At 60.7% G+C, this 56231-nt stretch carries 56 protein-coding genes, 4 pseudogenes and 1 other annotated feature (2 of these 61 running past the window's edge); of the genes and pseudogenes, 22 read left to right on the top strand and 38 right to left on the bottom strand.

Annotated features, from left to right (window positions below; all coding sequences use genetic code 11):
* A protein-coding gene (locus HH800_RS11965; protein WP_169861214.1) for a LysR family transcriptional regulator crosses the window boundary here: on the bottom strand, nucleotides 1-181 show its 5' portion. The gene continues 788 nt to the left of window position 1, outside the view; the window shows 181 of its 969 coding nt (coding positions 1-181); its start codon is at nucleotides 179-181; its stop codon lies off the left edge, out of view.
* 120 nt (nucleotides 182-301) lie between these two features.
* On the opposite strand from HH800_RS11965, the gene styA reads away from it, so the two are divergent.
* The 5 genes from styA (at nucleotide 302) to HH800_RS29070 (ending at nucleotide 4128) form a co-directional block, all read left to right on the top strand.
* A complete protein-coding gene (gene styA / locus HH800_RS11960; RefSeq protein WP_169861213.1) occupies nucleotides 302-1570 on the top strand; it encodes a styrene monooxygenase subunit StyA in 1269 nt (422 codons plus the stop codon).
* 54 nt (nucleotides 1571-1624) lie between these two features.
* Nucleotides 1625-2122 (top strand): flavin reductase family protein, encoded by a 498-nt coding sequence (locus HH800_RS11955; RefSeq protein ID WP_039570716.1) that lies wholly within the window; start codon nucleotides 1625-1627, stop codon nucleotides 2120-2122.
* A 43-nt stretch (nucleotides 2123-2165) separates the two neighbouring features.
* Nucleotides 2166-2711, top strand: a complete 546-nt coding sequence (styC, locus tag HH800_RS11950; RefSeq protein WP_235682100.1) for a styrene-oxide isomerase StyC — start codon at nucleotides 2166-2168, stop codon at nucleotides 2709-2711.
* Nucleotides 2712-2777: 66 nt separating this feature from the next.
* The gene (locus HH800_RS11945) at nucleotides 2778-3440 is read left to right on the top strand and encodes an OmpW/AlkL family protein (protein ID WP_169861212.1); all 663 of its coding nucleotides are present in this window, start codon (nucleotides 2778-2780) and stop codon (nucleotides 3438-3440) included.
* A 172-nt stretch (nucleotides 3441-3612) separates the two neighbouring features.
* Nucleotides 3613-4128 (top strand): hypothetical protein, encoded by a 516-nt coding sequence (locus HH800_RS29070; RefSeq protein WP_235682099.1) that lies wholly within the window; start codon nucleotides 3613-3615, stop codon nucleotides 4126-4128.
* A gap of 68 nt (nucleotides 4129-4196) precedes the next feature.
* Here the strand turns inward: HH800_RS29070 and HH800_RS29610 are convergent.
* From HH800_RS29610 to HH800_RS11925, 3 genes and pseudogenes are all read right to left on the bottom strand, one after another.
* Nucleotides 4197-4343, bottom strand: a pseudogene (locus HH800_RS29610) (SDR family NAD(P)-dependent oxidoreductase); the annotation flags it as partial.
* A 9-nt stretch (nucleotides 4344-4352) separates the two neighbouring features.
* A complete protein-coding gene (locus HH800_RS11930; protein WP_169861209.1) occupies nucleotides 4353-4616 on the bottom strand; it encodes a hypothetical protein in 264 nt (87 codons plus the stop codon).
* Nucleotides 4617-5654: 1038 nt separating this feature from the next.
* The gene (locus HH800_RS11925; RefSeq protein ID WP_052207697.1) at nucleotides 5655-6536 is read right to left on the bottom strand and encodes a LysR substrate-binding domain-containing protein; all 882 of its coding nucleotides are present in this window, start codon (nucleotides 6534-6536) and stop codon (nucleotides 5655-5657) included.
* Between the two features lie 182 nt (nucleotides 6537-6718).
* Between HH800_RS11925 and HH800_RS11920 the strand changes: the two genes are divergently transcribed.
* From HH800_RS11920 to HH800_RS11910, 3 genes are all read left to right on the top strand, one after another.
* Entirely contained in the window at nucleotides 6719-7657 is a 939-nt protein-coding gene (locus HH800_RS11920) for a 3-hydroxyacyl-CoA dehydrogenase NAD-binding domain-containing protein (protein ID WP_039570720.1), read from the top strand.
* 33 nt (nucleotides 7658-7690) lie between these two features.
* Nucleotides 7691-9187 carry a CoA transferase gene (locus HH800_RS11915; RefSeq protein ID WP_169861208.1) on the top strand — a complete coding sequence of 499 codons (1497 nt, stop codon included), beginning with the start codon at nucleotides 7691-7693 and terminating at the stop codon, nucleotides 9185-9187.
* An 88-nt stretch (nucleotides 9188-9275) separates the two neighbouring features.
* A complete protein-coding gene (locus tag HH800_RS11910; RefSeq protein ID WP_169861207.1) occupies nucleotides 9276-9725 on the top strand; it encodes a lipocalin-like domain-containing protein in 450 nt (149 codons plus the stop codon).
* Between the two features lie 388 nt (nucleotides 9726-10113).
* Here the strand turns inward: HH800_RS11910 and HH800_RS11905 are convergent.
* A pseudogene (locus tag HH800_RS11905) lies at nucleotides 10114-11052 on the bottom strand (NAD(P)/FAD-dependent oxidoreductase); the annotation flags it as partial.
* Between the two features lie 52 nt (nucleotides 11053-11104).
* Between HH800_RS11905 and HH800_RS11900 the strand changes: the two are divergent.
* A protein-coding gene (locus HH800_RS11900) for an IS3 family transposase (protein WP_169861206.1) occupies nucleotides 11105-12333 on the top strand; the annotation gives its coding sequence in 2 pieces (ribosomal slippage) (nucleotides 11105-11393 and nucleotides 11393-12333; 1230 coding nt in all).
* Nucleotides 11386-11500: a sequence feature (AL1L pseudoknot), on the top strand. (Overlaps the previous gene by 115 nt.)
* A gap of 23 nt (nucleotides 12334-12356) precedes the next feature.
* Here HH800_RS11900 and HH800_RS11895 read toward each other — a convergent pair.
* The 4 genes and pseudogenes from HH800_RS11895 to HH800_RS11880 form a co-directional block, all read right to left on the bottom strand.
* A pseudogene (locus tag HH800_RS11895) lies at nucleotides 12357-12800 on the bottom strand (FAD-dependent oxidoreductase); the annotation flags it as partial.
* A 244-nt stretch (nucleotides 12801-13044) separates the two neighbouring features.
* Nucleotides 13045-14481 carry a coniferyl aldehyde dehydrogenase gene (locus tag HH800_RS11890; protein WP_021225637.1) on the bottom strand — a complete coding sequence of 479 codons (1437 nt, stop codon included), beginning with the start codon at nucleotides 14479-14481 and terminating at the stop codon, nucleotides 13045-13047.
* A 36-nt stretch (nucleotides 14482-14517) separates the two neighbouring features.
* Entirely contained in the window at nucleotides 14518-15591 is a 1074-nt protein-coding gene (locus HH800_RS11885; RefSeq protein WP_021225638.1) for an alcohol dehydrogenase, read from the bottom strand.
* Nucleotides 15592-16146: 555 nt separating this feature from the next.
* Nucleotides 16147-17208, bottom strand: a complete 1062-nt coding sequence (locus tag HH800_RS11880; RefSeq protein WP_021225639.1) for an AraC family transcriptional regulator — start codon at nucleotides 17206-17208, stop codon at nucleotides 16147-16149.
* 231 nt (nucleotides 17209-17439) lie between these two features.
* On the opposite strand from HH800_RS11880, the gene HH800_RS11875 reads away from it, so the two are divergent.
* Nucleotides 17440-18027 (top strand): TetR/AcrR family transcriptional regulator, encoded by a 588-nt coding sequence (locus HH800_RS11875; RefSeq protein WP_021225640.1) that lies wholly within the window; start codon nucleotides 17440-17442, stop codon nucleotides 18025-18027.
* Between the two features lie 432 nt (nucleotides 18028-18459).
* Here HH800_RS11875 and HH800_RS11870 read toward each other — a convergent pair whose 3' ends face one another.
* On the bottom strand, nucleotides 18460-18867 hold the full coding sequence (locus tag HH800_RS11870; RefSeq protein ID WP_031297907.1) for an acyl-CoA thioesterase: 408 nt from the start codon (nucleotides 18865-18867) through the stop codon (nucleotides 18460-18462).
* A 584-nt stretch (nucleotides 18868-19451) separates the two neighbouring features.
* On the opposite strand from HH800_RS11870, the gene HH800_RS11865 reads away from it, so the two are divergent.
* Both HH800_RS11865 and HH800_RS11860 read left to right on the top strand, forming a co-directional pair.
* A complete protein-coding gene (locus HH800_RS11865) occupies nucleotides 19452-20030 on the top strand; it encodes an RNA polymerase sigma factor (protein WP_031297908.1) in 579 nt (192 codons plus the stop codon).
* Nucleotides 20031-20432: 402 nt separating this feature from the next.
* Complete coding sequence (locus HH800_RS11860) at nucleotides 20433-20750, top strand: helix-turn-helix domain-containing protein (protein WP_201767469.1); 318 nt, start codon at nucleotides 20433-20435, stop codon at nucleotides 20748-20750.
* Between the two features lie 238 nt (nucleotides 20751-20988).
* Here HH800_RS11860 and HH800_RS11855 read toward each other — a convergent pair whose 3' ends face one another.
* Genes HH800_RS11855 through HH800_RS11840 form a run of 4 tightly spaced genes read right to left on the bottom strand, consistent with a single transcriptional unit; the run spans nucleotide 20989 to nucleotide 22923 of the window.
* Nucleotides 20989-21264: an HU family DNA-binding protein gene (locus tag HH800_RS11855; protein WP_021225644.1), complete on the bottom strand. Its 276-nt coding sequence runs from the start codon at nucleotides 21262-21264 to the stop codon at nucleotides 20989-20991.
* 47 nt (nucleotides 21265-21311) lie between these two features.
* Complete coding sequence (locus tag HH800_RS11850; RefSeq protein WP_021225645.1) at nucleotides 21312-22226, bottom strand: HEPN domain-containing protein; 915 nt, start codon at nucleotides 22224-22226, stop codon at nucleotides 21312-21314.
* Nucleotides 22223-22684 carry a PIN domain-containing protein gene (locus tag HH800_RS11845; protein ID WP_021225646.1) on the bottom strand — a complete coding sequence of 154 codons (462 nt, stop codon included), beginning with the start codon at nucleotides 22682-22684 and terminating at the stop codon, nucleotides 22223-22225. Before HH800_RS11845 ends, HH800_RS11850 begins: the two co-directional genes overlap by 4 nt.
* On the bottom strand, nucleotides 22681-22923 hold the full coding sequence (locus HH800_RS11840; protein WP_021225647.1) for a type II toxin-antitoxin system Phd/YefM family antitoxin: 243 nt from the start codon (nucleotides 22921-22923) through the stop codon (nucleotides 22681-22683). The genes HH800_RS11845 and HH800_RS11840 overlap by 4 nt, the downstream gene beginning before the upstream one ends.
* Nucleotides 22924-23076: 153 nt before the next feature.
* On the opposite strand from HH800_RS11840, the gene HH800_RS11835 reads away from it, so the two are divergent.
* Nucleotides 23077-23550, top strand: a complete 474-nt coding sequence (locus HH800_RS11835; protein ID WP_201767467.1) for a hypothetical protein — start codon at nucleotides 23077-23079, stop codon at nucleotides 23548-23550.
* On the opposite strand, the gene HH800_RS11830 is transcribed toward HH800_RS11835, so the two are convergent.
* The 4 genes from HH800_RS11830 to HH800_RS11815 are packed head-to-tail and all read right to left on the bottom strand — an operon-like array spanning nucleotide 23547 to nucleotide 30239.
* On the bottom strand, nucleotides 23547-27314 hold the full coding sequence (locus HH800_RS11830) for a conjugal transfer protein TraG N-terminal domain-containing protein (RefSeq protein WP_021225649.1): 3768 nt from the start codon (nucleotides 27312-27314) through the stop codon (nucleotides 23547-23549). The genes HH800_RS11835 and HH800_RS11830 overlap by 4 nt on opposite strands.
* Nucleotides 27315-27325: 11 nt before the next feature.
* A complete protein-coding gene (locus HH800_RS11825; RefSeq protein WP_169861205.1) occupies nucleotides 27326-28750 on the bottom strand; it encodes a conjugal transfer protein TraH in 1425 nt (474 codons plus the stop codon).
* A 53-nt stretch (nucleotides 28751-28803) separates the two neighbouring features.
* Nucleotides 28804-29379 (bottom strand): hypothetical protein, encoded by a 576-nt coding sequence (locus HH800_RS11820; protein ID WP_169863313.1) that lies wholly within the window; start codon nucleotides 29377-29379, stop codon nucleotides 28804-28806.
* Nucleotides 29379-30239, bottom strand: coding sequence for a conjugal transfer protein TraF (locus HH800_RS11815; RefSeq protein WP_169861204.1), 861 nt, complete (start codon nucleotides 30237-30239; stop codon nucleotides 29379-29381). The genes HH800_RS11820 and HH800_RS11815 overlap by 1 nt, the downstream gene beginning before the upstream one ends.
* Nucleotides 30240-30335: 96 nt before the next feature.
* Between HH800_RS11815 and HH800_RS11810 the strand changes: the two genes are divergently transcribed.
* Together HH800_RS11810 and HH800_RS11805 are read left to right on the top strand one after the other, a co-directional pair.
* Entirely contained in the window at nucleotides 30336-30638 is a 303-nt protein-coding gene (locus HH800_RS11810; RefSeq protein WP_169861203.1) for a DUF1778 domain-containing protein, read from the top strand.
* Nucleotides 30639-30692: 54 nt separating this feature from the next.
* The gene (locus HH800_RS11805; RefSeq protein WP_235682122.1) at nucleotides 30693-31175 is read left to right on the top strand and encodes a GNAT family N-acetyltransferase; all 483 of its coding nucleotides are present in this window, start codon (nucleotides 30693-30695) and stop codon (nucleotides 31173-31175) included.
* 80 nt (nucleotides 31176-31255) lie between these two features.
* On the opposite strand, the gene HH800_RS11800 is transcribed toward HH800_RS11805, so the two are convergent.
* The 11 genes and pseudogenes from HH800_RS11800 to HH800_RS11750 form a co-directional block, all read right to left on the bottom strand.
* Nucleotides 31256-31861 (bottom strand): S26 family signal peptidase, encoded by a 606-nt coding sequence (locus tag HH800_RS11800; protein ID WP_169861202.1) that lies wholly within the window; start codon nucleotides 31859-31861, stop codon nucleotides 31256-31258.
* Entirely contained in the window at nucleotides 31833-32690 is an 858-nt protein-coding gene (locus tag HH800_RS11795; RefSeq protein ID WP_169861201.1) for a type-F conjugative transfer system pilin assembly protein TrbC, read from the bottom strand. Before HH800_RS11795 ends, HH800_RS11800 begins: the two co-directional genes overlap by 29 nt.
* Nucleotides 32662-33786 carry a conjugal transfer protein TraN gene (gene traN / locus HH800_RS11790; RefSeq protein WP_169861200.1) on the bottom strand — a complete coding sequence of 375 codons (1125 nt, stop codon included), beginning with the start codon at nucleotides 33784-33786 and terminating at the stop codon, nucleotides 32662-32664. Before traN ends, HH800_RS11795 begins: the two co-directional genes overlap by 29 nt.
* Nucleotides 33783-35639 carry a hypothetical protein gene (locus HH800_RS11785; RefSeq protein ID WP_169861199.1) on the bottom strand — a complete coding sequence of 619 codons (1857 nt, stop codon included), beginning with the start codon at nucleotides 35637-35639 and terminating at the stop codon, nucleotides 33783-33785. Before HH800_RS11785 ends, traN begins: the two co-directional genes overlap by 4 nt.
* A 251-nt stretch (nucleotides 35640-35890) precedes the next feature.
* A complete protein-coding gene (locus tag HH800_RS11780; RefSeq protein WP_169861198.1) occupies nucleotides 35891-36907 on the bottom strand; it encodes a TraU family protein in 1017 nt (338 codons plus the stop codon).
* Nucleotides 36904-37596: a conjugal transfer protein TraW gene (locus tag HH800_RS11775; protein WP_169861197.1), complete on the bottom strand. Its 693-nt coding sequence runs from the start codon at nucleotides 37594-37596 to the stop codon at nucleotides 36904-36906. The genes HH800_RS11780 and HH800_RS11775 overlap by 4 nt, the downstream gene beginning before the upstream one ends.
* A complete protein-coding gene (locus HH800_RS11770; protein WP_169861196.1) occupies nucleotides 37586-37819 on the bottom strand; it encodes a hypothetical protein in 234 nt (77 codons plus the stop codon). The genes HH800_RS11775 and HH800_RS11770 overlap by 11 nt, the downstream gene beginning before the upstream one ends.
* A complete protein-coding gene (locus tag HH800_RS11765; RefSeq protein ID WP_169861195.1) occupies nucleotides 37816-38142 on the bottom strand; it encodes a hypothetical protein in 327 nt (108 codons plus the stop codon). Before HH800_RS11765 ends, HH800_RS11770 begins: the two co-directional genes overlap by 4 nt.
* Nucleotides 38143-38147: 5 nt before the next feature.
* Nucleotides 38148-40646 (bottom strand): TraC family protein, encoded by a 2499-nt coding sequence (locus tag HH800_RS11760; RefSeq protein ID WP_169861194.1) that lies wholly within the window; start codon nucleotides 40644-40646, stop codon nucleotides 38148-38150.
* Nucleotides 40643-41278 carry a TraV family lipoprotein gene (locus HH800_RS11755; RefSeq protein WP_169861193.1) on the bottom strand — a complete coding sequence of 212 codons (636 nt, stop codon included), beginning with the start codon at nucleotides 41276-41278 and terminating at the stop codon, nucleotides 40643-40645. Before HH800_RS11755 ends, HH800_RS11760 begins: the two co-directional genes overlap by 4 nt.
* 32 nt (nucleotides 41279-41310) lie before the next feature.
* Nucleotides 41311-41955: pseudogene (locus tag HH800_RS11750) on the bottom strand (TraB/VirB10 family protein); the annotation flags it as partial.
* Between the two features lie 79 nt (nucleotides 41956-42034).
* On the opposite strand from HH800_RS11750, the gene HH800_RS11745 reads away from it, so the two are divergent.
* Nucleotides 42035-43066: an IS110 family transposase gene (locus HH800_RS11745; protein ID WP_020818605.1), complete on the top strand. Its 1032-nt coding sequence runs from the start codon at nucleotides 42035-42037 to the stop codon at nucleotides 43064-43066.
* Nucleotides 43067-43291: 225 nt separating this feature from the next.
* Here HH800_RS11745 and HH800_RS11740 read toward each other — a convergent pair whose 3' ends face one another.
* From HH800_RS11740 to HH800_RS11710, 7 genes are all read right to left on the bottom strand, one after another.
* Nucleotides 43292-43966 (bottom strand): hypothetical protein, encoded by a 675-nt coding sequence (locus tag HH800_RS11740; RefSeq protein ID WP_206379216.1) that lies wholly within the window; start codon nucleotides 43964-43966, stop codon nucleotides 43292-43294.
* Nucleotides 43963-44712: a type-F conjugative transfer system secretin TraK gene (locus HH800_RS11735; RefSeq protein ID WP_169863311.1), complete on the bottom strand. Its 750-nt coding sequence runs from the start codon at nucleotides 44710-44712 to the stop codon at nucleotides 43963-43965. The genes HH800_RS11740 and HH800_RS11735 overlap by 4 nt, the downstream gene beginning before the upstream one ends.
* A gap of 43 nt (nucleotides 44713-44755) precedes the next feature.
* Nucleotides 44756-45355, bottom strand: a complete 600-nt coding sequence (locus HH800_RS11730; RefSeq protein ID WP_206379214.1) for a TraE/TraK family type IV conjugative transfer system protein — start codon at nucleotides 45353-45355, stop codon at nucleotides 44756-44758.
* Nucleotides 45356-45396: 41 nt separating this feature from the next.
* Nucleotides 45397-45663 (bottom strand): type IV conjugative transfer system protein TraL, encoded by a 267-nt coding sequence (locus HH800_RS11725; RefSeq protein ID WP_018250899.1) that lies wholly within the window; start codon nucleotides 45661-45663, stop codon nucleotides 45397-45399.
* Between the two features lie 108 nt (nucleotides 45664-45771).
* Nucleotides 45772-46089 (bottom strand): hypothetical protein, encoded by a 318-nt coding sequence (locus tag HH800_RS11720; protein WP_018250898.1) that lies wholly within the window; start codon nucleotides 46087-46089, stop codon nucleotides 45772-45774.
* A gap of 204 nt (nucleotides 46090-46293) precedes the next feature.
* Nucleotides 46294-47058 (bottom strand): DsbC family protein, encoded by a 765-nt coding sequence (locus tag HH800_RS11715; protein ID WP_169861191.1) that lies wholly within the window; start codon nucleotides 47056-47058, stop codon nucleotides 46294-46296.
* The gene (locus HH800_RS11710) at nucleotides 47042-47302 is read right to left on the bottom strand and encodes a hypothetical protein (protein WP_169861190.1); all 261 of its coding nucleotides are present in this window, start codon (nucleotides 47300-47302) and stop codon (nucleotides 47042-47044) included. Before HH800_RS11710 ends, HH800_RS11715 begins: the two co-directional genes overlap by 17 nt.
* A gap of 384 nt (nucleotides 47303-47686) precedes the next feature.
* Between HH800_RS11710 and HH800_RS11705 the strand changes: the two genes are divergently transcribed.
* The 6 genes from HH800_RS11705 (at nucleotide 47687) to HH800_RS11680 (ending at nucleotide 52094) form a co-directional block, all read left to right on the top strand.
* Complete coding sequence (locus HH800_RS11705; protein WP_169861189.1) at nucleotides 47687-48136, top strand: hypothetical protein; 450 nt, start codon at nucleotides 47687-47689, stop codon at nucleotides 48134-48136.
* Nucleotides 48137-48246: 110 nt separating this feature from the next.
* Nucleotides 48247-48666: a helix-turn-helix domain-containing protein gene (locus HH800_RS11700; protein WP_235682098.1), complete on the top strand. Its 420-nt coding sequence runs from the start codon at nucleotides 48247-48249 to the stop codon at nucleotides 48664-48666.
* 8 nt (nucleotides 48667-48674) lie between these two features.
* A complete protein-coding gene (locus tag HH800_RS11695) occupies nucleotides 48675-49295 on the top strand; it encodes a GntR family transcriptional regulator (protein ID WP_169861188.1) in 621 nt (206 codons plus the stop codon).
* 181 nt (nucleotides 49296-49476) lie between these two features.
* On the top strand, nucleotides 49477-49617 hold the full coding sequence (locus HH800_RS11690) for a benenodin family lasso peptide (protein WP_169861187.1): 141 nt from the start codon (nucleotides 49477-49479) through the stop codon (nucleotides 49615-49617).
* A 57-nt stretch (nucleotides 49618-49674) separates the two neighbouring features.
* Nucleotides 49675-50349, top strand: a complete 675-nt coding sequence (locus HH800_RS11685) for a lasso peptide biosynthesis B2 protein (protein WP_169861186.1) — start codon at nucleotides 49675-49677, stop codon at nucleotides 50347-50349.
* The gene (locus tag HH800_RS11680) at nucleotides 50346-52094 is read left to right on the top strand and encodes an asparagine synthetase B family protein (protein WP_169861185.1); all 1749 of its coding nucleotides are present in this window, start codon (nucleotides 50346-50348) and stop codon (nucleotides 52092-52094) included. The genes HH800_RS11685 and HH800_RS11680 overlap by 4 nt, the downstream gene beginning before the upstream one ends.
* A 54-nt stretch (nucleotides 52095-52148) precedes the next feature.
* Here the strand turns inward: HH800_RS11680 and HH800_RS11675 are convergent, their stop codons facing one another.
* Nucleotides 52149-54182 carry an Atxe2 family lasso peptide isopeptidase gene (locus tag HH800_RS11675; RefSeq protein WP_235682121.1) on the bottom strand — a complete coding sequence of 678 codons (2034 nt, stop codon included), beginning with the start codon at nucleotides 54180-54182 and terminating at the stop codon, nucleotides 52149-52151.
* 35 nt (nucleotides 54183-54217) lie between these two features.
* Nucleotides 54218-56231, bottom strand: partial view of a TonB-dependent receptor gene (locus tag HH800_RS11670; RefSeq protein ID WP_169861183.1) — the 3' portion only. 590 nt of this gene lie beyond the right edge of the window; only the last 2014 of its 2604 coding nucleotides appear in the window; the start codon falls outside the window, past its right edge; the stop codon is at nucleotides 54218-54220.

The following is a 56231-nucleotide window of genomic DNA, read 5'->3' as shown; positions in this document are numbered from 1 at the left end:
GTGTCGGACTGATACGCCGTGTGGTTCTCGTAAACAGTTGAACACCAAGGCTATTTTCCAGGCCTGCAACATGTTTGCTGACCGTGGACTGGGAGATTCCGAGCTGTCGTCCGGCTGCGGAGAAACTTCCCAATTCCATCAGACGGGCGAACGCGGCGTAAGCTTCGATGCGATCAGTCATTTATTCTCTTTCGCATATATCATAGTGGATTTGCGTCATTTACGCCTGACCGCTCGGTCGATAAATAGAAAAGAAAAGCTTCACCCTAGGAAAGCTTCACTCCAGGAAAGGATGAATGGCATGAGCAAAAAGATCGGAATTATCGGCGCGGGCACCGCGGGGCTCAAACTGGGCCTGCACCTTCTCAAGAACGGTGTCGAGGTTAAACTGTTCACCGATCGTCGCCCGGAAGAATATGCCGGCATGCGATTGCTCAACACGGTGGCGCACCATCATGTGACCGTAGAGCGAGAAGACAAGCTGGGCGTGAACCACTGGCCGGATGTCGGCTACAAGGGGCATTATTATTACATCGGCACCCCCGAGCCGCTTCAGTTCTATGGCGACCTCGTCGCGCCGAGTCGTGCGGTCGATTACCGCATCTATCAACCCCAGCTCATGCAGGACTTCGTCGATCGTGGCGGCGACATCGAATATGGGCAGATCGCACACGAAGACCTGGATGCGATTGCCGACGAATTCGATCTCCTCGTGGTTTGCACCGGCAAGGGTCCGTTTGGGCAAATGTTCACCCACGAGCCGGCCTACTCGCCGTTCGATCGGCCCCAGCGCGCGCTCTGCGTCGGCCTGTTCAAAGGCATCCGCGAGCCCGAAACCCGTGCGGTGACAATGTATTTTTCGCCCGGCCACGGCGAGATGATCGAGATCCCGACACTCTCCTTTAACGGCATGGTCAACGCGCTCGTGATCGAGAACCATATCGGTGGTGATCTCGAAATTCTCGCCAAGACCAAATATGATGACGACCCCAAGGCCTTCATCGCGCTTCTCCTCGAGAAGCTACAGAAGCACTATCCAACCTGCTACGAGCGCATTGACCTCGAGGAGTTCGATCTGGCCAATGGCCCGCTCGACATTCTGCAGGGTGGCGTCACGCCGACTGTGCGCAACAGCTATGCCAAGCTGCCGAACGGCAAGATCGCCGTGGCGCTGGGCGATGTGCAGGCCGTCGTCGACCCGGTCCTGGGGCAGGGGGCAAACATGGCCTCTTACGCGGCGATCATCCTGGGCGAAGAGATTGTCGCCAATGACGTGCTCGACGAGCGCTTCATGGAAAAGGTCGACGCCCGCCGTCGCGACCGCGTGCTGAGCGCCACGCGCTGGACCAACTACATGCTTTCGTCGCTCGCGACCCTCGATCCCAATCTTCTCCAGTTCATTGGGGCTGTCAGTCAGAATCCGAAACTGGCCGACGAGTTCACGGAGAACTTCAATTTCCCGGAGAAGCAGTGGGACTGTTTTTCGAGCCCGGAGCGCGTGCAGGCGTGGATCCAGGCCCGGCTCGGCACGCCCGCCAACGATGCCGAGGAACTTGTCGCCGCAGAATAAGTGATGGGTTGCCCCCTTTGGGGGGCAATCTCACCGAAGTGAGAGGATAAATCGATGGTTCCCGACCAAATGTTTAAGCAGGCGCTGTCCCGGTTGGCTGCGGGCGTGAGCATCGTGTCGACCGCGCACAACGGTGAGCGTCGCGGCGTCACTGCCACCGCCGTCTGTTCCGTCTCCGCTGCGCCGCCGACCATCCTGGTTTGCGTCAACACCGCCACCGGTACCTGCCAGATGATCAAGGAAGCAGGTCATTTCGCCGTCAACCTCCTCGCCGAGCACCATCAGCCTGTTGCTGAAGTCTTCGCCGGGAGGGGGGGGCTGCAGGGCGATGAGCGCTTCGGCCACGGCGACTGGATCCGAGGGGAGGAGCGGGGCTTGCCGATCCTGTCGAGCGCCCTCGCAGCCCTGGAATGTCGCGTCGATCAGGCCGTCGAAGCCGGCACGCATATCGTCTTCTTCGGTATCATCGAAAGTGCCTATTTCGACGAGAATCCACCGCTCATCTTTCATGGCGGCAGGTTCCACGTACTGCCGATGGCGAACGCGGCCTGATCTAATCGCATAACAATGCATAACAATAATCAGGAGAAATGTTATGGCAACTCTGGCGGCACAGCCCGCGGCTGGTGGGGTGGACGCTGCGCCCGACGTAGAGCGCGAACGCGCGGCACTGCGCAAGATGATGATCGGCAATGGCGTATTGATGATCTTCGCAACCCTGGTCGGAGGCCTCGGCCTCTGGATGTATCTCATCGGCGGTTTCATTCCGATCTTCCCCGGCTTTCATTGGGATTTCCAGCTTCCCGGCACTGCTGAAGGTTGGGCGCGCGCGCATTCTGGACCCGTGCTGAACGGTCTTATGGTGATCACCGTCGCCTTTTGCCTTCCCCTGCTATCGTTCACGCCTAAATGGGCGCGAATCTGGGGCCTCATCGTCGTACTCGACGGCTGGTCGAACACCGGCTTCTACTTCTTTGGCAACTTCGCACCCAATCGCGGGCTCAACTTCACGGCGAACCATTTTGGCGAGGCGAACATCTTCAGTTTCTTGGCTCTGGCGCCGGCCTATCTCTTCGGTGTTCTCGTCATGATCGCACTGTTTGCAATCGGGATACAGGCGTTGCGGGACGCGCGCCACTGAGCCTCGCCGACGGATTTCAAGTCAATCACAAGAGCGCCCGTCAACCGAGCGCCATAGGGAGGATGTATGAAGAAGCAACTGACCATTTTCGGGGTTGTCGCCGCAAGTCTCTCGCTTGCGAACCCGGTTCGGGCTGCTGATGGCGATGCGCCAACGTTCAAGCACTGGTTCGTTCGGGCCGGCCCAGCCGAGGTCATCTATGATGAGGGCGCGAAAATCCGGCTCGGTGGCCAAATAGTGCCTGGCGCAAGCGTGACCGCCAAAAACAACTTCACCGGCGAGATCGAGGCGGGTTACTATTTCAATCCCAATGTCTCGGTTTCACTGACAGTCGGGGCGCCCCCGACGGCCACTCTGGTCGGTACTGGCCCGCTTGCCGGTGTCAAGCTTGGCAAGATGACATACGGGCCCGCAGTGGCAGCCATTCAGTATCACGTGACGGATTTCGGCCCTCGCTTCATTCCTTATATCGGGGCCGGCGTAAACTATACGATCGTGCTCAGTGAGAAGGATGGAGCAGTCCAAAACCTGCGCGTCAAGAGCCCTGTCGGCGTTACCTTCCAGGCAGGGGCGGAAAGCATGATCAATGATCGCTTCGGCCTGTTCGTCGACGCCAAGAAGATTGTGCTCGATACGACGGCCCGCGGTAATGTCGGCGGTGTGCCTGCCGATGCGAAGATCAAGATCAATCCCCTGATAGTGACTGGCGGTATCAGCTTTCACTTCTGAGTGCCTCGCCTCGGGCCGAATACACGGTCCTTCCGTAAAAATGGCCCGAGGCAGCATGGAATGACGTCGATCGCATGTCTCAGGTGTCGCAACCGAGCTTCGCCTGCCTTGGGAGCCCATCCCGCCGTGAATGATGACGAGGACGCTTCACGCAGATCACCCGCCTTGTTCTTTGCTTGAGCGCGGTGCTTGTGGTTCTACTCGCATACGCGGCAATCCGCGAAGCTGCGGCTCGACTTGGAAATCTGCGGATGCCAATGCCAGGCTCGTCGCTGAAGCCGAGGCCCGCGACCAGGTCGAAGCGCAATTGCGCCATATCCAGAAGATGGAAACGGTGGGCCAGCTTACCGGCGATTTCGCGCATGACTTCAACAACATGTTGGCGATCGTTATCGGTTCGCTCGACATGCGTCGGCGACGAAGGTCCGGAGCGGGCGACGACAAGGCACTGCGCTACTGCGACAATGCGGGGGAGCGCGCCCAACGCGCCGCGATGCTAACCGCGCGGCTCCTCGCTTTCGCACGCCAGCAGCCACTCGAAAAGTTTTTTGATCCCAATCGCCTCGTCGACAGCATGTCCGAGCAAATCCATCGAATGGTGAGCGAGACGATGCCAATCGAAATGGTACTGGCAACAGGTGCGTGGCGGAGCTGCGCCGATGCGCCCCAGCTTGAGACGCCATCCTGAAACCTCGCCGTCAATGCCGTCGACGCAATGCCATCGGGTGGCAAGTCCTGCGCTTGCTTGGGCAGGTCGAGAACCGTCGGCGTGGCTATCGCCGGGGGCGCGATGGCATTGATGCGGATATTCATATTGGCATTTGCGCCCGCAGCGGTCTTGGTTAGCCCGACCGCAGCATGCTTGGCCGCGCCATAGGTCCCGACATTCGGCGTGCCGAACAACGCCGCTTCCTATTCTGTATTGAAGATCACGCCGCCGCCGTGCGCTTTCATATGCTGGATAGCGTATTTCATGCACAGCCAGACGCCTTTCGCATCGACCGCTATGATGCGCTCGAAGTCCTTTTCCTCAATGTCGGCGATGACGACCCTGGCGTACTCGCGCGCATAGGCCGCGGCGGTGGCACGCGCGATGCCGGCTGGCCCCGGTGACAAAACCTGCTTTACCGTCAAAGGGCCATAGTCGCGGTCCTTTCGATGAGAGTCCGCCGTCAACCGATCGAGTGCCTTGCGAGGATTTGTTTCGCCGCAAGCATACAGGTCATTTGACCCGCTCCCGATCGATGGCGCTCCACAATTCCCACCTTGTGGCATTGACCTGCCAGCATCTCATGTTTAATCAACGCATGATGATTTAAGGCATGAATCGGAGTTGCAGACGTGCCGCCGTTCGATCTCACATTTTCTACGGGACCGGATGAAGTGCCGGTTCTCATGTCTCTTGAAGCCTCGGACGAGGGGCATGCCAGGAAGGTCGCATCGAATGCCATCGCGGAAGCTTTAGGACGCCCCGGGATGCTTGTGCTTCTTGAACCAAGTGGCCGGTTTACGGCTGGTGTGGGTTTCTGGTCTCGGAGCGGTCACTATGTGCTGAGTGCTCATCGGGCGCCCACTTCAACCGACGCTGCCAAATGAGTTGGTTTCCGTTGCTTGACGCTTGCAAGGGCGCGGAATGTGCCTTCGGTAGTCGCTTTGAAGAGTTGAAACAGGCAATATTGACGACCTATCGGACTTATGATGCCCGTGCTAACGATCGCCTCGATTTAGAATGCGCGCTCTTCATTCTCTGGAGCATCGAGATCGGCCTCCTCAATGCACCGACAAGGTGGTTCGATCGCCATAGAGCGGAAAGGCGATTTGCCAAACTTCTGCGCCGTGGCCTTCGCGAGCAGGGCATAGAATTTGCCGGGCGGCAAATGGATGAGGTATACAGGGCCCGATTCCGAGATGCGTTGCGCACCATCCGGAACATCTATGTCGAATGGGACAGAAGCGGATCGCTTAAACCTCCGCTAACAGTGCGCACGACCAAGCTATTCATTAGCTACACGACTGATATTTCTTATCCTCTTTCATCCCAAGCGCGCACAGATATGCATCATAGCTTGCACGCTGTTCTAAATGATGGGTGTCGCGCATGTGTCCTTTCAATGCTGCAGCCTGCGGGATAGCGCATACTGTCTAAGATATTGATGGATTGCGCCAACCGCCACTATGGGCAGCGGGGTGGCTGTCTGCGGCTCTTGATAGCTATCAGACGAAATTGGCGCTCCATGCAGTTCTTATAGCCTCCATGAGATCTTTTGATCTGAACGGATTTTTGGGCCTGTGGCCGATCATGAGAGGAATAGGAGTGGGGCCTTCGACAAGGGGGCGTGTCACGACGCCGTTGAGCAGCAGGCGCGCGGCATATTCCGGCAGGAGTGAGAAGCCACCCACCGAGAGGATGAGTGACAGGGCGGATGCAATATTGGCCGCAGCATGAACCGGGATAAGAGACAGATCCTTCTGCTGAGCCCATGCATCAATGGCTGATCGTAAAGCCGGTGCCGACCTTCGGCCAACAGAGACATATATTTCGTCAATCAGGTCGGCGTAGTCCAATTGCGCTTTTGCAGCGAGAGGATGGTCCTCGCGGAGGAAGACCATGACGTGATGATAACCGGCAATCTCAAAATGAATATCGGCCGCATCTTCATCCTGACGCATGAACGCCATATCAAGGTTGCCTGTGCGCAGTTCGTCTATGATGCGTGGAGACGATGCGCTCATGACCCGAATATCGGCATCAGCAGAGTAGCCGTTTGCAAGTTCCATCAGCCGGGGCAGGATGGATAGTTCAAGCCCAGGCAGCACACCGAGGCGAAGGATGGCGGGCGTATTTTTTGCTGCTGCCGCTGCATCCTCGACCTGTTTGAGAATGCGGCGGCCATGTTCAAGAAAGACCTGGCCAGCATCAGTCAGAACGATGCCACGCGATCGTCGATCGAAGAGCCGGATACCAAGCTCATCCTCCAGTTCGAGAAGCTGTCGGCTGAGCGAAGGCTGCGATGTATGAAGCAGGGACCGCGCCGCTCCGCTCACGCTCCCTGCGTCCGCAACGGCCACAAAATACCGGATATGACGAAGCTCCATCCATGCCTCCTGAGCATGGCTAGTAGAGCTACCAAGTCTTGGTAAGTCTGGCAACTGCGACCTATCTCCTCCTTGCAATCAAGGCCCGAGCTCGAAGGCAAGCATTCGGGCTCGTCGGGAAACAACGCGCCGCTCTACGCCCAATCCGATGGAGCGTGTGCAATTTCATGTGGAGCAGATAGGTGAACATACCTCAGAAAATCGGCATTGTTGGATGCGGAGTCATAGGCGCCAGCTGGGCAGCGTATTATCTTGCACGCGGCTTCGATGTGGGCGCTACCGATCCTGCTCCTGGCGCCGAACAAAAGTTGCGGGAACTTGTCGCCCAGTACTGGCCCGCCCTGATCAAAATTGGCTTGGCGCCAGGCGCCTCCATGAATCGTCTGACGTTTGATCCCGATCCTGCCAAAGCGCTTTCGGGCGCCGGTTTCGTACAGGAAAATGGCCCCGAGCGGGTCGATATCAAAAGGATCCTCCTTGCCGAGATTTCGGCCGCCGTGGCGGATGATGTGATCATCGCCACCTCATCATCAGGCATCCTGATCTCGGAAATCCAGGGAGGCGCAAGCCATCCCGAACGCGTGGTGCTTGGCCACCCGTTCAATCCGCCGCATCTCATCCCGCTGGTCGAAGTTGTCGGCGGCAATGACACCACGCCCGAAGTTATCGAGCGCACGCTCGCCTTCTACAGGGACATCGGCAAGAAGCCCATCCACATTCGCCGCGAAGTGAAGGGCCATGTGGCCAATCGCCTTCAGGCGGCCCTCTGGCGAGAAGCCTTCTATCTTGTGGATCAGGGCATTGCTTCGGTTTCCGACGTCGATACGGCGATCGCCCATGGACCGGGCCTGCGCTGGGCACTGCTGGGGCCGTTCCTCAATCTCCACCTCTCTGGTGGCAGCGGCGGCATCGGACATGTCATCGATCATCTCGGCCCCCCGATTCAAACCTGGTGGCACGATCTGGGCGATCTTTCCTTCACTCCGCAAGTAAGGGCGCAGGCCGTTGCAGGCGTGGAAGAGGAATTGAGCGGCCACACGCTGTCAGCCCTGCAGGATGAGCGCGACGAGGTACTTATCCGCCTGCTGTCGCTTAAGGCTCAAGCCCCCGAGCTGCCCTGAACCAGCAATCAACTTTTGGATAGGAATGATGTGATGAGCAATATCATCGAAGCTCGCATCAAGACGGCGCTGGCGGAACCGCTAACGTCCGACGACAGGATCGATCCGGCAAAGGAGCTACAGGAAGTCCTTTCCTCGGTCGGCCTGGGTTCGCATGATGCCGAAGGTACTATCAGCTTCATTGGCAAGGACCCGGTGATTTCCAGCCCGTGGCCGCTCGCTACCATGGCGGGTGTATCGCTGATGGCGAAGGCGGTGGCCTTTGCCGGTATATGGAAGACGCGGACCGGGGAGGGGCAGGATTTGTCTGTAGATCTGCGGCGAGTCCTCCACCGTCTCTGCCCCTTCTACGATAAGAAATGGGAGATGCTGAACGGATATGCCCCAGGTACGCCGTCCGATCCCACCAATCCATTCATGCCCAGTCACATGTATCAGACACGCGACGGGCGCTGGATCCAGTTGCTCAACATCTACCCCCGGACCAAATCGGCGGCGCTGGCCATGCTCGGTTGCAATGACAGCGTCAGCGCCATCTCCGCCGCGGTGCGCGGATATGATGGGCTCGATCTCGAACAGCGCTTTAACGAAGCGGGCTTGCAGGCGACGCTCGTGCGAACCGTGGAGGAATTCGCGGCGACCGAGCAGTTCGGCTATCTCAAGGACATGCCGCTCGTCGAAATCACGAAGATCGGTGACAGCGATCCCGTTCCGTTTACCGCCGATCCCAAGACGCCGCTCGACGGTATTCGCGCGCTCGGCCTCGGCCGGGTGATCGCGGGCGCCGGGCTCGGGCGCGCGCTTGCCTATCATGGGGCGGATGTTCTCAATATCTGGGGGCCGAACGACTTCGAGATGGATCTGACCTATTACACGGCCAATGTCGGCATGCGGTCGGCCACCATGGATCTGAAGCGCGCCGACGAGCTGGCGCGTTTCAAGGCGCTGGCGCAGGACGCCGACATCATGTTCTCCAACCGCCGTCCCGGCTTCCTTGGTCGCTACAACCTGACGGCAGAGCAGATGGCGGAACTCAATCCGGGACTGATCCACGTCGATATGTCGCTCTACGGCTGGCATGGGCCCTGGGCGGACCGCATCGGCTTCGACCAGAATGCCGGCGGTGTCAGCGGCGTCTTCGCCCGGGAAGGTACGCCCGAGCGTCCGCAACTGACCGAGATCTTCGTCGTCAACGACTATGCCATGTCCTGGATTTCGAGCGTCGCCGTGGCGGCTGCGCTTCAGCGGCGCGCAGTCGAAGGTGGCAGCTATCGCATCCGCATTTCGCTGGCACGCCTGTCGATCTGGCTACTGAAGATGGGCATATTCGATAAGTCCTATGCGGCCTCGATCGCAGGGACGCCCGGCGACCACGAGTATCTGGCGCCCGAAATGTTCGAAGCCAATACACCTTGCGGGCACTACCAGGGCGTTACCGATCAGGTGCAGATGTCCCGTACGCCGGGCTTCTACGCCACGCCGCTTGTGCCCCGCGGATCGAATAAGCCGGAATGGCTTCCCCGCCGCTAAGGGGGACGCCGATGGTTCGGGGCCCCGCAATCCGGGCCCGATTTTCCCTCGCCAGGCGGGGATAACCCACAGAACAAGGAAAAGTGACATGAGCAAGAGCTTGCGTGAAAGTCTTATCGGCGCCTGGACACTGGTCTCCTATGTCGAGAAGCCAGTCGACGGATCGCCAACTGTTCATCCTTTGGGAGAAGATGCGACTGGTATCATCATGTATACGCCGGACGGTTTCATGTCCGCCCAGTTGATGAAATCTGGCCGTCCGGAATTCGCGTCAGGAGACTGGTTCGGCGGTTCGGATGACGAGTATCGCCAGGCGGGGAACTACATAGCCTATTCCGGTCCCTTCCATGTGAATGAAGAGGATCAGACGCTGACGCACAGCATGTTCGTTTCGTACTTTCCCAACTGGCTCGGCCAGACCCAGCCTCGCGTCGTCAGGCAGGAAGGCGACCTGCTCCACCTCAGCACAGCGTCGCCAATCCAGTCTGGAGGGAAGACCGTCATGTCGTATCTGACATGGACGCGCGCCGGTAACTGACCAAGAGCAGCGCCAAGCGCGTGACCTGGTTTTGCGCGATCTGTTTATGATCGACCGGCCCGTGGATCGAAGGACTGCGGGCCGGTATATTTTTGCAGAAAGGTTCTGGCGACCGCTCCGCCGTGCCCATGCCCTCACTACCTGGGCACAAAAGCCTCTCAACTCAACGAGGCGCATCAAATCACGCCAACCAACGGTCGATCGGTTTGGCGCCGGACTACGGGACATGGCTGCGGGTGCGGCAATGATCAACTCGAGACTCCCGCAGCGCCACTTCGGCTCCTTGGTGCCCTTGGTGAGTGGCCGATCAATGCGATCGTTCGCGCATCGCCATGCCGAGGGCGGGTGAGGTGCGCCGGCGCCACATCAAGAGAGGCGCATCAATGCGTCAATGCAGCTTGAGGCGCGGCCGTATGACCTGATTGACCTTGCCGACGGCCATCAACGCGAGACCCCGCAGCCAGCCATGGACTGCCAGAACATGCATCCGATAAAGTGATGTGTAGACGAATCTCGCCAATCGACCCTCGACCGCGAGGCGTCCGCCTATCAGATTGCCCATCAAGCTACCGACGGTCGAAAAGCGGCTGAGCGATACAAGCGATCCATGGTCGCGATAGACAAAATCGAGGAGGGGCTTATTGGCGGTGAGCCGCAAAAGATTTCGGTAGACCGTCGACGCCATTTGATGTGCGGCCTGAGCGCGCGGCGGTATCGGCCGCTCGGTACCTGGAAGGAGGCAGGAACAACAATCCCCCAACGCAAAAATCCGCTCGTCCTCTGTCGTCTGGAGGGTGGGACGCACAAGAAGTTGGGACGCGCGATTGACCTCGAGACCATCAAGATGGCTCAACAGGGCATGGCCCTTTACGCCAGCCGCCCATACCATGAGATCCGCGTCGATCCGTTCGCCCTCTTTGGTAATGATGGCGTGCTTTTCGGCACTCGTGACGGGCACGCCCGCGAGAACCCGGACACCTAAAGCTTCGAGTTCCGCCTGCGCGGCCTTGGCGAGACGCTCTGGCAGGGCTGGCAGTATGCGCGGCCCTGCTTCGACCAATGTGACCTTGAGCCTGCTCTCGTCGAAGACCTCAAGGCCGTAAAGACGAAGCGCCGATGCGGCATTGTACAACTCGGCACTCAGTTCGACGCCGGTAGCGCCTCCGCCAATGATCACTACCCGCACATATTCATCGACTGTGCCGTCAGCACTCATCCGTCGGGATACTCTGAGGCAATGATCGAGCAGCTTCGATCGGAAGCGGTCTGCCTGGGCGCGTTCATCAAGAAAGATACAATTTTCGCGAACGCCTGGCGTACCGAAGTTGAAGCGCCCCGGGTTTCCAGGAGGCTCCAACTTGTGAGAAGGAGCATCCGTTATGAGCAAGACAACCAACAAATTTTCACCTGAAGTCCGCGAGCGGGCGGTTCGTATGGTGGTGGAGCAGCGGGCCGAGTACGGCTCGGAATGGGAAGTGATGAAGTCGATCGCGGCGAAGATCGGCTGCTCGCTGGAGACGCTGCGCCGGTGGTGCCGCGAAGAGGCGAGCCGACGAGCGGGGCCAGCGGCGCTGGCGGCGGATGACCGGGAACGCCTGAGATTGCTGGAGCGCGAAGTGAAGGAACTACGCCGGGCCAACGAGATTTTGCGCAAGGCATCTGCGTATTTTGCGATGGCGGAGCTCGACCGCCCCGGGAGATGATGATGGCGTTCATCGACGTCCATCGCGAGGATTTGGGTATCGAGCCGATCTGCCGGGAACTGGCGATCGCCCCATCCTCCTACCATGAACACGCCGCGCGTCGTGCCGATCCCGGCAGGCGTCCAGCACGTGCGCAGCGTGATGACGAGATCAGGGAGCAGATCAAGCGGGTCCATGAGGCCAGCTTCGGTCTCTATGGCACACGCAAGGTCTGGCACCAGATGCGGCGTGAAGGCATCATGGTGGCGAAATGCACGGTGGAACGATTAATGCGCGCCATGGGGCTGGCAGGCGTCCATCGTGGGAAGAAGACGATCACCACCATCAGCAACCCGAAGGCACCGTGTCCGCTGGACAAGGTCAATCGGGCATTTAGCGTCAGCCGGCCAAACGCCCTGTGGGTCGTCGATTTCACCTACGTGCATACTTGGGCAGGCTTCGTCTATGTCGCCTTCGTGATTGATGCTTTTGCCCGGCGGATTGTCGGATGGAAGGTCAGCACGTCAGCCACTGCCAGCTTCGTTCTGGATGCCCTGGAGCAGGCGATTCATGCCCGCAGGCCAGATCCCGATGATGGACTGATCCACCATAGCGATAGGGGAGTTCAATATCTTGCGATGAACTATACCCAGCGCTTGGCCGAGGCCAAACTCGTCCCCTCGGTCGGCAGCGTCGGTGATTCCTACGACAACGCCTTAGCCGAGACGATCAACGGCCTTTACAAGGCCGAGGTCATCTGGCGGCAGCGATCATGGCCAAGCGTTTCGGCCGTGGAAATGGCAACGCTGCGCTGGGTCGATTGGTACAACAATCACCGGCTCTTCGGCCCTATCGGGCACATCCCGCCCGCTGAGGCCGAAGACAATTACTATGCAGCCCTCGAGAACCTCGATATGGCTGCATAGCCCAATGAAAACTGCCTCCTGAAAACCCGGGGCGCTTCAAAGTCGTTGCTGACCGAGCCGATGGCAAGCACGAGATAATCATATCGTATCGCATGGCGGCCAACGATCTCGCTGCCATCCTCGTCACGGACCGGAGCAATGATGACCTGGCGCTTTGTCCGATCGATCGTCTCGAGCGTACCGTAATAGAAGCGGTAGCCCCAACGATGGCAATGACCGCGATATCCCACCTCATCAAGATTGGCATCGAGCGAGCCAGCCGCGACCTCATGCAGTAGCGGTTTCCAGACATGAGTGTGGTTCCGATCGATGAGGATTATGTCGTGATTCTTTCGCCCAAAGTGCGCACCAAGTTTTCTTACCAACTCGAGCCCGCCTGCACCGCCGCCCACCACGACGATCTGGGTTTTCTTCGTTTTGGCCACCTGTTGATTAGATCCAGGACGTGAGCTGGTATCGATCGTCATCGCGTACGCCTCTATACTAGGTTCATTGTGAGTCGTCAGGCTGCCAGATGAAAACTGCCTGCCGGGACATCCCAGGACCGGCGGCCGCGCCTGCGTTTGTCAAGTAGGGGCCAGCATCGCTGTCCAGGCACACGGTTCTGAGCCAAGTTGGGCGTATGGCCCGTGATCCAGGCGCCTTCCATGACGGCATGGGCTGCCACCGCACGGCGAAATCCGCCTGGACCTCGCCGTGCAGCGCGCCCTGTCACGCCGTGATCAAGCCGGCAATTACCTGTTCGGCGCCTTCGCTATAGGGCGCGCGCATCAGGAGGTTCGACTCGCCGCCTTCGCTCTGCACGAATACAGGCTTCGTATGGCTCAGCGCGCGGAAGCCATATTCGCCATGATAGTGGCCCATGCCCGATGCCCCGACGCCGCCAAATGGGAGCGTATCGAGAAATACATGGGTCATTGCATCGTTCACGATCAACGCGCCCGATGTGGTCCGCGCAGCAACCTGAGATTGGTCGTCCGCATTGCTGCTGAACAAATAGAGCGCCAATGGACGAGGACGGGCATTGATGTAAGTGATCGCATCATCAAACGTCTCGTAGGTGACGACGGGCAGCAGCGGCCCAAAAATCTCCTCCTGCGCAACGCGCATCTCGTCGGTCGCACCCAACACTAATGTCGGCGCAACCTTGCGATTGCCAAGGTCGGACAAATCTTCGTTTGCCGGGTTGAGAGAGACCAGGGTCGCACCCTTGATCCTGGCATCTTCGATAAGGGCCTGCTGCCGCGCGAATCCACCCGCATTGAGCATGGAGGTATAGTCATCATTATCGCGCAGGCTGGGGTACATTGCGGCCACCGCCGCTTTGGCCTCCTCGACAAAAGCCTCCACGCGATCGGCCTGGATCAGGATATAGTCGGGAGACAGGCAAATCTGCCCGGCATTGAAGGTCTTTACCGTAAGAATCCGCTCGGCCATTTGCCGCAAGTCGGCGTCGGCACAGACGAGTACGGGCGATTTGCCGCCCAGTTCAAGGGTTACGGGAACCAGATTTTCGGACGCGGATCGCATTACATGATGCGCAACCTGTGTACTGCCGGTGAAGATCAGATGGTCGAACGGCTGCGCAGAGAAAGCCGATCCCGTGGCGGGGCCTCCGAGCACCGTGGTCAGTTCATCCTGCTCGAAATATTCGTCGATCAGGTCCGCCAGCAGCTGGGACGTCGCCGGCGTCAGTTCCGATGGCTTCAGCATAGCACGATTGCCTGCCGCGAAGCAGTTTGCCAGCGGGCCAAAGGCCAGCACAACAGGAAAATTCCAGGGGCTGATAATACCGGTCACGCCCAGCGGCTGATACTCGACCCAGGCTCGGGTGCCTGGGAATGGTTCCAGTTGCGGCTGGGGTCGCATCCATTCGTCGATATGGTTGAGATTGTAACGCAGCCCTTCCACGGATGCGAGGATGTCGGCGAGCAAGGTTTCCTGTCGGCTTCGCGTTCCGAAGTCGGACGAGACGACATCGATAATCGCCTCCTGATGCGTCCGCAACAGATCGATTGCCCTGCTGATGCGGTCCTTGCGCAAGGCAGATGAGGGCGGCCCTGCTTCGAACTGAGCCTGTTTCATTCGATCGAGCTGCTCACGGATTTGGTCTGCCGAGGGATCGTCGGGAAGTCGCAAATTGGGCATGTTGTGTGTCCGTTGTTAAGAAGGGGGGGGCGCGTGTCAATCGTGCGTGAGAACGAGACGACCATTGACCTTTCCGGCGCGAAGCAGCTGGATCGCTTCGTTGACCTCACCGATTGGAACTTCCTGCACGGGAATAGGCTTGATGGCGCCGGCGCGGACATAGGTCATCAATTCGACCATCTCATCGAGGCTGCCGACGAACGAACCGGCAATGCTGACCTGACGAATTGCAAGCAGCGGAAGTGACACATGGGCCTCGCCGCCGAACAATCCGACAATCACGAGTTTGCCGCTTGTCTTGAGTTGATCCAGTGCGAATTCCGCGGTGGCGGGCGCCCCTACAAAATCCACGACACCAGCCAGCCCGCCGGTGGCTTCACGCAGTCGGTTTGCGGCATCAGGCGTTGAACTGTTGATCGTGAGGTCGGCGCCATACTGGTCGGCGGCCACCTTCAATCTCTCGTCATTGACATCGACCACGGCGACCTTCTGAAATCCCGAGCCCTTGGCGATGGCGAGCGCCATCATGCCGACCCCGCCGGCACCAATGATCGCGATCCACTGATCCTGTCGTCCGTCGAGTTTTTTCAGGGCCGAAAAGGAGGTGAGCCCGGAGCATGCATAGGGACCTGCCAGTAGAGGATCGACGCCCCTCGCTTCGATCAGGAATTTGGGCTCGCGTACCAGGAGATGGTCTGCCTGTCCGCCCGGCTGCTGCATTCCGATAACCTGCGGACTGCCGCACTGGTGATCCAGTCCTCGGTTGCAATATTCGCAGTCACCGCAGCCGATCCACGGATAGACGATGACCGGACGGCCTCGGTCAGCTTCGACCAATCCCGCTTCGGGGCCGAAATCGACAATGACCCCGAAGGGCTCGTGCCCGAGAACGAAAGGCAGGTTCACGCCGAGTGCCGCCAATGGCAAGCTATTGCCGCCACCTAGATTGAGATGGCCCTCGTGAAAATGCAGATCGGAATGACAAAGACCACAGGAATGCACTCGAACCAGCACTTGCTTTCCGGTCGGCCTGTGCAGTTCGGAAATACGTTCCTCCAGCGGTTCGCCAAATGCGACCACCGTCTGCGCTTTTACGGTTTGATTTTCCAAGGGTGAGTGCCTCTCTTATTTGACATACAAATTGTAATCGATGGAATCATTTCAGCCTGGGTTCTTGAATATTCCCGTCATCGTCAAATCGGGCGAAAGGATTTTGAGCGTTAATAAGCGTACACCGACTTGTCTGCGCGCCGTTGCGTGCAGTGTTCATGCCATTTTGTGCAAAGTTGGCTTCAAATTGAGGCTCCGACGCGCTAGCCGGTCTTCAATGGTCAGAAGCCAATCTCCATCGTCGATATGGTATCTGCCAGTCGCGTTGAAATTGGAGGTCAGGCTCTAACCCGCACCTGGTTGCGGCCCGAGACGCATCGAGTCCGGAAACTTTTGTTCGGCGGTCCGCCGCCCCGTGCCTGTCTCGGCAGACCAGCAATTTGCCGCACATTCCGCGGCTATGTGTCGCCTCTGTGCCTTGGGGGTACGCTGGCAAGACCTTGCTACTTTTCCGCCGATTGGGAGACGGGCTGGCGCGCATATTGGCCGCTAGAGTGCGGCCCCGATGACACCGATCGTGTCAGACCACAGGCTGATACTGGTCAACGAAGGGTATTAGGCGGATCGGCGAGCGAATTCCCCGGCGAGTGAACTCAAGCCAGGCTCTCTTGGCACCTTTGTCGTCGATCTCGCGTGCCGATATTCCGTCGGCGTCATACCCAGTTGTTGTTTGAAAAGCCTCGCGAAGTGGGTCGCATCGGGAAACCCTGCGTCCAGAGCAATATCAGTGACGTTTCTGTGGGACTGGCCGGGATCAGAGAGGATGGCGCAGCTCAAATCGATCCGATACTGCTGGATGGCCTTGTACGGCGTCTGCCCGTTCCGCTTCAATACGTTGTACAGGGTACGCCTGGAAACATGCAGGACGTCCGCCAGACCCTCCACCGAGAATTCGGGATCGGCGCCGTATGCGCGGATCGCCTGGTGCGCCTGGGCGAGAAGAAGGGTTTCGCGTGACATATCGAGGAAAGCACCGTCATTGTCCATCGATCGACGTATGCCCGCCTCGATAAGCGTCGCGATCGCATGAGCCGTTGCCGCAACGTCGTCGCGCCCTGCCTCGACCTTACCGTCCAGGCACGCGCTGATGGTTTCGAACGCAATCGCCATGTTACCGGCGATTGAATAGGTTTGCTCGGCCCGGTTTGCATCAGCAAGAAATCTTTGAATCGATATCGCTCCAACCGGCATCGCTACCGCTACGCAATCATAAGGTTCGTCAGAATCGAGCCGGTAGGGGCAGGCTGGATCATAGATGGTCCACATGCCTTCCTTCAGAATATGGGCGCTTCCGTTGCGCCATAGTCTGGTCTGACCCCTGGTGATAAAAATCAGCTTCACATAATTGCCAATGTCGGCGGCTTTCCTGTTCCAGTGCGCGCCGACACCACTGATCGACAGTCGGGCAAATCGAAGCGCCGAAAGGCTCGCAAACTGTCCCAGAAGCTCGGGCTCGCCATTTGGCATAGCGTCGTCGCTGACCAGAGAGAGCGGAAGCAATGCGCTCGTGACCGCGAGTTCGAGATCCGCAAGCCTGGTCCTATAGGGGCTTGTCGCCTCGTCGGCAAAGCCCGGTGGTGCCATCTCGGGACGTGTTGGTGCGGTGCGTATGAACATGTCGGCTCCAGCCTGCGCTTTTCTCGTCTGTTGCTGCGATCAGATCACTTGCGGCCGTCCTGCCTCTGTCCGTATGAAGAACCAGACTGTATCGCGGCATGCTTGCAAACTCCGGGCGAATGCCATAAATCATCATATGTTGATTAAATCAGAGGATGGCTGGCGTCAATGCCATTGGGTCGCACCAGGGTTGAAAATGACAGGCGTGGTCGCGGGAGGCCGCGGCAAGGGTTGGAGGCAGACTCCAAGGAGGTCGCGCGGATCGCCTTCGCCGCGTTTGCGGCTTCGGGCTATGAAGGCGCGAGCCTGCGTGAGATCGCATCTGCGGCCAATGTCGATCCTGCCCTGGTTTCTCGCAGATATGGATCAAAGCTGGGGCTGTGGAAATCCACTGTAGATGAGCTTGCCCGACGCATGGCTGCTGTCCACACGCCGATCGCGGAACTGTGCGAAGACGGTTCGTCCTATCCCGCTCGACTGAGCATCGCGCTGCGAAAATTCGTCGCTTTCAGCACCGAGGTCCCAGAACTCGGGCGTTTCTTTGCCGATGAAGTGGCAAAGCCGGGCGAGAGGCGGGACTATATACTCGAACATATTTGGCGTCCGCATTTTGATACGGTCCAGCCGCTGATGCGCGAGGCCTGCGATACCGGTCTTGTAGAAGTAGACGATCCGGATTTTCTCGTTTTTCTCCTCATTGGCATGGTTGCCATGCCCTTGATGATGAACTCCGTCATCAAGGATGAGCTGGGTATCGACGACACCCAGCTTGCAGAACGGCTCAGTCGCTCCGTCGAGCGGCTGTTTCTTGGCGGATGAAGGGGCTTGGTCAGAACGGCTGAGCGATGCGCCTTAATCCGGCGCATCATCAGGGGCGCTACGTCGGCCACGCGATGGGAGCATGCTATTACCCGAAGACGCCATTTCTTTCGAAACTCGGCACAAAGAACGGCGTGTCCCGCCTCAGGCTTGTTTTTCCCTAGAAGAGCGGCGCGCTCTTTGGCTGGGAACGATCGACCCCGTTCGATCGTGCGAACAGCAGACCGGGAGGTGGGGACGACTCAACAGGCTATGGAAAGCTCGTTGACCTGGGTTTGAGGGCGCGGCCGGATCATCCAAGGATCGCGATTGATCGCGGCGGTGCGGCAACCGCACCGACGAGTTGCGGAATTCTGATCGATCCGCAATTAAGCGAATGCGCCTGCAGGAACTATTGCCTGACAAGCGACCTGCTCATTCGAATTCTCATGATCAGGGCGCTGACCTTGGCAGAAAACGTTCGACAATATCGCGCGCAAGGCGGGCAGGGCGATGCGTTCTCGCATCGATGCAGCACCAACTCGATCGGACCTCGGCAAGCACTTCCTCGCCTCGTCTGATGATTGTTTCGTAGAACGCCCTGGCCCCCTGAACCTTTTCAAGCAACACGGTGGCAACCACTTCGTCGTCCAGAAAAGCGGGCCTGCGATATGTGATCTCATGCTTCAAGGCGACCCAAAGACGGCTCCTCACGGCATCTGCTGGAGCCAGCCGCTGCCAGTGGTTCAACACGGCGGCCTGAACCCATTTGAGATAGCTGGCATTATTTACATGCCCCATGAAGTCGATGTCATCCTCGTCGATAACGATAGCGTAGCAATAGAGATTGGCATAGGACATGGCTCGATCATAGCATGAATGCTGCAGCGCAGCGAGCTGCAACTCGCCAATTGCGTCGTCGGACCCGAACTGTTTTCCGTGCAGCCGCTCTATGAGTCGTTTCGATGGATCTGTAGGAGGGCGGCAATATACACGCTACCCAACCGCAGCGCTTTTCTCGACCAATTCGGAGAGAAAAGGGAGGTCGGCGCGGTGCCGACCTCAATTGGGAGAGGATGCCTGAAAGGCACCCCCACCTTCTACGAATTGCTGCACTGCGCAACCCCTCAGATTCGAATGTCTGTTATGTTATTCGGAATGAGTAGATGCCACAAACCACGAGGATGAGATCCCGGCAGACGAGCAATGCTGGAAAAAGCTAGTTTGTTGGAAGCTCTCGCGGGGCTGGCGGCTTTGGGAGCCTTGCCGAGGAGGGGTTTGCTCCGGCTGCATTCGCAGAGATGAAGCCCCCGACCGTGTCGACCGAACTCTAAAAATACCGGCGAGCATTTACCTCTTGCGACGTTCCGTCAGGCTAAGAATATTGCAACTGTGGCGGTGCAGTGCGTGGGAAACGCCTTGAGCGCTCAGGACCCAAAGAGCGAATGACAGACGGATCAGAGAACAGCCAGACCACGATCGCGAAAAATGATGAGCGCCTAGGAACTGGCAACTCGTCTGACCCAGCTGTCAGGTTGCTCGCTGTCCTGGAACAGGAATATCCCACACTGCTTCCCAGACTGTCGGCCCACTTGCGATCTCAAGAGGCGGCTGCGGACGCGCTGCATGACACCTACCTCAAACTGCGATCTGGACCTGCCGTGTCTGACGTTCGACAACCGAGGGCCTATCTCTATCGCATGGCTATAAACCTGGCCCTTAACAGCATGCGACGGGCTGCTCGCACAGCCTCCGTCGACAAGGCCGAACTCGAAGCCGTGCCGGACGCCGCGCCGGATCCGGAAAGGGCAGCACTGGCTTCCCGTGAAATGGAACATGCGATTGCCGCGCTTCACCAATTGCCGCCGAAGAGCCGTGCGATATTCCTGGCGCGATGGCGCGACGAGAAGGCCAACGAGGAGATCGCCGTCGCGTTCGGAATGCACAAGCGATCTGTCCAGAAGGATCTCGCGCGCACGGAACTGCACCTGCGCAGGCTGCTCGGCCGCATGAGGCATGAGTGATTCTCAAGTTCAAGGTTTGGCTGGCGCTCGCAGTTTGAAGGCAGACCATTTTGCGATCGAGAAATTTCTTCTGAAGCAGGGCGTCTTTGCGCCTTCCCAGGTGTCACAGCCTTGGGAATGACAGGGCCTCCTCCCAAAACGAGGCGTGGGCGCTAGTGCGCGCATCGTCATGCAGGTGGTGGTCGATGAGGTAGAGCGCCTGAATCCCACGGCGCGCAAGCCTGCCTCGCAACCCATGGGGGTCGCCATGGCGACAGAATGCGTATGACGTCGAGCGCATATGCGCTCCGGTCTCCGGCGCACTTGCAGGCGCCGGACGGACATCGAGGGCAAGACCACCGAAGCCGCGCCGACCACCGGCCCTTGCTTGCACCTTGGCAGGTCAGCATCGCGAAACGCTTCATGCTCGATCATCTCGCCGAAACTCTGCATGTTGCTGAACTCGCGCGCCTGTGTCGGCTTTCTTCAACCTATTTCGTACGGGCCTTTGCCAATACTGTCGGCATTGCTCCCTATGCCTGGTTCCTCGGTAGACGGGTCGCGAAAGCGCAGTTTCTCCTCACCAACAGCGCAATGTCACTTGCCCAAGTGGCATTGGAATGTGGCTTCTCCGATCAGGCGCACTTCACCAACACCTTTGGGAAGGCCACAGGAACAACTCCGGCGCGATGGCGAAAAACCCCGCCTCGGCCGCCGGATGACTGGACGCAATCGCCCTGAAAGAAGAACCGGGAGCCGCATCCCGACTTGGGCTCAGGGGAGCGCCTTGATCCTGCTCCGCCGCGATAGTTGCGATGCCCCGTTCACTCGCTCCCCGGCGCTGTGTGACCGTGCGCGACTGCGCGGCGCTGGGCAGTCCTCAGCGAGCCGTCGTCATGTGCGGGACGGTTCCACCGCATTGACGACCGGAGTGCGACGAGACCGGCAGCGGGCGTCCGCGCGTCGCCGGTCCACGTCTTCACGCGTTCAGCTTGTCCTTCACCGCCTTGGCGGGTGCGAAGGTCAATTTCTTGGACGCAGCGATCTGAATGGTTTCGCCAGTCGCCGGATTGCGACCTTCGCGAGCCGCGGTTTCCTTGACCTTGAACTTGCCGAAACCGTTGAGGGAAATCTCTTCGCCGCCTGCTGCGGCTTGGGCGATCGCGACGAACACGGCATCGACCGTTTTGCGCGCATCGGCCTTGCTCAGGCCGGATTCGGCGGCCAGCTTGTCGGCCAGATCACTATTATTCATTCAAAAACTCCCATTGTGTTGCAATTGTTCGATGCGGGCGAGGCCGTCTATATCTTTGCCTGCAACTCAGCCAGCTTCTCTTGGCATAGCTCGTTGACGACGTTGCCCAGCAGTTCAATTCGCTCCGAGAGATACGAAAATTCCTCGTCGGTCATCTGGAACCAGTCGGAGTGGCGCGCCTTCACATATGCGTCCTTGAGCTTCAGGAAACGTGCCTCAAGCTTCCGTTTGTCGCGTGGCCAGACATCTATGAGCTTGGGCGACAACCTCTCTGCCAACTGCCGCAGAAATTTGATGTTGTGACTGTATGGTGTGTAGAAAGTGAAGACGAGCAAGATGCAATAATAGAGCCGCTCGCACGCCTGCTGCAGGTTGTAGGCAGCGTCCGGATACTGCTTGTTCGAGTAACAGAACTGATATGTCATCCGCGAGGATACGGCCAGCCCAAACCACTGGTCATAATAGCCTTTGGCCATGTCGTACGCCTGCTGCGGCGTCTTCGGCCTGGGCTTGTGCAGCTCGCTGTCGTCGGCCTGATAAAGGGCGATGCCCTCGCGGGCGACATCCATGAAGAAATAACGGCCATGCGCCAGCCCGTCATTCACCTCCTGCAGGGTGTGAACGATGAAATTGACCGGTGTCCGCAGGCGGTTGAGGATCATGGTCTCGCGGTCGAGGCGTTCAGCCGCCTTTTCCCAATATTCGAGCCGGTCGGTCAATTCTTTCTGGTTGACGATGATGAGCAGGTCGAAATCCGATCGATAGCCGCGCTCGGTGTGCGGCTCATGGACCCAACGCCCGGTCGCGTATGAACCGTAGAGGATGATCTTCAGGATGCGGCCCAGCTTGCGGGGGCCGGTGGGCTGGCCATGCGCGTCCTCGAATTCCTCAAACAGGATCTGGATGACCCGATCAAGTTCGCGTCGCTTGTTAGCCGGCAGATGGTCAAGTTCGGTCTTCACGGCTCTTCCGCTGCTCCGCTCAATAGGGCCTCCAGGAGGGGATGGCGTTCCTTCGCGAATGGATTGGCCACGGTGACGCCCCCCCAAGTGAATCCATCCTGCAAATCCTCGGATAGCAGCAGGCGACAGCCAGAATGGGAAGCGGCGGCGAGAATGACGGCGTCCGAGGTAGGCAGTCGATGATCGGTCGCCAGATCGAGTGCTGTCATCATCACGTCGGCAGAGGTGTCGACGGTCGGAAAGGTGTCGCGCCAAGCTAGCAGCGCATCCCGAGCCTGGGCGCGGGGACGCTCCGCCTTGCGCACCAGGACATTGAACAATTCGCCCAGCACTTGCACGGGAATAACCGCGCCATCGGTCGGAATCCGGCGCACGAGAGCAAGCGCGGTTGCACGCTTTTCGCTGTCGTTCACGCCCTCGGCATAGGCGAGAATGTTGGTGTCGAACGCGACCTTCATCGTCCGTCGTAAAGCTCGTCGCGCGTCCAGCGCCCGGCCTGGACAATATCCTGTCGCTCAAGCCGCGCAAGCAAGGCAGCCCGGGCTCCAGAGGCAGTTTCATCTTCACGATAGGCGGGAATTATCCGCGCGACGGGGCGGCCGTGGCTCGTTACAACATAGCTGTTGCCCTCACGGACACCCCGCAGGATCGTGGAGAATTTGCGGTTGGCGTCAGCGGCTGAGACTGCCTGTTCCATTGACTCATCCAGAAAATAGTTATATTGCCTACTCTAGTGCCTGCGGCGCGTTTGGCAAGCGTTTTCGAAGGCGTTTGCTGATCCTCCGCAATGGTTGCAGTGACATGCTTTGGACTCTATTATTAAGCGGTCCAGTTTTGCGATAATATCGATATGCAGAATTTCCAAAATCAGAGCGCAGGATCGACCAACCCGCTCCCCTTGATGTGGGGGCGATGGCTATGGGCGCCTTGGTATGCCAAGCTCTGGTGGACTGTTATTCCCGTCTGGTGGCTTGGGATGGTTGCATCTACGCGTATTGACGCGCTGGAAACATTTTATCGCGGAGCGCTCGCGGGCTACCTGAATATCCTCTTCTTTCCGACGACCGCCCTTATGGTACTGGGTGTGGGTTATGTCCGGGAGCGTCTCGACAACTTCGTGAGACAGGGTGAGGGAAGGCCGCTGTCCGATGCGGGCGCCGAAACCGAGAGACAGCGTGTTTGGGAAGAGCATGATCGGGCGATGGAAGACCTTGCCGCCACGACAGATATGTTCGACCCTCGGTCAGGGGCGCTCTGGATCGGCAACCCTTTAAACTCGCTCAATCCAGGCTACATCGATCCCCATACCGGAAAGCACCGCTAGCGTTTCTTGAAGCTACTGTCCCCGTCACCAGGACTACCGGCGATATCCGTCGAAAAGCTGCCTTTTGCCAATACCGAGTTTTGCTCAAGGGAGGTTAGCGGCCCTGTGATATCAAATGTGGCGCGCCCATTGTCCGCATCCTGAAGGTAGCGATTGCGCACGCCTTCGCTTCCCAGGATGCGGTTCGACAACTCACGGGAGAAAGTTGTCGCGGGATCGCTTGAACGCGCTGCGGAACGCTCAGCGGCAGCAATCGACTCCCGCACGTCATAGTTGACGATATCCAGCGTTGATCCGGCAGTCTCACTCGTGGATCCAGTATCCCTGCTGTTAAATCCGACGCCCGCGCCAACTCGCCCCGACGTTGATTGTACCTTCTGTGGCCCTTGAGCCTGCCGACCCTGCGTTCTTCTGCCTGCCCCAGGGATACCTCCACCAACATCCTCATTTTCGGTCACTCCGACCGAACGACCGAGTTCTAGATTTACGCTTGTACCCATCGTCGTCTGATCTTGGGCCGATCGTGACAATGTTCTCTGCCATCCAGTTTGCGCCATTATTGCCTGCACATCGCGCTGGAGCGTGTCGGCGACCTGTGGCTTGAGCCGCCACTCGCCCTTGCGGTCCATTTCGAACCCGCCCCGCAGCCAGTTTGAGAGCATGGCCTGACCTTCGGCGCCGCCGCCCATGAAGTGCTCGATCGTGTCCGGCCCAGCTTGCTTGCCGGCCTCAAATCGCGTGCTGGTGTCGCTGCGAGCCGAGCGGCTGAAATCCGTCCCGCTGGAAACGAGCAGATCATTATGCGAGAAACTGAAACGTGCGTGGCCGCCATTCGCGATCGCGCCGAGCTGGCTTTCGTTGATGAGGCCAGCCTTCCACATGGCGGCGGCGGTTTGCGGCGTCAGGTTCAGGCTGAGATCGCCATTCTGGTCCATGGCAATCTGGCGCTTGCCGAGGTTGATGCCGTGCTCGGCGAGCAAACCTTGCATGCGAGTCAGGCGTTCACGATCGACAATCGATGTAAGTCGCTCGTTGCGCGCGCGATCGGCGATTCCGGCCGCACCGCCCTCCGCCAGATCGACCTGGTTGCCAGCCGTGCGGCTGAGGGCCTCGATGAAGCTGTCGAGCCGTGCTGCCTCTCGCGTGGAAACTCCTGCCGCAGCCGCGCCCTCGGCAAAGCCGAAATTCTCCGACTGCCGGCGTTGCTCGCCGATCCGCGCCGCGTCGCGCGTGCCGGAGGTTCCGACCTCGCGCTGCGCGTCGAGCTTGCCCGAGCGCTCGGCGAAATCGTAGCCGGCCGCCTCACGCGTCCGGCCGTAGACGCTCGTGCCTTCGCGGCTCGCCTCGGCAGTCGCGCCATCCGCGGTGCCGAGGTGCGTCGCCGCACTGTAACGCTCCAACGCAGCCTCAACCTGTGCCTCGTTACGACCGGTGGCGCGGGAAAGTTGACTGATCGCCGTGCTGCGCGCTTCGCCGGACAGCGCATTGATGAACCCGATGCGGCGGGATGTCTCGTCCACCGACAGGCCCAGCATCGACGCGGCTTCGCGCTGGCCCTGATTGCTGCCGGTGCGCCAACCTTGCTCGGTTGCGACATTGGCGCGTTCGATGCCCGCGACATTGTCGCCAGCATGATCCCGGCGGCCTTCCATCGCACCCACCTGGACTTGCGCGGACGTGAGGTCGTTCCTGAACATCTGTTCCTGGTCGAAAGCATTGGCAGTCAGCTTGGCGAAGGTGGGATCGGCCTGAGCCTCGCCGATCACACCCGACGCCTTGAGCTGTGCGTCCGCGGGAGAATAGCCGGCGCGTTCAAAATGGCGCGTCGCCCCCTGCATCATCATGCCGTAAGCGCGCTGGTCGCCGAATGCCCGCCACTGGACAAGATTCTGGCTGAAGGCGGCAAACGCCTTCTCACCGGCTTCACCTTGCCCGAAATAGCTGGTCCCAAGACTCCTCAACGCATCCTTCTCGGCGAACTGATGGATGGCGGTGGTCGCGGCATTGGCCTGGACGGCGCGCGCGACGGCTGGATCGGCAAGATCGCGGCCACCCAGCGCGGGCGCGAGGCTCCCCAACTGGCGCGAGCCCTCGATGCCGCCGAGCGCGAAAGCCGTGCCGCCAGGTGTTCCGGGGCGTTCGCCCAGGATGTGGCCAGCCTCGCCATAGGTTCGGTTCGCGCTGAAAGCGGAGCGCTCCCCGAAATCCCCAAAGCTCGAAGCGGCCGCCGCGCGGGAGCGGGTTCCGATGGCCGATGCCTGGGCCTCGAGCGCGGAAGCCTGCCCTTCCGCTGTGCCCATTGGTGCCGCCGCGGCAATCCCTTGGCTCGCGACCCCAAGCGATCCCGAGGTGAAGGAGGTGAACACATTGCCGCTGAAACGGAAAACGGTGAACACGAAGGCGCCGGCAAGCCCGGCGGCGGCCGTGCGGAAACTGCCGAAGATTGCAAGCGCCTTCATTGCGGCAGAGGGCGCAAGAAGCCAGGCGTTCGCCGCGAGAGCATTGGATCGCAATTCGGCAAGCGTCGCGGTCGCTCGGCCGAGCGTGAGCTGATAGATGCCCGCGTCGATCACACCCCAGAGCGCCACGAAGACGAACATGCCGAGCGCGAAGCTCGCCACGCGCAGGTTGATCGGCGTCAGAATGAACAGCAGCGCGATCGGGATCATGAAGAGCATGATCCCGAACACCGTGGCACGGATCGTCGGCATCCACTCGTTCGCGACCGACATGGTGGCGAGGCCGTTCGAGATAACCGCGCGATTGGCCATGACCCTGGCCGCGCTGGCCGGTGAATCCTCGAACAGCACGTCGCCGACCGTGTTGCCGAGCAGAATGTGGGTCAGGAAGGCCTGCGCGGTCAGTGGGCGGCCGAGCATCATCTGGCCCATTTCGCCTAGCTGCTCCCGGCAGCGGGCCATCTGCTGGGCATTGCCAGTGTCATAGCCCGTGCGTGCGCAAATCTGACTGGTGTAATTGTCGAACAGCACGGGATCGGACAGGCGATCCGAGATGTGCGTCCAGGCATCGGTGCAACTCACGGTCGTGCCGCCCTTGTCGGCCTCGGTATAGATCGTCGAGAAGGTAGCGGGTCCCGCCATCGCCGCGAACGAGGCCGGCAAATCGGTCGATGTCCGGAACAGCTGATCGTCGTCGACGCCATAGGCAGCCGACACGCGCGCGACCGGATAGCATTGGCGGACATAGTCCTTGATGGTGGCATCGAGAAACACATCGGTCATCGGCCCGCGCGGGCTGACCGCGTTGAGGAACAGGTCGAAACTGTGCCCGCCCGCTCCGAATTCGATCTTGGCATTGGGATCGAGCGTGTTGTCGTCGATCGTCTCGACCATCGCCCGTTCCATCATGTTGGTTGCGCCGGCGACGAGGACGAGAAGGTTGGGAACGCCGCCCACCGGCTGGTAGGCGTTGCGCACCCGGTCATAGACGTGAACCGTGCCGGTCGTAGCGATAAGCCCGACGAAGAGCCCCACGCCGACCAGGATCTGAAAACCGAAAGCGACCAGGCCCATGCCCGTCCCGCGAACGCTGGCGATGATCGCGCCAAGACCGATGCCGACAGTCGCGACGATCATCACGAGTGTCTCGTAGCGCGGATCGCCGAAGATCATCGAAACGAGGCGGAAGGCGTCGACCGTCTCGGCGAACCCGTCATAGGTGTGGAAGCTCGTATCGACCGCAAGCGCGGGCGAAGCGAGCAAAAAAGCGGGGAGGGCGGCAATCAGCCTCGCAAGCCTGCGCATGACATTCGTTCCTATTGGTTGCGGGCGGCAGCGCCGGCGGCGTCGCGAGCGTCGCGGTCGCGTGTCCGCAGGAGCCCGGCGTAATTGGCGGAAAGGTTGGCCTGGTTGAGGGCAGCCATGTAGCTCTGGCGCATCTGCGCGCGCTGGCGTAGCACCTCGTCCCTCAGATCGCGCAGTTGCTCGATACCCTTGGACAGGATCCGCGTCTGGCAGACATTTTTGTTATTGCCATCGGCTGAGCCCGCCACCGTCGCCCCGCGATCGGCATTCGTTACCGTGTAATCGATGGTACGCGTAAGGTCGTTGAGCATCTGATAGGCGAGAGTAAGCGCGACAAGCTCGTCTGTGTCGGCGATCACGGAGTCGACGACGCCCTGCCGCACACCCCATTCGAGCATGCGATAGACCGGCAGCGTTCGGACATTGGCCACGAACTGCCGTTCTTCGGCTGACAGGGCGGCACGGGTACGAATCTTGGTCGCGATCGACTGCATACGCTCGCGGGCCAGGACGAGCGCGCCGCGCCCCGCCCCGTCCTGCGAGCAGTCGGCGCCGGTCGGCGGGAAATTGAGCGAGCGGGTCTGGACCTTTCCTGTCAGGAAGTCCTGCGCACTCTCCGTGTCCTGTGCGGGACATTGCGGAATGGCCGTGAACAAGGGCACGCGATCGCCATCGTCCCAGCGCATATAGACGTCGCCGACCCGGGCGCGCATGACGCTCGCCCAGTCCGCCGCGCCGACGCGCGAGGCGGCATGAGACAGCAGCGAGCCGGTGCGAAAGATATCGGTCACTTCCGCCGGGCAGTTGGCGAGCGCGTCCTTCAGATCCTCAGTAGGGTTGTTGTTGTTGGCCTCGATCTTCTCACGGCTTTGCTGGTAGCTCTTCGCGAATCCCTGCTTGACCGAACGATAGCCGGTCATCTCCTCGATGATCCCCGACATATTGTCGTCGCCCTTCGCGATCTGCACCATCCGGTTAGCGAGACGACAGTCGTTGACCTGAATGGAATTCAGGAAGTTGGTGGCTGCCTCCATCTTACTGATTATATTTCCCATTTTTTCGTCGAGGGTTTCCAGCAAATATTGGAACGCGACCGCTGGCGCCGCCTGGAGGATGCTCTCGAGCTTTTGCACCAAATAATCGGGATCGAGGAACGACATGCCGCCGAGGAACATGTCGATGCCGCCGCAGCCGGCACGCACCTTGGGCAGGCTCACCGACATGAGATAGTCATTGTGGACGTCGACTCTTCCCGACATGCCGCCGGCCGTCACATAGCCCCGGGTCTGGTCCTCGAAGCTGCCTGGCGAGCTGTAGGTGACATTGTCGAACCAGCTTTCCGCCCAGCTCTGCGCATGGGCAGGTGCGGTCGAAACCACCGTGACAAGGATGAAGGCGATCAGCGCGCGCAGGGCTGCGCGGGGACGAGCGAACATGGCGGACTCCGGACAAGCATGGCTGTTGGAGGAAGAACTGAGGCCGCCATCGCTCAGTGCCTTCCTGGACGGGTCGCCGGCAACCCCACGATGCCGGTGAACTTGGACATGGCCCGAACGCCGACCGCAGGCCTCACGCCCGTCAGCATCTTCGCGGCCAGATAGAGGTTGCGGCCCAGATTGGGCGAGTGGTCTGTACCGATCGCCACCGGGATAACGCGCATATCGTCGGCGATTGGTCGTACCCAGGCGACTGGATGTCCAACCCAGGGCAAGCCGAGACGGCCCGACCGGATCATCGCTTCCTGGCTCCCGATGGTGCGGACCTGCCAGCCATAGCGCGTTCCGAGCGCTGTCAGCTTGGTCCAGAGATCGCCGCAGGGCACGCATCCCGGTGTCGTCGTCATCTCGATGACGAACGCGGCGCCATGTCCGCGCAGCGTGGTCGCGAAATCATCTGGGAACTCGCGGGTGATCGGAACCCGTGAGAGCCAGGCCTGCATCGTTTTCGCGTCGCCGACCGGGTGGATCGCGGCCCGCATGGCGTCTTCTTGGCTGACGGTCTGCGCCGCAGCGGACCCCATGCCGATGACCAGGCCTGGAATGCCAAGGAGAATGAGCGCGCGCATCATGGCCTCCCACCCGATGCTTCGACGAGATCGCCGCCAAGTGCCCTCGGATCGGTCGCCGATACCGGGCCGTTGCCCAACGCGTCGAAGAATCCCGCATCCTCGCCCGGGCCGGTCATGAACTGTTCGGGCCGGATATCGCTGCGCAGCAGGCGCACCGCCTGATAGGCCATCTGCGCGAGGTTGGGATATGCCTCGACGCCCGAGGCTATGATCATGCGCTGCTGACTGCCGCGCCGGATGATCATCGTGGTGGGCGTGATCTCGACCCCGAACCGCGCACTGACATCAGGGCGCTTGTCGAGATCCATCAACGTCACCTGCCAGCCCATTTCCTCCTGGAAGCGCTGGATGATCGGCCACTGGACCCGGCAATATCCGCAGGTCGACCGCGAGAACATGACGAGCGCGAACTCGCTCGCATGGGCGCGCAGATAGGATCGGCGGATAGCGTCCTTCTCCGCTGACAGCTCGGATCGGGCGTCGCCGACCATCGGGTTGGCCGACTTGGAGTTGAGTTCGGGATATTGGAGCATCGCGATCTGGGTGACGCCGGCGAACGCGCGCGCCTTGCGCCGCGCGAAATCCTGCAGCCGCCAGAAATCGGCGACGGCATCAACAGTCAGCACGGTCGCGGCATAGTCGCGCTGCTGCTCGATGAGCTTGCGGATCTTCGGCGGCGTCCAGGTCGCGAGTTCCGCCATCGGCGGGATAACGGGCTTCACGAGCCGGTCGGCTTCGGGCTTGTCCTCAGGCTTCGGCTTGGGCGCTTCGTACCACCAATAACCCTGCTTTGATGCACCGCCGAACGGACTGGCTTGCGCGCTGGCCGATTGAGGGCCTGCAAGGATCGCGATCATCGCCAGACTAGCGGCCTGAAGCCAAGGACGCGGAGAGCGTGAATGTATTGACATTGTCGTGGCAAATTGCCAGATATCCCGGAGGAGTTTAGTGACATGGCACAGCACGCCCGTACCGACCGAGGCGCTTCGGCGCGCAAGGATGATGTCATCCAGATCAGGGCTGCGGCCGAGCTCAAGGCGATGCTCAGCCGCGCAGCTTCCTTGCGCGGGCAGAAGCTCTCTGAATTCATGCTCGCGAGCGCGCGACGGGAAGCCGAGGCCACCATCCTCGATCAGCGCACCTTCTTCCTGGATGCCGAGAGTCATGAGCAGTTCCTCAGTCTTCTCGATACGCCGCCCGCGCCGTCGCCAGCCCTTGAGAAGTTGATGAAGCGCGAACCACTCTGGAATCGATGATCGGCGGCGTTGATCGGTTCGATGTCCACGCGCCGCGTTACGCTGCCCGAACGCTTGAACGCCGATCACGAGGTCGTCGCGTTCGATAACGGGCGTCATGCCTCGCTGAATGAGTGGCTCGTTGAGCGCGCCCTTGCCAGTGAAGGCGCCTCGGCCCGTACCTATGTGGTCTGCGATGCCGAGCGGTCCCGTCAGGTGGTCGGCTATTATACGATCACGACCGCTATGGAGGAGCGGGCTGCGCTGCCCAGCGCAAAGCTGAGAAAGGGCATGCCGGACAAGGTGCCTCTGCTGCTGATCGCGAGGCTGGCCGTCGCTTCCGGCTTCCAGGGGCTCGGCCTTGGCGCCGATCTGCTTGCTGATGCGCTCCGCCGTTGTGCGGCCGCCTCCGAGATCGCCGGCGCTCGGGCGGTCATCGTGCATGCGATCGACGATGACGCGGTAGCCTTCTACGCGCGGCATGGTTTCATCGCGTCGCCGCTGGGAGAGCGCGTTTTGCTCATGCCCATCGAAGCGGTTCGGGCCGTGCAAGGCTAACCACATTTCACACTGCCTGCAGCGCGAAGGGGCCGTCCGTCCCGAGTTGTCTTCGGCGGGCCTTTCCTGATCGCGCGCGCTCACAGGATACGCTCCATCCGAATCAGGTTCACGATCGGCAACAGCCCGAAATAGCGGCTGTCGAACCCGCGCGGATGCGTCGAGCCAACATAGGCCATCCCGGCGGGGATGACGCCGCTCCATTTCATATGGATGAGCTTCAGCCCGTTATGGGCCTTGGGCAAGCTGACGCCGAGCAGCCGCCCATTGCAGTAATAATGGCCGTCCCAGCTGTTCGCCGCGAGCGGGGAAGGCGTCTCGAACATGGTGAGCCGGTCGCCGGGCAAGCAAAGCGCATGCTTGGTGACGGAGACAGGCTTTGGGCCGGCAATCGGGTGATGGAGCGTGAACATCACATAGTCGCCCCGGGCGATCGGTCCGGGGCTCTTGCGCACAGCATAGGCTTCGATCGATGGCGACATGACCAACGTGACCTGCGGCATGACCAGCGCTGCGAACAACGCGAGCGGCGACACCACAAGCATGGCCCGCCACAACCGGTCAGGACGGGCTGGCTGATCCGGACCGGGCGCACCCAGCGCCATCGCCGCCTTGCGCGGCAATCGGCGCAGGCGCGCGCAGAGGTCGGCGATCCACCTAGTGATCAGCCAGAAGAGCCTGAGCATGGCTTACCTCCTCCTTCCCGCCGAGGCGGGCATATTCGTCGAACATTCCAGAGAGCGCGCTGTCGCCGAACACGACATGGGCCGCACGAGGGCTGTCATCGTCGCGCTCGCAATACGCTTGGGTTGGATCGCCCGGGATCATCGCGAGCGCGGGGACCTGGGCGATGCCGTGCTGCCGGAACACAATCGGGTCGATGATGAGTTGGACATTGCGCATGACGCAGTTCGGCCCCTCGCAACCCGGATCGAGCCGCAGGATCTGGGCCGTCAGCTTCGCCATCGGTCCCATCTTCCGAAGTCCGCCCGGCACGCCGCGAAACGCCATGACGCCGTGCACCCGCTCGAGCTGGACAGCATAGTTGCGCAGCGTCGAGATCGGCATCGAAGAGGAGACGAACAGGACCGGCACCCAGCCTTTGGCGGTCACCGCCGGTGCGGCCTTGGCGAGCGCCTGTTCCTCAGCGGGCTCGAGCCCCAGCGCCTGGCGCAATGCCTTGGCCTGCCGCTCCCGCTCAGCCGCAAGGCTTGCTTGCCCACGAGCCTGCGCCGCGCGAGCACGGGCTTCCATGTCAGGCGCGGAAATGCGGTTCCGCAGCCCCTCGAACGCGCGTCGGCGGTTTGCCGGATCGTCCGTCCGTGGAAGGGTGGGATCAGGCATTCGCCCTGCTGCATCCTTGCTGCGCGCGACGGCGCTTTCGAGCCGGTCCATGCTGGCCTGGCCCTGATCGGCGGCGGATTGCCGGTTACTGTCTTGCGCAAGCGCGGCAGTTGCCGCACCCATCAGCAGGGCAATGCAGGCGCTATGGATTGATGGCTTTGAGATACGCATTGACGCGCTCCCCCATGTCTATCTGGATGTCGGATTGGGCGCGGGCCTCGATGTCGGCATAATATTCGGAGAGATCGATCTTGCTGAAATCGAGCGCCTGGAACTCTTCGGGCGTAAAGCCGCGGCACATCGGCTTCTTGGCGGTGCCCCAGAGGTTGCCGTTGAAGCTTTTAAGCTGGGGACGGCCCTGTTCCTGGATGATCCGACCGAGCTTGGTGTTGAAGCAGCACTCACCATGTGCCTTTTGAAGGCAAATGCCGAGGAAGGAGGACGTGCAGTAGCTGCCGATGAAATGGCACATGCCCGAACTGTCGAGCATCGCCGTTTCCATGTCCTGCTGGTCGCAGCCCGAGAACAGGAAATCGATCATGAAATTGATCGCGAGGCTGATCGCGATCGAAGTCGGGTCGAGTCCGACGATCAACGCATTGGCGCCAGAACTGGCCGCCTGGCTTGCGGTCGCCCCGGCCTTGAACGCGGTGTAGGCGGCCTTCATGCCGGTGAACACGCCTTTGGCCACCGCAATCTTGGTGCCGACCGACGAGATGGACGATCCCATCCCGTCCTTCACGATTTTGCCCTTGTCCTTGCAGCAATTGGAGAAGGTGGTCGAAAGCCCGGCGGGGCGGCAGCGCACGCCGCGGCCTGAGAAGATCTCGATGGTCCCCATGCAATTGCCGTCGGCATCGATGCCGCCATTGGGCTCGGTGCCAGGATCGTCTATCGGCGGTTCTTCGACGACGGGATTGGTCGCAAGGTCGGCGCACTGATTGGGCGAACAGGATGGTGTACCGCCGGTGCTCTTGACGAGACAGGCATATTGCGGGCCAACCGGGCAGCTATACTGACCCGTGGCATTGGCGACACAATCGACCTCCTGAATGGGACAGAGCCATGCTCCGCTGGTGGTGCCGAGGCAGCTTGCCTGCTCTCCTTCGTCGGCCGCATCACCATTATTGTTGAGATCGGCGGCACAGATCTGCTGCGCGTGGGCGGCACTCGGGCAGGCGAGGGTAACCCCCAGGCCAAGCACCAGCGCAAGCGCGGCGCCGCGCGGATCGAGACGCCGGTATCGGTTGGTGACGCAGCCGATCATTGCACGCTCCCTGTGCAGACGAGGTCCGCGCCGGCGAGGCGGACGGTCTGCATCATCACGACAGCCTCGGGAAAATCGTCGAGGCAGCCACATGCTGACACGATTTCCTCGCCTGGCCCGGCCGGGCATTGATTGTCGGCGGTGCAGGCGTGGAAGAAAGTGTCGTAGCCGGTCGGCACATTCTGCTTGGCACCGACGACGCCATCGATCGCCGCTTCACTATTTGCCTTGGGCGCGCGCGTTTTGCAGACGGGTTCGCACGCGGGCACCGAGCCACGGTCGGGCAAGCTGAACGCTCGCGTCGAGCTAGCGTAGCTGCCGTCGCTCTGACGCGTCCGGTCGGCCAGCAGCGTCTCGGTCGAATGGTCGATGATATAAGCGCCGCGGCTCGTATCGGGCTTCGCGATGTCATCGACACTGCAACGATAGGTACGGTCCTTGAGGAAGAAGTCGCGCGTGAGGTCGGTCGGGCAGGCGGGGCCGCCAAGGATGCGGGTCTGGGGCAGGGGCTTCAGACCCGTCGCGACACCATTTATCCAGGTCTGGACTCCGTCGACCAGTTCGCTGTCGAGCTTGCATTGCGGGTCGGCCGCGATCGTCCCGCAACCATCGACGAGCTGTTCCAGCGTCTTGCAGCTATTGTCGACGTCGACATGCACCTGCGCGAAACCCTCACCGCCCGACGCCACCGCGACGCGCAGCCAGATCTCGTGATCGCCGGCCGTGAGCCACGGCTTCAGGTCGAGATTGGGATAGGCATAGAAGGTCTTCTTGAGCTCGCATTTGCTCGGTGGAAGTCCAAGCGTCGTCCAGGGCGAAGGACCCGAGCCGATCAGTTGGCCATCGATCCGCACCTGCGCCCAATCGTCGGCGAAGAACTCGGTGAGGCGGGCATTGATGATGCGATCCGGATTGCTCACGTGCAGCGTCATGCGGAAGTCGATGAGCGTGCAGCTGCCCCCCGCAAGGCTGTTGTCGGCCGGTGACCCCATCAGGAAATCGAAGGACGAACCGTTCTGGATCGTAGAATAGCCGCCCGAGGTCCGGCTGATGATGTCGTCCGCGCCAGGCTTCAGCACCGTCACCCTGCGTTCGATGCTGCAATGCCGATATTGCAGCGATGTGCCCGTGCCGACGGCCGAGCCTTTGAGCGCCTGAAAGACGGCGCTGCCGCTCGATGCTGAATAGGCGTCGGAGGCTATGATCGCGGGATTGGCTCGATATGCCGTCTGGGGCAGGTTGGGGTTTGATGAGCAGGCGGTCGACTGCGCGCCGACATAGCGGATGGCGGGCCCATCAATGACGGCTTCCGCGACCCCATAGCGCGGGTCGGCGGTCGTAAGCGCGCCGATCATTCCACCGCCCAGATCGCGCAGCACGGACGCCATATTGCCCCAGGCAAGATTGGTGCCGCAGCTATTGTTGATGCAGTAGCAGCCGGCGAGCTTGGGCATGTCGACCGACGTCAGCTTCAGCGCCTTGGCCGCATCAACATCCCAGCGGTAGAAGCTGCAGCCATTCCAGCTGCCGGGCTGACACGACACAACGCCGTTCGCGCAAATGCCCGAGACCGGCACAGGCAGGTTCGAGGTCGTGTCGACCGTGCCATCGAGATCGGTGTCGCGCGCGATCGAGACCCTGCCCAGATCCCCGGTGCCCGAGGGCTGGACCAACACCTCGAGCATCGTTGCGGTCTTCTGGCAGGCGATGTTCGGCGTGAACGTGCGGCTGTTGTCGACGGTCGAGATCTGCTGTCCGGCAAGGCCCGGCGTCACATAGTTCTGCTGGAGTGCGTCGCTGTCGCTGGTCTTGGCGCGCGATGCCTCGGCCGCGGCGCGAGCCCGTTCGTCCATCGTCTGCGCCGAGGCACACGAAGAAAAGGAAATGGCCAGCGCGGTCGCGATGATGGAACAGGCGGAGAGGAGACGCCGGTTCCACCAGGGGAGCATGGCGGCCGCGCTGGCCGGGGGTGGAGCGACGCCGCCAGGGGGGCTTGGCGGCGCCGCTCCTGTCCCGCGCGGCAGCCCTCGACCGTAGGGGCCTTGGCGAACAGACCTCCGGAAAGGACGGCTGTCGCGCGCGGGAACGGGGGAAAGTGATCGGCTCATGGCACCGGTATCCCGGCGCAGCAGATCACCTTTTCGAAGAGCATGAACTGGGCATTGTCCTTGCCCGGGGCATGTTTGGCCGAGGACCAGAGTGAACCTGGGCGGCCGATATTGACGCATTTGCCGCCCTTCACAGGCTCCATGATCTGGAGCTTGTACCGGCTCTTGGTCCAGACGGGCTGGGGGACGAAGGAGCAACCATCCGCCGAACTGATAGTAAGCGCGCCGAGACGCCCCATCATGAACACGCCGCGCGCGGCGAGGCCCGCCCAGGCTTCTACACTGTCGTCGAAATGGATATCGCCGGCGATTGGATAGGTCGCGCCCCACGACCCCATGCACCAGAAGAGCGGATCGATGACCTTGCCGGCGGCCGCCGCGGCGCTGTCGCCCATGCAGGCAAGGCCGGCGGCGGGGTTTCCGAACAGGATGCCCTCGGGCTGGATGATCGCGCCCAATGTCCCCGACTGCCAGGTCGGCAGCACCTCGGTGATCATGGCGACATCGAAGCCGTCATTCTCGAGGCAGGGCAGATCGGTGAACATGTCGAGCATCGCCCAGACCGGCGAGATATAATAGTGCATCTGCGCGAACATCTTGCGGGTGTTGGTGCCGTCCGAGATCGAGGACTGGCTGCCCTGCAGTTTGCCGCCTGTCGGCAGCAGATCGGCGCCCAGGGCCATCATGCAGCCGGGTTCGGTCACGACGTCCACCATCCGGTTTGGCGACCAGTAGGAGACCTTGACCCCGAACCAAAACTGGATGCCCTTGCGGCACGCGCACAAGGGCTTGGACGCGGACTGCGCGTCGAGCGCCTTGTCGAGCTTGTCGAAGCTGCCGACGCGAATGCCCCCGACCGTGATCGGAAAGATGCAGGTCCAACGTACCTTGGTGATCGGGTTGAAGACGGTGCCAGCCTCGCATTTGGAGGCATGGGCCTGGCTTGGCCAGGCGAGCGTCATGACAAGCCCGATGACCAGGCCGGTGACGAAGACAGGAAGGCGCCCGATCATCGCGTCGCTCCTTTTGCCGGAACGGCAGTGGCGCGGCTCTTCGGCCCATATTCGGTGAGAACGAGCCGTGTGCCGGACTGCTCGACGATAACCGGCGCCACCGTCAGCCCGAGCCGCTGCTTGACCCGCTCCTCCAGGATATAGATTGGCCGCCCGGTCTTCTCGCTGAGATCGATCGCATCGCCATTCTGCGTGCCTAGCGCCGACAGCAGAATGAAATCGCTGCTGCGGGCGTTGCGGAGTGCCCAGCCGAGATCGCGCGGATGCACGACGACGAGCCGCTGGGGCAGCTTCACATAGGTCAGCGGATTGAAGGTGAAGCCCTTGGGATAGAGCGTCTTGCCATCGGGCAAGGTGATATCGAAATCGAGCGTATAGAAGGGCACGACACTGCGAACCCGGTCGGCGCCGGCAATCCCGAGCGGCGCGGCCTTGAGCGCGGTCCATTTATCGCGTGGACCGAAAGCCTTGCTCATGTCGCTGGGGAGTGTCGCCACCTTGGCTTCGATCTCGGCGAGCGCATCAGGCTCCGCGATCGGCCATGTCCGCCCGATCGTGCTGCGCGACGGCATGGTGCCGCTGATCGGTCCCGCTGCGGCGAACGCGGCCGCGACGGCCAGCAGATTGCCCGTGGCGAGGACCAACAGGATGGGGCCGCGGCGAACACGGCCGACCAGACTAGCGGCCATGGCGCTGCCTCCAATGACCTTCCGGCGGCTCGGGAATACCGATCAGGGCTGCGACGAACGCCGAGACGGCGAGAGGCGTGAGAATCCAGATCAATGTGCCCGAGTCGTGATCGAGCGACGGCGACAAGAGCAAAAGTGCGCTCTGGATCTGCATCAGCAGGAACCCGCTGACCGTGAGGCGGATTGCCGCCTGCGAGGGCGCAGAGGAGATGAGGCCGTTCATTTGCCCCTCCACCGGCGCAGGCGGCTTATCAGCTTCGCGGTGCCCGCCGAGAGGCTGAGCAGGAGCAGCCCGGTCGCGAGACACGACGCCGCTACGAGGAGCGAGGCGCGCAGCACCATCATGGTCGGCTGCTTGAGCAGGAGCCCCGCGACGAGCACGAGCAGGCCCATCATGACCGTCTCGATCATGACGAGCCGGAAGCGCCACTGGAAGGATTCCGCTTCGAACCGCTCGGCGAGCCGTTGCTTGACGATCAATTCAATGGCTTCATTGTCGGACCAGTTGAGCGGCAACTGGTCGGGATGCGGCGTAAAGCGCGCCATGGCGATCACACTCCCACCAGGCGAGGCGCGGCAGGCGTGCCCAGGATCTGCGAGGGCTCGACGCCGGCGAGACGGCAAATGGCTTCGAGCGGCGAAAGGCCCTGACGCATCAGCGCTTCAAAGGCAGCGACTTCGTCGGGCGCCGAGGTGTTGATCCAGTACGAGAAAGGATCGACCACGAGACGCGCGATGCCGAGTCCTAGCGGGGAATCGATGAACACCTCGCTGTAGTTCGGCTTGGAGTTACGGACCGACTTCAGCAAGTCGAGAACGAACCCCGAATAATCGAGGATCTTGTTGTCGACGGCCCGGTCATAGGTCGAGCCCTGCAGCAGGAAGCGGGTCGCGGCATTCTCCAGGATCACCTGGCCTGTGCCGCCAAAAAGCGTCAGGTCGTTCATCGACTGGAGCACGATGCCGAACGAGCCGCGATATTTGCGTGCGCGCCTGTATCCTTGGCCGAAGGCCTCGGCGAGACGCGACAGATCCTGGCCGTCGGTGCGCGTCATGAACTGCGCGGCCTCGTCGCACAGCACGAAGCGAGGCTTGTCACGCGCGGACAGGTAGAGTTCCTGCGTGACCGCGTTGACCACCACCATGACGATGACGTTGAACAAATCGGGCATGGATTTGAGGCGTTCGAGTTCGAGAACCACAAATTCATCGTGGCGGATGTCCAGCGTCGAGGGGCCGTTGAAATAATGGCCATAGGCACCGCCCGACCCGAAATCTCGCAGGTTGAAGGCGAGTTCGCGTGCAACGGGCACGAGATGATCGACGTGATCGAGCGCGGTCTCAACCAGCTCAGGATAGGTGCCGAGCCATTCGCGTACGGCATCGATGCCATGATCGGCGCGCCCGGTGTCGATCGTCCACTGGACCGCGGACTTGAGCAGGTTCCACTCGGACGTGGTTACGCCCTTGCGGGTGGAGGCGTTGGCCATTTCCGCGACGATCGCCACTGCCATGGTGATCGCCGACTGCTTGTCGTCACCATCGAGGGCCAGCCCCATATCGAAGGGGTTCAGGACCAGATGCTCTTCGCCGATGTCGATGTACCGGCCCGAGCAGAGGGTGCAGAGCTTCCGATAGCTGCCGCCGATATCGATGATGCGGATGAGCGCGCCGCAGGCAAAATACTGCTGGCACAAATTATTGAGCAGGAAGCTCTTGCCCGCACCGCTCTCGGCCGAGACGATGAAATTGTAGTTGTTGATGCGCGGATCGAACAGGTCGAGCGTGACGAGCTGGCCCTTGCGTCCGGTATAGAGCAGGGCCGGGCGGCCGCCGCCGCGAAAGTCGGTCTGGATCGGCGCCATCAGCACGGCCGCCTTGACCGGCATGCGGAAGTCGCGCTCGAGCAGCCGGAGCGTCGTGCGGTCGGGATAGAGCCCGAAAGGCAGGCTCATCACCAGCAATGTCGGGTTGAGATAGCTCTCCTCCTGCATCGAGAAGGGAAGCGGCTCGCCTTCCCAGAGGCGCTTGGCGCGCGCCGCGAGATCGCGGGCATGGGCGCGGTCGCGGCCGAACACCCAGATCGTCGGGATGACGCGGACAAATTTGCTATTGCCGGCCTCGTCGAGAATCCAGCCGATCTCCTCGATCTGCTTGCCGACCTCGACCGCGAAGCTACCCGCAGCTTTCTGCGCCGAGAGAATCTGCGCCCGCTTGTGGATTTCGAACTGCGAATGATCGAACAGGATGTTGAGCGTGTAGAGGAACGGGCCTCCGATCTGGTCGCTGTCCTCGGACGCGCCGCGCATCCCGCCCATCAGGCGATTGGCGCGTTCGGCCGTGATGCGTCGTGCCGGCGCCTTGGGTGTCAGGCAGCGCGCGACCTGGTTGCCGAGGAAAACCTCGGCACCTTCGAACACGAGATCCGGTCCCGCGTCGATGATCTGCTTGCCGATCGGTGGCGCGCCTGTCGCAGTGCCATCGGCGAAGACGCCGGGGGCGGCATCAGCAACGCCGTTGAAGATACGCCGGTAGAAGGCGACCAGCTCCTCTGGCGGAAGCCGGCGGATGCCGAGTTTTGCGAGTTGTTCCTCGACCTGCCGGCGAAGGTCTTCACCGAGCGGCCGGCGCGTCTTGATCGACAGGAGCGTGCGGAAGTTGCGGACCGGGATTCCGTGGAGCGCCTTGAGGCCGTGTCGCCCTTCACTGAGATATGCGTGCGTATAGCGCGCGGAGGCCTGGATCAGCGGATCATCACGGGTCTTCAAATCGAGGAAAGCGTCGAGCGCGTCGTCGATCAGCGGATCGGCAAAGGTGTGGAGTTGGAGGACCGTCCCGTCCGGGAAATGGATGTTGAGCAGGCCCTGCAGCGCACCCTGGACATGGGCGAACATATAGGACGTCGGCACCAGTTCCCAGGCATGGCCCCAGGTGTCGTCGATGCAGAGGAAGGCCTCCGTGTCCTCGTCCCAGGCGACCAGCGGGAGATAGTCGGAGAAACTGTCCCGCCGGACGGCGTTCCGCAGCCGCGCATAGCTGAGGCCGCTCATGGCTGGGGCTCCGGTGCGGGCGGGACGATCGCGGGTGCAGCGGGAACGGTGGCCGGTCGCGCCTCACCATCGGGCGCGGTGCCGTCGCGCACCTGGCCGAGGATCGGCGCCTGTGACGCACGATCGGGTGAGGCCACGAGCGCGCCGCCGACGACCCAAACCGGCTTGTCGATCACCGAATAGACATAGCGCGGCATATAGAGCCGGTCGGGCCGCTGGCGGTCGGCATAGGGGAGGATGAGCGTCCGCACCGTGCGTGCCGGCTTCAGCATCGGTGTGACCGGCGCCTCGATCAGACCCTTGAGTTCCTGGTAGACGCTGTCGCGGTAACTGCCATAGGCACTGCCTGCGGGATTGCTTCCCGGTTTGCCGTTCGCCTTGCCCTGGTCCTGGCCGCGCAGCATCGCACGGTCATTGGTGACCTTGGGGTCCGACTTCGACGCCACACCCGCGACCGCGTCCTCATAGGCCCGATCCGGATGGATGCACTGCCCGTGATCGCTGTTCTTGCAGTCGAACTTCTCAGAATAGGGCGACATCATCGATCCGACCGCCGCGCAGCCACCAAGGCTTGCGAGCAGGCTGAGCGAAAGCAGCGAACGATGAAAAGACTGGTAGGCCAGCACGGACATGTCAGGATCTCCTGAGGAAAAGGGCGAGCGCATCAGAATTTGCTCCCGACCGACGGCTTGATCTCAAGGGCGAGACCCTCCTGGATGACGACCACGACATCCTTGGCCGCGCCGACTTCGACGACCGGGCCAGCCTGGCGGGCGAGATCGAGGTAGAAGTCGGTGAGCTTGTCGGAGGACTTGGAGAGGCCGCCCGCGACGCCCGACTTGACCGCATCGCCCGCATCCAGGCTGCGCACGCTGCCCAGCGCTGAGGTCGAAAGGCTGCCGAAAGACCCTTCGACGCTCTGCGATATGCCGGCGATCGTGCCGGCAATGAACGAGCGGGCGAGCGTGGCGCCGGCGCGGGTCACGACCTTGCCGGAGAGGCCCTTCTTGCCATCGGCATCGACGAAGAAGCCCTTGATCGCCTGGTCGACCACCGCATGGCTGTCGAAGTCCACGCAGGAGATCGAGACGAGCTGGATCTCGACGCGCTCCTTGGCAAGGCTGCCCGTTGCATTGCCGATAACGAAGCAACCGGCGAGATTGGCCTTGACCTCGTTGGGGAGAACAGCAGGCGCCTGGACCCTGGCTATGATCGGTTCGGGATTACTGGTCGCGTCCCGGCTCGCCAGGGCGTCGATGCCGGTCAGGAGCCGAGCCTTCATGAAACCAGGTGGCAAATAGATCGTCCGCTTCCCTTATGGGATGGCCCGCCCCTTTTCCCCGGCATCAGGTATGATGCCGGTGCTTGAAAAGGAAAGGAGCGGACCGATGTCTATTGTTATCCTTGGCGTTGATTTGGGCAAGAATGCCTGCAGTGTCGTAGGCGTTGATGCAGCAGGCGCTGTCATCGTGCGTAAGTCGATGCGCCGACAGACACTTATCGATTACGTGACCAAGCTTCCGGCTTGCGTGATTGCAATGGAGGCGTGCTGTGGTGCCCACAACCTTGGTCGCCTTTTCGCCGCGCAGGGGCACGAAATCAGATTGATGTCGCCGGAGTACGTACGCCCGTATGTCAAAGCGCAGAAGAATGATGATCGTGATGCGGAGGGGATTGCCGAGGCCGCCTCGCGCCCGACTATGCGCTTCGTCGAACTCAAGACTCAGGAGCAGTTGGACATCCAGACCCTCCACCGCGTCAGGTCCCGCCTGGTAGCCGAGCGCACAAACCTTATCAACCAACTGCGGGCGATCCTCCTGGAGCGGGGGACCATTTTTCCGGCCGGCCGGCGCAAGCTGGAGTTGGGCATTGATGCCATGCTGGCCGCCGAAGATACGGCCCTATCACCACGCTTGAAGCAACTGGTGGGTGAACTGCGCGCCGAATGGCACGAACTTGATACCAAGGTCGAGGCACTGAACGGCGAGTTTGTCGAACTGGCTCGCAATGATGCAGCTGCCCGGCGGCTCACGTCCATCCCCGGCATCGGCACGTTGAACGCAACCGCTTTGATTGCAGCCGTGGGCGATGCCAGCAGCTTTGCCAAAGCGCGAGACTTGGGTGCTTGGCTCGGCTTGGTACCCAGGCAACATACTACCGGCGGCAAGCCCCGGCTGCTCGGCATCTCCAAGCGTGGCAACACCTATTTGCGCACTTTGCTCATCCATGGCGCCCGGGCAGCATTACCGTCACTGGCGCGCAGCGAAACCCCGCTGGGACGTTGGTTGACAGGAATGATCGAGCGAGGAGTTCATCGCAACGCAATCGTCGTCGCATTGGCTAATAAACTGGCGCGGATCGCTTGGGCAGCCCTTCGCAAAGAAGTGAGCTTCGAACGCGGCTATCCAGCAGCGGCATAACGGATCGGCTGCGTGCTTCTGCGCGCGTAGCCCAACGATGTTTGCAGGAAGGATCGTGAAGATGGCCTGACAGTCGATCGGCGTCTGGAAAGCCCGGGCAAAAAAATGGCACCTGTTGCCGGTTCCCTTATTGTGGCTCCAGACGTGCGGATGTCCATCTTGGCCACGGGATGCTCCCGTGAGACCGCATACGTTGACGCAGACTGATCAGAACACCGTAAAATCCTACTTGCAAACGGGGCGGGCCATACGTTTTTTTGAGGCGGCGCCGCTGCCAGCACCTCCTTCCGAAGCTTGCGTGGCCGTCGCTGCGCCGATCGCGCCGATCTGACGTTGCGTGGGTGGAGCCGGCGGCGCGGGCGGTGCGGGCGGGGCAGGGATTTCGCTAGCCGCACCCCGGGCTTCGGGCGGCGCGGGCGGATAGGCCGGAGCCTCGCCGGGTATGGCCGGCGGCAGATCGCCACCATCGCCGCCGGCCATACCCGGCGCGTGAGAACCGCCACCCGTGCCGGGAACCACTTTGCCTTCCTCGATCGCGGTGACCCGATCGCCGAGCAAGGTCTGGCCGTCGAGAATCTTCTGGAGATCGCCGCGCAGCTTCACTTCGAGGCTGTCGCCGCGAAGCCCAGCGCCCATGTCCAGGTTCGAGGCCTGGGGTGCCTTGGGCGCTTCCTTGTGACCGCTGGTGCTTGCGGTGTAGAGGCCTAGGCCGAGCAGTGCGATCGTGGAGACGACGCCCAACTGCTTGGCGCGCAGCTTCTGGTCGGATGTCAGCTTCGACCATTGCGCCGGCAGGTCGAGCAGGGCCGGCCGAGCGACAGCGCTTTCTTCGCTATCGTCGGTGGGGTGGCCCGGAGCCGCTGCAGGAGTGGCCTGCCGGTTTTCGTCAGGCGTCGTCATTGCTGCACACTCCGGCGAACGACGATCAGCCGTGCGGTCTCATTGGCACCCAGCGTCAGCCGGTCGATCGTGATGGCAAAGATGTCGGCCCCAATCGCGGTATCGAGGAATTCGCGTTCATCGAGCGCGGTGGCGGCGCTGGCACGGACCAGATATTCGCTGACCGAAAGCCCCGCGCCTTCCACTTCGAGCCGCCGCCGTTCGCTAAGCGTCACGGTGGGAAGGTCCGTGAGGATCAGCCTGTCGCGCGAGGGCGCGACCTCGGAGAAGGATGCCGGCACCCGGTCCTGCAGGATCGCGAGCACGATACCGACGGCACGCTCTTCCTCGACAAGTGGCCCAAGCAGCGCGTCGTTCGCCCGGGCGCGCTGGGCGCCCCCGGGGACGAGCGTGACGGTCTGGGCCGGTATGTCGGCGGGCTCGGCATAGAGCGGATAGATCGCGCCGTTGCACGAGACGAAGAATTCCGATGGGGTCGTCACATAGCTGTGCGTCTTGGCGCCGCTTCCCGGGATATTTGGGTCCTCGGTCTCGAGCACCAGGAACTTGATCCACGCGTCCGAGCCACCGCGCTCGACCGCAAGGCCCTTCTCGGCCGAGAATTTGACGTCCTCGATGTCGCCGCCTACGCACACGACATGATTGACGTCGCGGTTGGAGAGCCGGATCCGGCTCGTCTGGTCAGGCAGCGCCGCGATCGACTGGGCGAAAGCAGGGGCAGTTGCGGGAAGGGACGCGGCCAATATAAGAAAGGTGGGCGCCCCGGCGAGGCAGGCTAGCCTCGCGCGCTTAACGGATATCGGCACTGAAATTCTCCTCTTGGAGCGCAGTCAGCCAGAAGCGACCATTTTCGAGCGCGTAGCGGATGCGCAGATTGCCGCGGAACTTGCGGATAACGCCGCCGATCACTCTTACCTTCTCGACAGGGACGAGGATCTCGCTGCCCGTCCAGGTGACGGGCTGATCGCCCCGGATATAGGTCGCGATGGAGAGCGTCGGGTTGTTGCCAAGCTCGTCGAGCAGCCTGTTGAGACTGTCACGAAGACCATTGTAGGCACTGGGATGCGCGATCCGCAGCAGCTCCTGGAACTGACGATCCGCAGAATAAGCGGAATAGGTGCCGGCAAGACCCACGATGTTGAAGGTGATCGAGCGCAGATAGGCTTCGGAAGGCTTGTTGCCCGTCACATAGAGGTCGCCATCGGCACCGAACGGCACGACCACGGTGCGCGTGTTCTGGTTCGAGGTATAGATGACGGTCCCGAGCACGGCGGTGATCCCGAACAGGCCCGCGATCGCGACCTTGAGCAGCCGGTTCTCCTCGAAGAGGTTGGCCGAGCCCTGCAGATAGCGGTGCAGGTGCCAGCTCGGCCGCGTGTCGCCGATCATGTCGGGTTGGCGCTTGCGCCTGAAGGGATGAGCCATCTCGCCTACTCGAAGAAGCGGGTCTGGGTCGGACCCGGGTAGTTGCGGAAGCGGGCGAGGCCCCAGCGCCAGGCCAGGTGCGGGATGAACCCGCGCGGCTTGGTCCGCTTCCAGGGAATGAAAAGGAGAAGAGCGCCGATGAGCAGCCAGCCGATGATCCCGCCGACGATGACCGCGACGAAGATCACGCTCATCACGACGATGAACTCCTGACTGTCGAACCAGAGGATCTGGACCGGCCGGTGCAGGAACTGCGGCAGACGTTCGTCCACGCCCTTCTCCCTTGCTTCACCACGTCGTTGGACGTGGGTTGCGGAAGGCGACCACCGCCTCCCGTTTCGGTGGCCTCGCGCCGGCTTGCCCGGCGCAAGGCCAGATTTTCAGATCAGCATGCCGAAGGTCTGGAGGATCGAATCCGCCTTGATGAGGCAGACCGCCGCCACGATCGTCGGGATGCCGATCATGATGTTGGAGAAGAGCCGCGAAACGCCGAACAGGAAGGCGGCAACACCGCCCACGAAGCCGAGCGGACCCTTGACGCCCTGGTTCACGACGATGTCGTAGATGTCGTAACCAAGGTCGCCAGCAGCCGGCGCCTGGAAAGCGTAGGCGACGCTCGTTCCGGCGATCGCGGCCAGGAGGAAAAGGACCGCCGCGTCGATCGTGCGGAACGTCCTTCCCCGAAGCAAAGTCAACATATGCAGTCTCCTTGTCGTGTTAAGAGCCGTCCCGATCATGCTTGCCGGCACCGACGCCGGATCGAGACACGTGGCTCGTTCCGGCGTTTCCGGCCGACGAGGCGCTGGACGGCTCCCGGAGCTACGTCCTCGCCGGCATTCCGGTCCTCGCGGGCGCTTCTGAAGCGCGCGCAGGCAAGGTCCGCCAAATCGCTGACATGCTGGTCAGGGGCCGGCCTTGGCCTTCTTGGCGCTTGCTTCGATGAACGCCTCAAGCTCGGCCTGCTGGAAACCGGAGACGAGCTTGCCGTCGACGAAGAGCGTCGGTGTGCCTGAGACGCCCAACTTGCGGACCGTCTCCGCATCGCGGGCGACCTTCTCGGCGCCAGCCTTGCATTTGTGCAGCGAGTTGGGCTGCGCACCGGCATAGATCGACTTGAAGGTGGCCTGGCGGTCAGGGGAACAGAGGATGTGTTCGGCTTTGGCCGCCGCTTGCGGATGAATGCCGCTCACGAAATAGACGAGGCGTTGGACCGGCTTCCCCTCCGCTTCCTTTGTCAGCCAGAAGCGCTCGAGCGCCTGGCAATAGGGACAATCGGGATCGGTGAACTCGATGACCTTGGGAGCCCCTGCAGGCCCAATGACCAGCGCATCCGCCGGATTGATGGCGCCAAGGCGCTTCCTCGCACTCGCGTCCTGGGCAAGGGCCGTCACGTTGATGCCATTCTTGTCGTAGATCGCGGCAAACAGAAGATGCTGACTCTCGGGCGCGAAATAGATGACTCGTCCGCCCGCAATGGCCTGATATATTGGACCTCTGACAGGCGCCGGACCAAAGTCCTCAAACGTCAGATTGGTGAAGGTCTGGCGCAACTGACGCTGAGCCTCCTCGGCTGCGGCCGTGAGCGGCTCGGTGCCGCTATCCTGGGCGTACGCAGGCGCTGTTGCGCAGATCAGCGCTGCCGCGATCAGCTTAGCGCTGCGGGACATGATTGGACTCCGGGCGAACGAGGGAGGTGCGCGCGAAAAGTCGGCTGTCGAAGGTAAGCGAGTTGCCGATCTTGATCGCCGACGGTGTGGGGGGAACAGCGGGTTGTGCGGCCTTTTCGCGGATCGAAAAGCCGGAATCGCTTTGGACGACGGCGACTTGGGCGTTGCGAGCACAAGGATAGGCTTCAGCATCCGGCCGGTAGGTCTGGGCGCAGGCCGGTCCCGCGGCGATACCGAGCAACATTGCTCCGGCAAGCATCGGCAATGAGCATGGAAGGTCCATGGCACATGTCTCCTCGTGGCGCCGCGAGGCGCTCGGGTTTGGGGTTTGGATAGGCCGGGCAGGATGGCCGGGACTTGGGATCCCTGGGGCCGCCGATCCGGTGCGTCCCAAGGCATGACGATCAGGAATGACAGTCGCAATAGGGAGGGCACTGAAGTGCCGAAGCGGTGAAACAAAGCACTATTCAGACGAAAGCGGCTAAATGATCTCGGAAAGCGTTGGAAAGATCAGTTTTGGGCAAAAGCGGCACTATAGTGCCGCTTTTGCCTCCATTCGTCATGGAAATGTACCCGCTCGGACTTGCCGGCGGGTGACAAAAACCTAGTTCAGGCAGGAGAAGGAGTGATGGCTCGAGCTAGACGCAGCTTCAAGCTCCGGCTCTCACCAGCCGGCCTCGACGTGCTCATCGATTCCCATTGCCATCTGATTCGCACTACGCGCTCGCTGATAGCCTGGGGTACGACGCTGCACGTGGCGATAGAACATCTCGATACGCTGTCCACCGCTGAAATCATCGACCAGTTGAAGGTGCCGGAGCTTGGCTGTCTTGGCGGCGGGGAGGAGCATCATGTGGGGGCGTCACATCGCCTCTGGGATGTCGCCACGCGAATAACCGAACGGGTCCAGGAAAGTTCGCCCGAGGGACGGCAACCCAACCTAGGGACCATCTATATCGTTGCGCTCATGCAGATCCCCAAAGCCGACCAATTGGACCTGATGAACGCCTTCGATCGCGCGTTGCAGTCAGGAGCAAGAACGCCCGCCTCACGCGATGCCAATGATCTTGTTGGGTAAATCCCGACAAGTTGGCCGAGGTTGAGTTTGACACTGGTGGTAAGTACACCTTAGAGTTCGACTCATGGAATTGCCTTGGCGGGCGGTATCTCCCGTAAGGAGACACGGACATGTCGCATCTATTGGCGACTTCCGTTGCTGAAAGTCCCATCCTGTATGTAAAGGTACTATCGGGACGACAAATCGAAGAGGCACGGAAGAAACTGGGCTTAACGCAACGCGATTTGGCGCGAGAGCTTGGTATGGGTGTACGCTGGCTTCGCGAGATCGAAGGCGGCAATCCCCGTTCACGGCTCGACGATCATCTGGTCTGTGCCTATCGGCTTGGCTTGTCGACAGGGCATATTTTGATTCCGTTGCTGTTCGCCGGCCAGAAGATGTGCTTTCCGCACCAGCTGGCAACCGGCGATCTCAGCGATCTTGAACGGATGTGCATCGAACTCATTGCACAGCGCAATCTCGACCATCTGACGCAGGCTTTGACGCCAGCCTGGTCGGCGGTGGCTGTTCCAGTGGCTGCTGGCCTATGATGTCGGCAATGGATCCTCCGCTCCACGAGCGCGTATACGAAGGACTCAAGGAGGACTACCTCGCGGGCCATTTCGTGCCGGGGAAGAAGATCGATATCCAGGACCTCGCTACCCGACATCGGTCAAGCAAGACTCCCGTACGGGAGGCGGCGTTTATTCTCGTGGGGGAGGGACTTCTCGCGCACCATTCGGACGGTGGATTCTTGGTTCCGGTCAGGGAACCCGCCGAACTCATCGAACTCCTCGCTTGGCATATGCAGTTGATCGCGGCGACGCTAACCAGATTGAGAGAGACGGCCATGCGGGAGGCGCTCCAGCAAAGTTTGACTCGATCATCTGCGCCCTCACCAGTTTCTGTCGCTAACCTCGCTGCCGCAATATTCAGCTCACTGGCTGCAGCCACTGGAAACCGCGAAGCTTTGATAGCGGTTCGAGGTCTCAACGAAAGGCTTCACTACAGCCGAATCATCGATGCAGTAGATCCAGGATTAGCCGAAAAGGAGCTCGCCACCATCGCCGGCGTCGGTGCTGCGAACTTGCCAAAAGCTACGCGCAGAAGGATTGAAGCATATCACCTGAGGAAAATTGCTCACCAACAAAGAATTATCCAATCATTAGAAAATTCATGAAAATTTTGCTATTTCAGATTGATAGCCTCGCCTTCCGCTCGTCAAATCCGCTCCGAACGGTTCCGTCGTCAGTGGTTCGGAATATCGCGTCAACCTGTCTCGATATATTCCCACCGCCGATCGTCGCGTTGCTCTAATTTTCGATTGCCGTTGTTTTGCGGCAATCGATGAGGAGTGTGTCATGGAACGCAATGACGATCGCAATCTCGACGAACTGATCGACCTCGGCTCGGTGGTCGATGAGACCAAGGGAGGCTCGCCGGGAGCGAACGACACGGTCATCCAGCTCCAGCGGCTGGGCATTGGCCTGGAAGACGATTGAAACGGTATGGCGCGTGCCGCAACCCGGTGCGCGCCATCAAACCTGCTGGATCAATCTATGTTCTATCGGCTGAGAGATGGCCTTTACCACTGCTCTGTCGGAGCCTCGGTAATATTTCTCGACGTAATCGAGAACCGCTACTTTGCCGTTCCTTCGGCCGGGGTGGAAGCTTTCCGGCGGCTCGTCCTTAGCAATGGAGAAGATTTTCCGGGCGCCGACGTAGCGCTCTCACCGCTCATTCAAAAGGGCTACCTGGTCCAAAGCTCTGATCCCTACACCGCCTTCCCGACCACCAGAACATACCCAGCAACGACCGATCAAGAAAGCAGCGGCCAGTCGCCGTTACACCTGCCGACATTTCTACTCGCGCTCTCCTGGGAGTTCATCATCTCCTGGAGACTTCGCCGCTGCGCGTTATCCTCGGTTATTGAAATGTCGTCGCGGATTAGCCGTGACAACGTCTGGTCCAATGAGATCAGGACCCTGCGGATACAGAGGGCGGTAACGGCCTTCGCTCACACCGGCTTCATCTTTGGCCGCACGGATCGGTGCCTTCCGCGCTCGCTGGCCATGTACTCTTTGTGCCGATCTTTGGGTGTCTCGATACAGTGCGTCATCGGCGTGCGGTCGAACCCCTTCGCCGCCCACGCCTGGGCTCAGGACGAAGACCGGATCCTCAACGACAGCGTCGAGGAGGTCGGACATTATTCTCCTATCTTGGTGCTCTCATGAGCATTCGCTTCCTCGCTAGGCTGGGGACGCGATCGACTGTCGATGACGGCCCCGATCGCCCTCTGCGGGATGCAAAGCTGCAAACCCACGAACTTGCTGAGGACATGGTGGTAGCGGTCAGCGATCGCAGTAGCTTTGCGGTGCTGGCCAACAACATGGGCTTTGTCGTGGGAACCTTGTTCCATCGCTACGGACCCTCGCGCACTGTTGAGGGTTTCAACGCGAGCGAGGCCGAGGCGATAATGACCACAAGGGGCCAGCATCTCATCGACCGTTACTGGGGGCGATATGTCGCCATCATCCGCGTCGAGGGCGGCTTTTTCGTTCTCCGAGACCCTTCAGGCATGCTGCCTTGCCTCTATGTTATGTCAACCAATGCGATTATACTCGCGTCGGATCCCTCCATGTTGGTGGATGCGGGTTCGATTAAGGCCGAGGTTGATATCTTCGGCGTGGCTAGGTCGCTGTTCCACGCTGGGCTGCCGGAAGAGCATACGGCCCTGTTGAATGTCCGCCGTCTCCTCCCGGGCATGCGTCTTCATGTCCGTGGATCGAGTACCGATCAGACAGTCCAGTGGAACCCTTGGGATTATATTACGTCGCGCTTTGGTGGCGGCCGGGACGAACAGATTGAAACGCTGCGCAGGGTGACGCAGCACTGCATCACTAGCTGGGCGCAGTATTATGGTCGATCGCTTCTGGCCGTCTCAGGTGGGCTGGACTCCTCGATTGTCGCAGCCTGCCTTCAGCAGGGGAGAGCGGACTTCAGCTGCGCCACGCTGTCAACGCGAGATCCACTGGGGGACGAAAGATCCCATGCGAGGTCACTCGCCACGTTTCTCGAGAGGCCACTCGCCGAGGCGCACTACTCGCTGGATCATGTTGATATCGACACATCCTCGGTTTTTCATTTGGCCGCGCCACCGGGGCGGCTAGATGCGCCAGCGTTCGATAGGGCCATGGTCGGATTGGCGGCAGCGGCCGGTGCTCAGGCAATCTTCACCGGGAACGGTGGGGATAATGTATTTTATATGAGCCGATCGGCCCGACCACTGGCAGACCGATATGCTATAGAGGGCGTCTCGCTAGGCCTAGGGGCAACCCTCCGCGATATTTGCGCCCTCACGGGCGCTACGGTTGGTCAAGTGATGTCGCAAGCCATTCGGGCATGGCGAGGGGCTAACTCAGGCTATGCCTGGAAGGCAGACAGCTCATTGCTGTCGAACGAGATTGTCGAGCGGCTTTCCGCTTCTCCCGCAACGCATCCATGGCTCACCCCTCCCAAAGAGCTCAGGCTGGCTGGCAAGGCCGCTCACATCGCTATGCTGCTGCGAATGCAATATTCTCTTGACGCGTATGTTGAGCGGGATGGGCTACCGGTCGTTCACCCACTGGCATCTCAGCCCATCGTCGAAACTTCCCTGCAAATTCCGACCTGGCGGCAGTGCGAAAAAGGACGGGATAGGGCCGCCGCCCGTCAAGCATTCCACAATGCGCTTCCGTCCGCGGTGATCGAGCGGAGAGGAAAGGGCAGCCCTCAAGGGTTCAGCTACGAGATATTCCACAAATTTCGTGCCAGAATTCGTGAGAGGCTGTTGGACGGGATGCTCGCCCGGGAACGGGTCATCGACAGGCAGGCGATCGAAAAGCTGATGGCGCCTGATTATCAGGGTGTCGGATCCGAAATTACGAGACTCCTGACATTAGTCGACACCGAGGCCTGGCTCCAGCACTGGAGCCGATAACTCGGGTCGGACAGAAGCGATGATGCAGTCGCCCCTGTTGGCGAAGGCAGATATCTACTGACTCGGTTCCGACGTACCATTCTCCTTCCATTCCTCACCATCCCCGATCCCCATGAGCCAGTAATCGAACCACCGCACATTGCGCTGGTAAACTGCAAGACGATGGGCAGGCTGCCACTTTATGTGGTTCTCGTCGGGAAAGACAAAGAGCGCCGTGGGGTGCCCCGCTTGTCTCAGGGCCGTGTAACTTGGGACCGCCACTCGAAACTCATCATCCGATTGCTGCATGAGTATCGGCATTGTGATGCGCTTCGCATTCTTGACGAGAGAGATTTGCGACCAGAAAGTCGCGTCATAATCCAACAGCTTAGGCCATCCGATTTGATGGTATGCCTGCGCGGCGCTAGGACCGACAACCGCGTCCTGGAATTGGTCCCAACAGCATCCACTTACGGATGCTGCCTTGAAGAGCTTACTATTTATTGCGGCAAACTGAACGGTCGATGATCCATCGCTCAAGCCGGTAAGGCCGACCTTCACCGGATCAACGATTCCCCGTCCGATCAACATCTTCACGCCGATCTCGATCGAGGACAACACGCTTCGGCGGTCTTTGAAGTCCTTGAGCAGTTGTCGCTGAAAGTCGTTCATCTCCGTGGCATTGGGCACTAGGTCCCTGGCGTCGGGGCGCTGCACGCTGAGCACGGCGTAACCCCGATTGGCAAATAACTGGATCGGAAATTCGTCACCAACGCCTCCCCGAAGGAAGCCACGGGAGATATACTGAACCACGACCAAAGGGTACGCACGACCAGCGGTGTAGTTCACCGGGTAGACTAGGTCCCCGAACGTCTCGACTCCGAAGGCGTTTCTCCAGAATAGCCGCTCTACCCGTCCAAGCCTGTACCCGCCGAAATCCGGATTTGGATCGTAGATTATCCTCGCGCGACCCGTGTCGACATCAAGCGAGATAATGTGCCGTGGCGCCGTCGATCGCTCCCGAGCACAAATCAGCTGACTTCCGGTCGGCTGGCAATCCAGCAGAAGATCGGATGTGGAATAGAGACGTCTGGGCGCACCGTTTCCCGGCTTCCACTCGTAGATCGCCGTCTTCTCATCTGCCCAGCCTTCCCGACGCATATAGCGTAGCCGCCTTCCATCTTGCGTCCACCATAGGGTGAGGCCGCCGCTGCAATGCTGAAGGCTACAGCGGACCGTGCCATGAACCGGGTCTTGAACGATGATGTCGCCCTGTTTGGTCGCCGCCAGCGGTCCCTTCGAGGAGATGGAGGCGACTCGACCGTGTAACGACAAGGCAATAAGCCCATTCGGCGCGCGACGACCATGAGCCTGAGGCAGAGCAAGATCAGTGTCAGGGGGAAGCTGAATGTCACTGCCCGCAACTTCTAGGCTCTTTGTTACAAGAGTTCCTGCAGGGACGGCATCCGGTCCTTGCGCGAACAAGGGTATGAACCGACGGTCATACCGAAAGCCGTTTCGTTGCTCCGCCAGGCTTGAGGCGTTCTGGTCCGGAAGGATACTCCGCACCGAATAGTATAGCCGGCGTTTGTCGGGCGAGAGGTGAAAGTCCTCTACCTCATCTTGTTCATGGGTGAGGATTGCACTTCCGTGCCCGTCAGCCGCCGCCCGCCATATCTGCGTTTTCCTATTCATCCGCTTCAGGAAGTAGACCTGAGATCCGTCGCGCGACCATTCGACGGGGATCGCAGCGGCGTCTCCAGTTGCGACTCTTACGCCGCCAACACCGTTGACCATCTCGCGAATGAACTCGCCGCCTTCATCAATGGTGATAGGGCGCGCTTTGCCGGCGATGTCGACGACAATCATCCGCAAACGATATCCGTTTGATCCCGGGTCCGCCTGTCGGACCTGAATGACGGCTCTACGGCCATCGGGTGAGAGCGTAAGAATATGCCGGTCCGGGACCGGTGAGGGCGGGCCAATATCCGCAAGCTCCACGAGCGCGCTCGCGGTCAACGATCTCGGTTCAGGCTCAGGTTCAGATGATGGTTCGGCCCGTGGCAGGCCTGACCCGCGAGAGCCGGTGGAAATGGCGCACAGGACCATGAGCGCGGCAACGCGCGTGCAATGTCGCGAGATCATCAGAAGCTCTTGGCGACAGTGACACTCAAAAAGCGTCCGATGCTGGGATAGTTATTGGAGTCGTAATGATAGGCGATCGGGTTGATCGTGCGGAGATACGAAGGTTTGGAATTGAACAGGTTCAACGCCGATACGCTCAACCGGGTATGGGCAAACGGGCCACTCTCGAGTTTCGGCTCGAAGCGAGCGACAAGATCGAACGCCGTGTATGCGCCGACCTTCTCATAGGGAGTGATCCTGGTGTCGAGTTCGCCGCCGATATAGGAGAGAACGCCGGAGAGCGTGAAACTATCGTGCCCCCATTCGATCACGGAAGAGGCCCGCCAGTGCGGTTGACGAAACACAGTACCCGCAAGCTGAACGACGGGCTGGCCGGCACTTAGCCGCTGGCTGCTTTTCAGGTAGCTGGCGGCGCCATTGAGGTGGATGTGATCGCGACTGCCGAGATCGAAGGCGTAATCGAGCGTCAGATCGACGCCCTCAATTTTTTGAGACGACGCGTTCTGCAAATAGTTGGTTACGATCGCGACGATGTCGCTCGTCGTGGGGTCGCCGCCGCCTTGATCATAAACGACCGGGACGCCGGCGAGAGCTGCCAGGATTTGATCGCGTGTAGGATTGTTTGTAACATATGCTCCGTATATTGGAGAAAAGGCGAGGGAGTTTTGCGGTATTGGTGAGACCGCGCGGTCCCGATATCGAATGTTGAAGTAGCTCGCCTCAACCTTGAGTCCTTGCACAAAGGTTGGGGTCAATGTGGCGGTGGCGGTCCAATTGGTTGCCCGCTCCGGCTTAAGATCCGGATTGCCTCCAGTCAGGTAGAGGACCCCTCCCGGGGTCGGGCTCGGCGGCAGAAAGAATGTTGAGCCGACTTGTGAGTACCCCTGCTTGGGCTGCCCGGTCTGGTACAGCGTCGGGGCCTTGAAGGACTTTCCCCAACTAAACTTGAGGGCGATGCTCGACGTCGGTGCGTAAATGACCCCGACTTTCGGCGTCAGGACGCTGCCAACGCGGCGTACATCCTCATAGCGCACCGCCGCGTCAAGACTCAGGCGATTGACCAGCATGATGTCAGTGTCTGGAGCAACGAACGGAAGCGACAGCTCTCCGAATCCGTACCAGGTCGGTCGATTCACTCCGAAGTCGAAATAGGGGGTTGTAGTCCCTGATTGTATTGCGGCGACGTTAATGACAAACTTAGTGTTCCGTAGCCCTCCTCCTGCGGCAAGCCGCGCGGAACCGCCGGGAAGTTGAAAGAGTGGGCCCTCGGTCGTAAGTTCGAACGCGCTTAGGCGGTTCTTATATCTGCCTTGCTGCACAAGTAGGAGCGATCCGCCAAATGATACATTTGCCGTCTGGTCTACTCTGCTCTCGCCAAGGACGCCGCCCAGCTTGAACTGCCACGAGTTCGCTGTCTCGAACTTGAGGTTGGGCGAAACCGTCCAAGATCGTGTGTTCACTTTAATGTCACTACCAGACGCCCGGCATCCGTCGGTGGCGGTAAAGTTCACGCATAGCGACGTATTTCGATCGCTGAACTGGCCGTCCAGATCGAAATCGATGCCATCAGCGATGCGTTGATGGCCAGCGACCACTACGCTATACTGCCGGAGGCCAGCTTGCAGCGTCTCGGAAGGGTCGTTGTTCTGAGTATAGGACCGTTGGCCAGCCGTTATGGGTGTCGTATGCCTGTAGTCGACCGCAGCCATGAAGCCGCCCGACTGCCAATGCTTACCGGCAACGAAATCATACTGCTGCTCGAAATCGCCTCCGTCTGTCGCGCCTCCAACCCGCGCTGAAACGGCCGCTCCACTATAGTCCCGCCGCAAGATGACGTTGGCAACACCGCCGACGGCGTCTGACCCATAGAGCGCCGACGAGCCGTCGGCCACGACCTCGACACGGTCTATGGCCGCAAGCGGAATTGCGGAAATATCGACACCTTGACTGATCGCGTCGTAAGCCACTCTATGGCCGTTGAAGAGAGTTAGAGTGGCATCAGGGCCGAGGCCG

The sequence above is a fragment of the Sphingobium yanoikuyae genome, from assembly GCF_013001025.1.
GTDB lineage: Bacteria > Pseudomonadota > Alphaproteobacteria > Sphingomonadales > Sphingomonadaceae > Sphingobium > Sphingobium yanoikuyae_A.
The sequence above is the reverse complement of the archived record's forward strand: the minus strand, read 5'-3'. Positions and strand labels throughout refer to the sequence as shown.

Coding starts and splice junctions, on each gene's coding strand:
- HH800_RS11800 (WP_169861202.1), bottom strand. CDS start 31,861: ATGCTCAGGCTCTTCTGGCTGATCACTAGGTGGATCGCCGACCTCTGC.
- HH800_RS11700 (WP_235682098.1), top strand. CDS start 48,247: ATGTCGCATCTATTGGCGACTTCCGTTGCTGAAAGTCCCATCCTGTAT.
- HH800_RS11865 (WP_031297908.1), top strand. CDS start 19,452: ATGACAGACGGATCAGAGAACAGCCAGACCACGATCGCGAAAAATGAT.
- HH800_RS11855 (WP_021225644.1), bottom strand. CDS start 21,264: ATGAATAATAGTGATCTGGCCGACAAGCTGGCCGCCGAATCCGGCCTG.
- HH800_RS11880 (WP_021225639.1), bottom strand. CDS start 17,208: ATGTTCATACGCACCGCACCAACACGTCCCGAGATGGCACCACCGGGC.
- HH800_RS11845 (WP_021225646.1), bottom strand. CDS start 22,684: ATGAAGGTCGCGTTCGACACCAACATTCTCGCCTATGCCGAGGGCGTG.
- HH800_RS11690 (WP_169861187.1), top strand. CDS start 49,477: ATGGAACGCAATGACGATCGCAATCTCGACGAACTGATCGACCTCGGC.
- styC (WP_235682100.1), top strand. CDS start 2,166: ATGGCAACTCTGGCGGCACAGCCCGCGGCTGGTGGGGTGGACGCTGCG.
- HH800_RS11755 (WP_169861193.1), bottom strand. CDS start 41,278: ATGTCCGTGCTGGCCTACCAGTCTTTTCATCGTTCGCTGCTTTCGCTC.
- HH800_RS11705 (WP_169861189.1), top strand. CDS start 47,687: ATGGCTCGAGCTAGACGCAGCTTCAAGCTCCGGCTCTCACCAGCCGGC.
- HH800_RS11840 (WP_021225647.1), bottom strand. CDS start 22,923: ATGGAACAGGCAGTCTCAGCCGCTGACGCCAACCGCAAATTCTCCACG.
- styA (WP_169861213.1), top strand. CDS start 302: ATGAGCAAAAAGATCGGAATTATCGGCGCGGGCACCGCGGGGCTCAAA.
- HH800_RS11785 (WP_169861199.1), bottom strand. CDS start 35,639: ATGGACGAACGGGCTCGCGCCGCGGCCGAGGCATCGCGCGCCAAGACC.
- HH800_RS11915 (WP_169861208.1), top strand. CDS start 7,691: ATGAGCAATATCATCGAAGCTCGCATCAAGACGGCGCTGGCGGAACCG.
- HH800_RS11910 (WP_169861207.1), top strand. CDS start 9,276: ATGAGCAAGAGCTTGCGTGAAAGTCTTATCGGCGCCTGGACACTGGTC.
- HH800_RS11820 (WP_169863313.1), bottom strand. CDS start 29,379: ATGCGCGCGCTCATTCTCCTTGGCATTCCAGGCCTGGTCATCGGCATG.
- HH800_RS11825 (WP_169861205.1), bottom strand. CDS start 28,750: ATGTTCGCTCGTCCCCGCGCAGCCCTGCGCGCGCTGATCGCCTTCATC.
- HH800_RS11740 (WP_206379216.1), bottom strand. CDS start 43,966: ATGACGACGCCTGACGAAAACCGGCAGGCCACTCCTGCAGCGGCTCCG.
- HH800_RS11675 (WP_235682121.1), bottom strand. CDS start 54,182: ATGGTCCTGTGCGCCATTTCCACCGGCTCTCGCGGGTCAGGCCTGCCA.
- HH800_RS11870 (WP_031297907.1), bottom strand. CDS start 18,867: ATGTCCTATGCCAATCTCTATTGCTACGCTATCGTTATCGACGAGGAT.
- HH800_RS11955 (WP_039570716.1), top strand. CDS start 1,625: ATGGTTCCCGACCAAATGTTTAAGCAGGCGCTGTCCCGGTTGGCTGCG.
- HH800_RS11710 (WP_169861190.1), bottom strand. CDS start 47,302: ATGTTGCTCGGTATCGCCGCGGGACCGGCCTGCGCCCAGACCTACCGG.
- HH800_RS11830 (WP_021225649.1), bottom strand. CDS start 27,314: ATGCGCAGGCTTGCGAGGCTGATTGCCGCCCTCCCCGCTTTTTTGCTC.
- HH800_RS11695 (WP_169861188.1), top strand. CDS start 48,675: ATGGATCCTCCGCTCCACGAGCGCGTATACGAAGGACTCAAGGAGGAC.
- HH800_RS11925 (WP_052207697.1), bottom strand. CDS start 6,536: ATGGAGCTTCGTCATATCCGGTATTTTGTGGCCGTTGCGGACGCAGGG.
- HH800_RS11720 (WP_018250898.1), bottom strand. CDS start 46,089: ATGTTGACTTTGCTTCGGGGAAGGACGTTCCGCACGATCGACGCGGCG.
- HH800_RS11860 (WP_201767469.1), top strand. CDS start 20,433: ATGCTCGATCATCTCGCCGAAACTCTGCATGTTGCTGAACTCGCGCGC.
- traN (WP_169861200.1), bottom strand. CDS start 33,786: ATGATCGGCTGCGTCACCAACCGATACCGGCGTCTCGATCCGCGCGGC.
- HH800_RS11730 (WP_206379214.1), bottom strand. CDS start 45,355: ATGATCGGCGACACGCGGCCGAGCTGGCACCTGCACCGCTATCTGCAG.
- HH800_RS11715 (WP_169861191.1), bottom strand. CDS start 47,058: ATGTCCCGCAGCGCTAAGCTGATCGCGGCAGCGCTGATCTGCGCAACA.
- HH800_RS11780 (WP_169861198.1), bottom strand. CDS start 36,907: ATGATCGGGCGCCTTCCTGTCTTCGTCACCGGCCTGGTCATCGGGCTT.
- HH800_RS11765 (WP_169861195.1), bottom strand. CDS start 38,142: ATGGCGCGCTTTACGCCGCATCCCGACCAGTTGCCGCTCAACTGGTCC.
- HH800_RS11890 (WP_021225637.1), bottom strand. CDS start 14,481: ATGCCCAATTTGCGACTTCCCGACGATCCCTCGGCAGACCAAATCCGT.
- HH800_RS11685 (WP_169861186.1), top strand. CDS start 49,675: ATGTTCTATCGGCTGAGAGATGGCCTTTACCACTGCTCTGTCGGAGCC.
- HH800_RS11680 (WP_169861185.1), top strand. CDS start 50,346: ATGAGCATTCGCTTCCTCGCTAGGCTGGGGACGCGATCGACTGTCGAT.
- HH800_RS11810 (WP_169861203.1), top strand. CDS start 30,336: ATGGCACAGCACGCCCGTACCGACCGAGGCGCTTCGGCGCGCAAGGAT.
- HH800_RS11760 (WP_169861194.1), bottom strand. CDS start 40,646: ATGAGCGGCCTCAGCTATGCGCGGCTGCGGAACGCCGTCCGGCGGGAC.
- HH800_RS11835 (WP_201767467.1), top strand. CDS start 23,077: ATGCAGAATTTCCAAAATCAGAGCGCAGGATCGACCAACCCGCTCCCC.
- HH800_RS11945 (WP_169861212.1), top strand. CDS start 2,778: ATGAAGAAGCAACTGACCATTTTCGGGGTTGTCGCCGCAAGTCTCTCG.
- HH800_RS11770 (WP_169861196.1), bottom strand. CDS start 37,819: ATGAACGGCCTCATCTCCTCTGCGCCCTCGCAGGCGGCAATCCGCCTC.
- HH800_RS11775 (WP_169861197.1), bottom strand. CDS start 37,596: ATGGCCGCTAGTCTGGTCGGCCGTGTTCGCCGCGGCCCCATCCTGTTG.
- HH800_RS11795 (WP_169861201.1), bottom strand. CDS start 32,690: ATGCGTATCTCAAAGCCATCAATCCATAGCGCCTGCATTGCCCTGCTG.
- HH800_RS11745 (WP_020818605.1), top strand. CDS start 42,035: ATGTCTATTGTTATCCTTGGCGTTGATTTGGGCAAGAATGCCTGCAGT.
- HH800_RS11815 (WP_169861204.1), bottom strand. CDS start 30,239: ATGATCGCGATCCTTGCAGGCCCTCAATCGGCCAGCGCGCAAGCCAGT.